This window comes from Streptomyces sp. NPDC029526, from assembly GCF_040637405.1.
GTDB lineage: Bacteria > Actinomycetota > Actinomycetes > Streptomycetales > Streptomycetaceae > Streptomyces.
In genome coordinates this window covers 230,687-273,167 of the sequence record NZ_JBEZWE010000001.1, presented here as the reverse complement: position 1 = coordinate 273,167, position 42,481 = coordinate 230,687, and the positions used below count along the sequence as shown (strand labels likewise).

The 42,481-nt window shown below is 73.3% G+C and carries 39 protein-coding genes; 28 read left to right on the top strand and 11 right to left on the bottom strand.

The window, feature by feature from the left end:
- Positions 1-70: 70 nt before the first annotated feature.
- The 3 genes from AB0F01_RS01245 to AB0F01_RS01235 all read right to left on the bottom strand — a co-directional run bounded on the left by AB0F01_RS01245 (position 71) and on the right by AB0F01_RS01235 (position 3,116).
- The gene (locus AB0F01_RS01245) at positions 71-919 is read right to left on the bottom strand and encodes a thioredoxin domain-containing protein (RefSeq protein ID WP_362089024.1); all 849 of its coding nucleotides are present in this window, start codon (positions 917-919) and stop codon (positions 71-73) included.
- Positions 920-1,016: 97 nt separating this feature from the next.
- On the bottom strand, positions 1,017-1,724 hold the full coding sequence (locus tag AB0F01_RS01240) for a hypothetical protein (RefSeq protein WP_362090168.1): 708 nt from the start codon (positions 1,722-1,724) through the stop codon (positions 1,017-1,019).
- A 66-nt stretch (positions 1,725-1,790) separates the two neighbouring features.
- Entirely contained in the window at positions 1,791-3,116 is a 1,326-nt protein-coding gene (locus AB0F01_RS01235; RefSeq protein WP_362089023.1) for a DUF2252 domain-containing protein, read from the bottom strand.
- A gap of 206 nt (positions 3,117-3,322) precedes the next feature.
- On the opposite strand from AB0F01_RS01235, the gene dnaE reads away from it, so the two are divergent.
- Positions 3,323-6,862, top strand: coding sequence for a DNA polymerase III subunit alpha (gene dnaE / locus AB0F01_RS01230; RefSeq protein ID WP_362089022.1), 3,540 nt, complete (start codon positions 3,323-3,325; stop codon positions 6,860-6,862).
- Positions 6,863-7,112: 250 nt separating this feature from the next.
- Here the strand turns inward: dnaE and AB0F01_RS01225 are convergent, their stop codons facing one another.
- Entirely contained in the window at positions 7,113-7,280 is a 168-nt protein-coding gene (locus tag AB0F01_RS01225; RefSeq protein WP_362089021.1) for a hypothetical protein, read from the bottom strand.
- 226 nt (positions 7,281-7,506) lie between these two features.
- Here AB0F01_RS01225 and AB0F01_RS01220 point away from each other — a divergent pair, with 226 nt between their 5' ends.
- The 4 genes from AB0F01_RS01220 to AB0F01_RS01205 all read left to right on the top strand — a co-directional run bounded on the left by AB0F01_RS01220 (position 7,507) and on the right by AB0F01_RS01205 (position 11,578).
- Positions 7,507-8,724: an NYN domain-containing protein gene (locus AB0F01_RS01220; protein ID WP_362089020.1), complete on the top strand. Its 1,218-nt coding sequence runs from the start codon at positions 7,507-7,509 to the stop codon at positions 8,722-8,724.
- A gap of 217 nt (positions 8,725-8,941) precedes the next feature.
- Positions 8,942-9,916: an ABC transporter ATP-binding protein gene (locus tag AB0F01_RS01215; protein WP_362090167.1), complete on the top strand. Its 975-nt coding sequence runs from the start codon at positions 8,942-8,944 to the stop codon at positions 9,914-9,916.
- An 86-nt stretch (positions 9,917-10,002) separates the two neighbouring features.
- Positions 10,003-10,824 carry an ABC transporter permease gene (locus AB0F01_RS01210; RefSeq protein WP_362089019.1) on the top strand — a complete coding sequence of 274 codons (822 nt, stop codon included), beginning with the start codon at positions 10,003-10,005 and terminating at the stop codon, positions 10,822-10,824.
- A gap of 34 nt (positions 10,825-10,858) precedes the next feature.
- Positions 10,859-11,578 (top strand): AAA family ATPase, encoded by a 720-nt coding sequence (locus AB0F01_RS01205; protein ID WP_362089018.1) that lies wholly within the window; start codon positions 10,859-10,861, stop codon positions 11,576-11,578.
- A 259-nt stretch (positions 11,579-11,837) separates the two neighbouring features.
- Here the strand turns inward: AB0F01_RS01205 and ybaK are convergent, their stop codons facing one another.
- From ybaK to AB0F01_RS01185, 4 genes are all read right to left on the bottom strand, one after another.
- Positions 11,838-12,338 (bottom strand): Cys-tRNA(Pro) deacylase, encoded by a 501-nt coding sequence (gene ybaK, locus AB0F01_RS01200; RefSeq protein ID WP_362089017.1) that lies wholly within the window; start codon positions 12,336-12,338, stop codon positions 11,838-11,840.
- A gap of 143 nt (positions 12,339-12,481) precedes the next feature.
- Positions 12,482-13,222: an LON peptidase substrate-binding domain-containing protein gene (locus AB0F01_RS01195; RefSeq protein ID WP_362089016.1), complete on the bottom strand. Its 741-nt coding sequence runs from the start codon at positions 13,220-13,222 to the stop codon at positions 12,482-12,484.
- Positions 13,223-13,233: 11 nt separating this feature from the next.
- Entirely contained in the window at positions 13,234-14,331 is a 1,098-nt protein-coding gene (locus tag AB0F01_RS01190) for a hypothetical protein (protein ID WP_362089015.1), read from the bottom strand.
- A gap of 299 nt (positions 14,332-14,630) precedes the next feature.
- Complete coding sequence (locus AB0F01_RS01185; RefSeq protein WP_362089014.1) at positions 14,631-16,208, bottom strand: oxidoreductase; 1,578 nt, start codon at positions 16,206-16,208, stop codon at positions 14,631-14,633.
- Positions 16,209-16,401: 193 nt separating this feature from the next.
- Between AB0F01_RS01185 and hisD the strand changes: the two genes are divergently transcribed.
- The 8 genes from hisD to hisF are packed head-to-tail and all read left to right on the top strand — an operon-like array spanning position 16,402 to position 22,200.
- Positions 16,402-17,742 carry a histidinol dehydrogenase gene (gene hisD, locus AB0F01_RS01180; protein ID WP_362089013.1) on the top strand — a complete coding sequence of 447 codons (1,341 nt, stop codon included), beginning with the start codon at positions 16,402-16,404 and terminating at the stop codon, positions 17,740-17,742.
- Positions 17,739-18,881 carry a histidinol-phosphate transaminase gene (locus AB0F01_RS01175; RefSeq protein ID WP_362089012.1) on the top strand — a complete coding sequence of 381 codons (1,143 nt, stop codon included), beginning with the start codon at positions 17,739-17,741 and terminating at the stop codon, positions 18,879-18,881. Before hisD ends, AB0F01_RS01175 begins: the two co-directional genes overlap by 4 nt.
- Positions 18,878-19,471, top strand: coding sequence for an imidazoleglycerol-phosphate dehydratase HisB (hisB, locus tag AB0F01_RS01170; RefSeq protein WP_362089011.1), 594 nt, complete (start codon positions 18,878-18,880; stop codon positions 19,469-19,471). The genes AB0F01_RS01175 and hisB overlap by 4 nt, the downstream gene beginning before the upstream one ends.
- Positions 19,468-19,626: a hypothetical protein gene (locus tag AB0F01_RS01165; RefSeq protein WP_362089010.1), complete on the top strand. Its 159-nt coding sequence runs from the start codon at positions 19,468-19,470 to the stop codon at positions 19,624-19,626. Before hisB ends, AB0F01_RS01165 begins: the two co-directional genes overlap by 4 nt.
- 1 nt (position 19,627) lies before the next feature.
- The gene (hisH, locus tag AB0F01_RS01160; RefSeq protein WP_362089009.1) at positions 19,628-20,269 is read left to right on the top strand and encodes an imidazole glycerol phosphate synthase subunit HisH; all 642 of its coding nucleotides are present in this window, start codon (positions 19,628-19,630) and stop codon (positions 20,267-20,269) included.
- 4 nt (positions 20,270-20,273) lie between these two features.
- Positions 20,274-20,999, top strand: coding sequence for a bifunctional 1-(5-phosphoribosyl)-5-((5-phosphoribosylamino)methylideneamino)imidazole-4-carboxamide isomerase/phosphoribosylanthranilate isomerase PriA (priA, locus tag AB0F01_RS01155; protein WP_362089008.1), 726 nt, complete (start codon positions 20,274-20,276; stop codon positions 20,997-20,999).
- Positions 20,996-21,436: a RidA family protein gene (locus tag AB0F01_RS01150; RefSeq protein ID WP_362089007.1), complete on the top strand. Its 441-nt coding sequence runs from the start codon at positions 20,996-20,998 to the stop codon at positions 21,434-21,436. Before priA ends, AB0F01_RS01150 begins: the two co-directional genes overlap by 4 nt.
- The gene (gene hisF / locus AB0F01_RS01145) at positions 21,433-22,200 is read left to right on the top strand and encodes an imidazole glycerol phosphate synthase subunit HisF (protein ID WP_362089006.1); all 768 of its coding nucleotides are present in this window, start codon (positions 21,433-21,435) and stop codon (positions 22,198-22,200) included. The genes AB0F01_RS01150 and hisF overlap by 4 nt, the downstream gene beginning before the upstream one ends.
- A gap of 186 nt (positions 22,201-22,386) precedes the next feature.
- Here the strand turns inward: hisF and AB0F01_RS01140 are convergent, their stop codons facing one another.
- Positions 22,387-23,022 (bottom strand): TIGR03085 family metal-binding protein, encoded by a 636-nt coding sequence (locus AB0F01_RS01140; RefSeq protein WP_362089005.1) that lies wholly within the window; start codon positions 23,020-23,022, stop codon positions 22,387-22,389.
- A 150-nt stretch (positions 23,023-23,172) separates the two neighbouring features.
- Between AB0F01_RS01140 and hisI the strand changes: the two genes are divergently transcribed.
- The 14 genes from hisI (at position 23,173) to AB0F01_RS01070 (ending at position 39,910) form a co-directional block, all read left to right on the top strand.
- Positions 23,173-23,613, top strand: a complete 441-nt coding sequence (gene hisI, locus AB0F01_RS01135) for a phosphoribosyl-AMP cyclohydrolase (protein ID WP_362089004.1) — start codon at positions 23,173-23,175, stop codon at positions 23,611-23,613.
- 11 nt (positions 23,614-23,624) lie between these two features.
- Positions 23,625-25,127 carry an anthranilate synthase component I gene (locus AB0F01_RS01130; RefSeq protein WP_362089003.1) on the top strand — a complete coding sequence of 501 codons (1,503 nt, stop codon included), beginning with the start codon at positions 23,625-23,627 and terminating at the stop codon, positions 25,125-25,127.
- A gap of 41 nt (positions 25,128-25,168) precedes the next feature.
- Positions 25,169-25,810 carry a TIGR02234 family membrane protein gene (locus tag AB0F01_RS01125; RefSeq protein WP_362089002.1) on the top strand — a complete coding sequence of 214 codons (642 nt, stop codon included), beginning with the start codon at positions 25,169-25,171 and terminating at the stop codon, positions 25,808-25,810.
- A 185-nt stretch (positions 25,811-25,995) separates the two neighbouring features.
- Positions 25,996-26,247 carry an HGxxPAAW family protein gene (locus tag AB0F01_RS01120; protein ID WP_362089001.1) on the top strand — a complete coding sequence of 84 codons (252 nt, stop codon included), beginning with the start codon at positions 25,996-25,998 and terminating at the stop codon, positions 26,245-26,247.
- A 98-nt stretch (positions 26,248-26,345) separates the two neighbouring features.
- On the top strand, positions 26,346-26,771 hold the full coding sequence (locus AB0F01_RS01115) for a DUF2752 domain-containing protein (RefSeq protein ID WP_362089000.1): 426 nt from the start codon (positions 26,346-26,348) through the stop codon (positions 26,769-26,771).
- 179 nt (positions 26,772-26,950) lie between these two features.
- Entirely contained in the window at positions 26,951-27,760 is an 810-nt protein-coding gene (gene trpC / locus AB0F01_RS01110) for an indole-3-glycerol phosphate synthase TrpC (protein WP_362088999.1), read from the top strand.
- A gap of 19 nt (positions 27,761-27,779) precedes the next feature.
- On the top strand, positions 27,780-27,977 hold the full coding sequence (locus AB0F01_RS01105; RefSeq protein WP_362088998.1) for a hypothetical protein: 198 nt from the start codon (positions 27,780-27,782) through the stop codon (positions 27,975-27,977).
- A 147-nt stretch (positions 27,978-28,124) separates the two neighbouring features.
- Complete coding sequence (gene trpB, locus AB0F01_RS01100; protein WP_362088997.1) at positions 28,125-29,411, top strand: tryptophan synthase subunit beta; 1,287 nt, start codon at positions 28,125-28,127, stop codon at positions 29,409-29,411.
- On the top strand, positions 29,408-30,223 hold the full coding sequence (gene trpA / locus AB0F01_RS01095; protein WP_362088996.1) for a tryptophan synthase subunit alpha: 816 nt from the start codon (positions 29,408-29,410) through the stop codon (positions 30,221-30,223). The genes trpB and trpA overlap by 4 nt, the downstream gene beginning before the upstream one ends.
- Positions 30,224-30,338: 115 nt before the next feature.
- Positions 30,339-31,118: a thioredoxin domain-containing protein gene (locus AB0F01_RS01090; protein WP_362088995.1), complete on the top strand. Its 780-nt coding sequence runs from the start codon at positions 30,339-30,341 to the stop codon at positions 31,116-31,118.
- Between the two features lie 109 nt (positions 31,119-31,227).
- Positions 31,228-32,334, top strand: coding sequence for a prolipoprotein diacylglyceryl transferase (gene lgt, locus AB0F01_RS01085; RefSeq protein ID WP_362088994.1), 1,107 nt, complete (start codon positions 31,228-31,230; stop codon positions 32,332-32,334).
- Positions 32,335-32,677: 343 nt separating this feature from the next.
- Positions 32,678-33,409: a VIT1/CCC1 transporter family protein gene (locus AB0F01_RS01080; protein WP_362088993.1), complete on the top strand. Its 732-nt coding sequence runs from the start codon at positions 32,678-32,680 to the stop codon at positions 33,407-33,409.
- Positions 33,410-33,855: 446 nt separating this feature from the next.
- Positions 33,856-38,454 (top strand): glutamate synthase large subunit, encoded by a 4,599-nt coding sequence (gene gltB, locus AB0F01_RS01075; protein WP_362088992.1) that lies wholly within the window; start codon positions 33,856-33,858, stop codon positions 38,452-38,454.
- Positions 38,447-39,910: a glutamate synthase subunit beta gene (locus AB0F01_RS01070; RefSeq protein WP_362088991.1), complete on the top strand. Its 1,464-nt coding sequence runs from the start codon at positions 38,447-38,449 to the stop codon at positions 39,908-39,910. Before gltB ends, AB0F01_RS01070 begins: the two co-directional genes overlap by 8 nt.
- A 135-nt stretch (positions 39,911-40,045) precedes the next feature.
- Here the strand turns inward: AB0F01_RS01070 and AB0F01_RS01065 are convergent, their stop codons facing one another.
- On the bottom strand, positions 40,046-40,849 hold the full coding sequence (locus AB0F01_RS01065; protein ID WP_362088990.1) for a chitosanase: 804 nt from the start codon (positions 40,847-40,849) through the stop codon (positions 40,046-40,048).
- Positions 40,850-40,935: 86 nt separating this feature from the next.
- On the bottom strand, positions 40,936-41,835 hold the full coding sequence (locus AB0F01_RS01060; RefSeq protein ID WP_362088989.1) for a hypothetical protein: 900 nt from the start codon (positions 41,833-41,835) through the stop codon (positions 40,936-40,938).
- A gap of 173 nt (positions 41,836-42,008) precedes the next feature.
- On the opposite strand from AB0F01_RS01060, the gene AB0F01_RS01055 reads away from it, so the two are divergent.
- Entirely contained in the window at positions 42,009-42,359 is a 351-nt protein-coding gene (locus tag AB0F01_RS01055; protein ID WP_362088988.1) for a chorismate mutase, read from the top strand.
- Positions 42,360-42,481: the final 122 nt, after the last annotated feature.

Below are 42,481 nucleotides of genomic sequence, written 5' to 3'. Positions count from 1 at the left end.
TGCCCGGCTCGGGCGGTGGGTGACCCCGGGGTCACCCACCGCCCGAGCCGGGCACGGGCGCGGGGCGGCGTCAGCCCTTCAGGGCCTTGTCGATGGCCGTCTTGAAGTCGTCGGGGGTCATGGGGGTGTTCTGCCCGTCCGCGCCGGTGAGCTTCTTGCCGTCCATGATCAGGCTGGGCGTGCCCTGCACGTCGTCCTTGTTGGTGTTGAAGGTGTACGACATGGCCAGCGCCCAGGCGTCGAACGTGCCGTTCTTGACGGCGTCCTGGAACTTCTTGTTGCCCTTCAGGGCGTCGGTCGAGTCGGCGATCTCGATCAGGTAGTCGTCGTCCTTGAACTTGTCCTGGGACTCCTGGGGGTGCCACTTCGCGGAGTACATGGCCTCCTTGAACTCCAGGAACGCCTCCGGGCTGACGTTCAGGGCCGCGCCCAGCGCGCTCATCGCGTTCTTGGAGCCCTCGCCGTGGGAACCGACCTGCATGCGGTTGCCGTCCCGGCTGTCGCCGTCGAGGAAGGTCCCGCCGATGAACTGGATCTTGTACTTGCCGGCCTCGTAGTCCTCCAGGAGGGCCGGGCCGACCGACTGCTCGAACGTGGCGCAGACCGGGCAGCGCGGGTCCTCGTACAGCTTGAGGGTCTTCTTCGCGCTGTCCTTGCCGATCACCACGGTGGTGCCGTTCTTGCCCGAGGTGTTGGCGGGGGCGACGACCTTCTCCTCGGCTGCCGCCTCCCACGCGCTCGGCTTGTTGGCCTGGACGATGGCGTAGCCGACGCCGCCGGCTATCGCCAGGACGCCGACGACCGAGCAGGCGACGACGATCTGCCGCTTGACCTTCGCCCGCTTCGCCTCGCGCTCGCGCTCGGCGCGCAGCCGCTCCCGGGCCGCCGTCTTCGCCGCCTGGCTGTTCCGCTTGCTCATGCTGGTGTTCTCCATGGGGGGTCTCGCACACGTCGCACGCGTGCGGGTGGATGTGTAGGGGGACTGCTGGTGCCCGGTGGGCCGTCGGCCGTCGTCCTCAGGCGAGGGCGACGGCGGCGGTGGAGCACGGCGGTCCGCGCCGTCCCAGGGAGTGCACGAGGATCAGGTGACGGGCCGGCGTCGCGGGGGCCGCCGGACGGGCCGGGCGGACGGTGTCCGGGGCGCGGTGCGCCGACACCGCCGCGACCGCCAGCAGCAGCGGCCGGAAGGTGGTGGCGGCCACCGCGCGCAGCACCTGGGCCAGTGCCCGCTCGCCGCGCCGCAGCCAGGCGGCCGCGCACAGGCCGACCCCGACGTGCGCCCCGAGCAGGAGCCAGGCGGTGCCCTGGTCGGCGTGGGAGAGCAGGACCGCGAGCCGGTCGCCGCCGGTGGCGGTGCCGGTGACCCGGGCGAGCGGCGCGCCCACGCTGGTGCCGTCGCCGCACAGCAGGTCGAAGCCGACGGAGCGCAGCGGGCCGGTGACGGGGCCGCCCATCCGGCCGTAGCAGACGTGCTGGCCGGTGGTGAAGACCGTGTCCGCGGCCAGCTCCAGCGGGATCAGCAGGGCGGCGATCCGCCCGAAGGACCGCTCCCGGCCGGCCAGCGCGTACGCCAGGACGAACACGGCGGCCGCGATCGCGGTCACCGTGTTCAGCGGCAGCGGGGCCCCGGACAGCAGCACGTGCGACGCGGTGCTGAGGGTCACGGCGACGGCCGTGAACAGCGCCGCGCGTACGGCTCTGAGCGGGGTTCCGGTGAGGTCCATGGCGGTCACGAGTCTGTCATGCGTCCCTGTGAGGGGTTGCTGAAGGGTTCCGGTGCGGCCGGGACGTTACAGCCCCGGAATCCTGCCGTTGCGGAACAGGTCCAGGAAGATCTGGTGGTCGTTCCGGACGCGGGCCCCGTAGGTGTGCGCGAAGTCGACCAGCAGGGGCGTCAGGCCGTCCTCGTCGGCGGCGATCGCCGCGTCGATGGCCCGCTCGGTGGAGAACGGCACCAGGGACTCGCCGGAGGTGTCGTCCGCCGCCGCGTGCATCGTCGCCGTGGCCCGGCCGAGGTCGGCGACGACCTGCGCCATCTCCTCCGGGTCGTCGATGTCGCCCCAGTCCAGGTCCACGGCGTACGGCGAGACCTCGGCGACCAGCTGTCCCGAGCCGTCCAGCTCCGTCCAGCCCAGCCACGGGTCGGCGTGCGCCTGGAGGGCGCGCTGGGAGATCACGGTGCGGTGGCCCTCGTGCTGGAAGTAGTCCCGGATCGCGGAGTCCGTGACGTGGCGGGAAACCGCCGGGGTCTGGGCCTGCTTGATGTAGATCACGACGTCGTTCTCCAGGGCGTCGCTGTGCCCCTCCAGCAGGATGTTGTACGACGGCAGCCCGGCCGAGCCGATGCCGATGCCGCGGCGGCCCACGACGTCCTTGACGCGGTAGGAGTCCGGGCGGGCCAGCGAGGAGTCGGGCAGCGTCTCCAGGTAGCCGTCGAAGGCCGCGAGCACCTTGTACCGGGTGGCCGCGTCCAGCTCGACCGCGCCGCCGCCGGGGGCGAAGCGGCGCTCGAAGTCACGGATCTCGGTCATCGAGTCCAGCAGCCCGAACCGGGTCAGCGAGCGCGCGTCGCGCAGCGCGTCCAGCAGCGGGCCCTGGGCGGTGTCCAGGGTGAAGGGCGGCACCTCGTCGCTCTTGGCGCCGGTCGCCAGCGCGTGGATCCGCTCGCGGTAGGCGACGGCGTAGATCTCCACCAGCTCCGTGATCTGCTCGTCGCTGAGCGCCTTCGCGTAGCCGATCAGCGCCATGGAGGCGGCGAAGCGCTTGAGGTCCCAGGTGAAGGGGCCGACGTACGCCTCGTCGAAGTCGTTGACGTTGAAGACCAGGCGGCCGTTGGAGTCCATGTACGTGCCGAAGTTCTCCGCGTGCAGGTCGCCGTGGATCCACACGCGCGAGGTGCGGTCGTCCAGGTACGGCCCGCCGCGCCTCTCGCTCTGCAGATCGTGGTAGTAGAGGCACGCCGTCCCCCGGTAGAAGGCGAAGGCAGAGGCCGCCATCTTGCGGAACTTCACGCGGAACGCGGCCGGATCGGCGGCCAGGAGCTCGCCGAAGGCGGTGTCGAGGACAGCGAGGATCTCCTCGCCGCGGTGCTCGTCATTGAGCTGCGGGACCGACATCGCGGGGTGCCTCCAGGTACGGGACGGTGGGGGACGGCTGATCCGTCCCCTGCCTAACGTGTGACGGGTCACCGGAGTGCCCGGAACCCCTGCCCGAAGGTACGCGGGTGAGGCGCCGGGGTGTCAGTGCCGAGGCATAGACTTCGACGCTGACCACCCCACCGTCCGCCTGTCCGTCACCGCACGTCCCCCCAGGAGGCCGCACCGTGTCGAAGCCGCCGTTCACGCACCTGCACGTCCACACCCAGTACTCGCTGCTGGACGGTGCCGCGCGGCTCAAGGACATGTTCGACGCCTGCAACGAGATGGGCATGACGCACATCGCCATGTCCGACCACGGCAACCTGCACGGCGCGTACGACTTCTTCCACTCCGCCCAGAAGGCGGGGGTCACCCCGATCATCGGGATCGAGGCGTACGTCGCCCCCGAGTCCCGGCGCAACAAGCGCAAGATCCAGTGGGGCCAGCCGCACCAGAAGCGCGACGACGTCTCCGGCTCCGGCGGTTACACCCACAAGACCATGTGGGCGGTGAACAGCACCGGTCTGCACAACCTCTTCCGGCTGTCCTCCGACGCGTACGCCGAGGGCTGGCTGCAGAAGTGGCCCCGGATGGACAAGGAGACCATCGCGCGGTGGTCCGAGGGGATCGTGGCCTCCACCGGCTGCCCCTCCGGCGAGGTGCAGACCCGGCTGCGCCTCGGCCACTTCGACGAGGCCCTCAAGGCCGCCGCCGACTACCAGGACATCTTCGGCAAGGACCGCTACTTCCTGGAGCTGATGGACCACGGCATCGAGATCGAGCGCCGGGTCCGCGACGGCCTGCTGGAGATCGGCAGGAAGCTCGGCATCCCGCCCCTGGTCACCAACGACTCGCACTACACCTACGCGCACGAGGCGACCGCGCACGACGCCCTGCTGTGCATCCAGACCGGCAAGAACCTCTCCGACCCGGACCGCTTCAAGTTCGACGGCACCGGCTACTACCTGAAGTCCACGGACGAGATGTACGCCATCGACTCCTCGGACGCCTGGCAGCAGGGCTGCGCCAACACCCGGCTGATCGCCGAGATGGTCGACACCACGGGCATGTTCGAGAAGCGCGACCTGATGCCGAAGTTCGACATCCCGGAGGGCTACACCGAGGTCACCTGGTTCCGCGAGGAGACCCTGCGCGGCATGCACCGCCGCTTCCCGGACGGCATCCCGGACGACCGCATGAAGCAGGTCGAGTACGAGATGGACACCATCATCTCGATGGGCTTCCCGGGCTACTTCCTCGTGGTCGCCGACTTCATCATGTGGGCCAAGAAGCAGGGCATCGCGGTCGGCCCGGGCCGCGGCTCCGCGGCCGGCTCGATCGTCGCCTACGCCCTCGGCATCACCGACCTCGACCCGATCCCGCACGGCCTGATCTTCGAGCGGTTCCTCAACCCCGAGCGCATCTCCATGCCCGACGTCGACATCGACTTCGACGAGCGCCGGCGCGTCGAGGTGATCCGCTACGTGACGGAGAAGTACGGCGCCGACAAGGTCGCCATGATCGGCACCTACGGCACCATCAAGGCCAAGAACGCGATCAAGGACTCCGCGCGCGTGCTGGGCTACCCGTACGCGATGGGCGACCGCATCACCAAGGCCATGCCCGCCGACGTCCTGGGCAAGGGCATCCCGCTGTCCGGCATCACCGACCCCGACCACCCCCGCTACTCGGAGGCGGGCGAGGTCCGGGCGATGTACGAGAACGAGCCCGACGTGAAGAAGGTCATCGACACCGCCAAGGGCGTCGAGGGCCTGGTGAGGCAGATGGGCGTGCACGCCGCCGGCGTGATCATGTCCAGCGAGACCATCACCGACCACGTCCCCGTCTGGGTGCGGCACACCGACGGCGTAACCATCACGCAGTGGGACTACCCGAGCTGCGAGTCGCTCGGCCTGCTGAAGATGGACTTCCTGGGCCTGCGCAACCTGACCATCATGGACGACGCCGTCAAGATGGTGAAGGCCAACAAGGGCATCGACATCGACCTGCTGTCGCTGCCCCTGGACGACCCGACGACCTTCGACCTCCTCCAGCGCGGCGACACCCTGGGCGTGTTCCAGTTCGACGGCGGGCCGATGCGCTCCCTGCTCCGGCTGATGAAGCCGGACAACTTCGAGGACATCTCCGCCGTCTCGGCCCTCTACCGGCCGGGCCCGATGGGCATGAACTCGCACACCAACTACGCCCTGCGCAAGAACGGCCAGCAGGAGATCACCCCGATCCACCCGGAGCTGGAGGCCCCGCTCAAGGAGGTCCTGGACGTCACCTACGGCCTGATCGTCTACCAGGAGCAGGTGCAGAAGGCCGCCCAGATCATCGCCGGGTACTCGCTCGGCGAGGCCGACATCCTCCGCCGCGTGATGGGCAAGAAGAAGCCCGAGGAACTGGCGAAGAACTTCACCATCTTCCAGGCCGGCGCCCGCAAGAACGGCTACAGCGACGAAGCCATCCAGGCGCTCTGGGACGTGCTGGTCCCCTTCGCCGGCTACGCGTTCAACAAGGCGCACTCCGCCGCGTACGGCCTGGTCTCCTACTGGACCGCCTTCCTCAAGGCGAACCACCCCGCCGAGTACATGGCCGCGCTGCTCACCTCGGTGAAGGACGACAAGGACAAGTCGGCGGTCTACCTCAACGAGTGCCGCCGCATGGGCATCAAGGTGCTCCCGCCCAACGTCAACGAGTCCGAGTCCAACTTCGCCGCCCAGGGCGACGACGTGATCCTCTTCGGCCTCTCGGCGGTGCGCAACGTCGGCACCAACGTGGTCGAGTCGATCATCAAGTGCCGCAAGGCCAAGGGGAAGTACGCCTCCTTCCCGGACTACCTGGACAAGGTCGACGCGGTGGTCTGCAACAAGCGCACCACCGAATCCCTGATCAAGGCCGGGGCCTTCGACTCCATGGGGCACACCCGCAAGGGCCTCACCGCCCAGTACGAGCCGATGATCGACAACGTGGTCGCGGTCAAGCGCAAGGAGGCCGAGGGCCAGTTCGACCTGTTCGGCGGCATGGGCGAGGCGGACACCAGCGAGCCCGGCTTCGGTCTCGACGTCACCTTCACCGACGACGAGTGGGACAAGACCTACCTCCTCGCGCAGGAGCGCGAGATGCTCGGCCTCTACGTCTCCGACCACCCGCTGTTCGGCCTGGAGCACGTGCTCTCCGACAAGGCGGACGCGGGCATCTCCCAGCTCACCGGCGGCGACTTCGGCGACGGCGCGGTCGTCACCATCGGCGGCATCATCTCGGGCCTCCAGCGCAAGATGACCAAGCAGGGCAACGCCTGGGCGATCGCCACGGTGGAGGACCTCGCCGGATCCATCGAGTGCATGTTCTTCCCCGCGACCTACCAGCTCGTCTCGACGCAACTGGTCGAGGACGCCGTGGTGTTCGTCAAGGGGCGGCTGGACAAACGCGAGGACGTGCCGCGCCTGGTCGCGATGGAGCTCCAGGTCCCCGACCTGTCCAACGCGGGCACCAACGCACCCGTCGTGCTCACCATCCCGGCGACGCGCGTGACCCCGCCCATGGTCAGCCGGCTCGGCGAGATCCTCACCCACCACAAGGGCGACAGCGAGGTCCGCATCAAGCTCCAGGGGCCGACGAAGACCACGGTGCTGCGGCTGGACCGCCACCGGGTGAAGCCGGACCCGGCGTTGTTCGGCGACCTGAAGGTGCTGCTCGGCCCGTCCTGCCTGGCGGGCTGAACCGCCGGGCCGCGTCCCCCGCCCCGTTGCCGCACCGATCCCCGCCGCGCCGCGGCGCCCGGCGGCACGTCGACGGCCGGGGCGGCATCCGCACCGCGGGGCGCGTCAGCCGTGCCGCGCCCGTGCCGTGGGTCGCGGGACAGGGCCGCGCCGGGGGAGCCGCACGCGTACGACAGGAGGGGCACACCCGCCGGCGGGTGTGCCCCTCTTCCTGCCCCGTCCCGGGCGTCAACGTCCCGGGACGAAGGGGTCAGTTGTGGCCGAAGCGCTTCTGCCGGCCCTTGCCCCGGCCGACGTCGCCGGGGGTCACCTCCGTGGTGCGCTGCTCGTCGGGCGTCTCCATCGCGGTGGGCTGCGCCCCACGCTGGGCGCGCTCGGCCTGCGGCTGCTTACGGTCACGGTTCTTGTTCTTGGCCATGGTGGTGCCTCCTGTGGGTATCTAGGGGCCAGGGCCGGGATCAGATTCACATACCCTGATAACAAGCGCATGTTGGACAATTACCCTGCGTGACACGGACAGTCGGGGGAGGAAGTGTGGAAACGCCACGCCGAAGATCGAGTTCGGGCCGTCAACCCCGGCACGGTCGGGCAGACTCGAACCGAGCCCAGCCCGAAGCAAGCCTCCCGGAAAGAGGGTGGATCGCGTGGACCGCTGCATCGTCCTGGTGGACGCCGGGTATCTGCTGGGGGCGGCCGCCAGTCTCCTCGCCGGGGAGCCCTCGCGTTCCCGCATCACCGTCGACCACACCGCTCTCATCCAGGGCCTGCGGGAGCGCGCCGAGGCCGACACGCGGCAGCCCCTGCTGCGCATCTACTGGTTCGACGGCGCCCCCGACCGCGTCCCCCAGCCCGAGCACCGCCGACTGCGGGTGATGCCACGTGTCACCGTCCGGCTCGGCGCGCTGACCCGCAGCGACGGCCGCTGGGCGCAGAAGGGCGTGGACGCCGCGATGCACGCCGAGCTGACCGAGCTGGCCCGCAACCGCGCCTGCTCCGACATCGTCCTGGTCACCGGCGACGGCGACCTGCTGCCGGGCATGATGGCGGCCAAGGAACACGGCGTCGCCGTCCACCTGTGGGCCGTGCAGGCCGCCGACGGCGACTACAACCAGTCCGAGGACCTCGTCGCCGAGGCCGACGAGCGCCGGGTGCTGGACCGGGCCTGGATCACCCAGGCGGTACGGCCCAAGGAACACCCCGGGACGTGCGCCCCGCCGCCCGCCCCCCGGCCCGAGATCGCCGCCATCCTGTCCGCGCCGCTGCCGGAGTCCGCGCTCGCCGCAGCCGCCGAGCGCACCGCGCCGGAACCCCGCGAGCAGGCCCCCGCCGGGCAGAACGGTACGGCCGAGCGGCCCGCCGCGTCCGGCACCAAGGGCGTGCCCACCCCGAAGGACCTGGCGGCCCTGCGCGGGCCCGCCGCCGCCCACCCCCAGCCGCCCGCCTCCGCCACCTTGCGCTGGTCCTCCGACAGGGGCTGGGTCGACCGCCCGGCCGCCGAGCCCGCCGAGGCCGCCTCCATGCCGACCCTCGCCCAGCTCACCACGGCCGAGCAGCGCTGGGCGGATCGCGAGGAGGACATCACCACCGTCGGCGGCGACCCCTACGAGGTCGGACAGGTGTTCGCCCGGCGCTGGGTGGAACGCCTGGGCGACCAGAGCCACATCCAGAAGCTGTCCGCCATGTACCCGCGCATCCCGCACCGCGTCGACGGCGAGCTGCTGCGCTACGCCGCCCGCTTCGGCCTGCTCGCCCACAAGGACGACCAGATCGACGAACGGGACCGCTACGCCATCCGGGCGGGCTTCTGGCGCGAACTCGACCAGCGGACGGGCACGGAACGGACGGCCCCCTCCGGGGAGTGACCGGCCGGTCTCCCCGGACGTTCCCCCCGGCCGGCGCCGCCGCCCGGGCGGTTCGCCGGCCGGTGCCGGGTTGGTCGGGGTTGCGGCCGGTTCGGCGCCCGGCGGGGGACATGCGGGCCCCGGAGCGACCCGAGGGCCGGCCGGGGTTCCCGACCCCGTAGTCTCGTGCCTTGTGAGTACGCGCGCGGCACAGGGAACCCGGCACGACGGCGAGGTCGTGTGTGCGGTGCGCGGGCTGACCAAGACCTACCCGGCGGTGCGCGGACGACGCGGCGTGCCGGCCACCCCCGAGGTCAGGGCCACCGACGACGTCCGGCTCGACATCCGCCGCGGGGAGATCTTCGGGCTGCTCGGACCCAACGGCGCCGGCAAGTCCACCCTCGTGCGCCAGCTCACCGGGCTGATGCGCCCTGACCGCGGCAGCGTGGACATCCTCGGCCACGACATCGTGCGCCACCCCGAGCGCGCGTCCCGCATCCTCGCCTACCTCGGCCAGGAGTCCACCGCCCTCGACGACCTCACCGTGTCGCTCGCCGCCGAGACCACGGGCCGGCTGCGCGGCCTGGAGGCCCGGCGCGCCCGCGCCGAACGCGACGCCGTCCTGGAGGAGCTGGGGCTCACCCCGCTGGCCGGGCGCCCGCTGCGCAAGCTCTCCGGCGGGCAGCGCCGGCTGGCCTGCTTCGCCGCCGCACTGGTGGGGGAGCGGCCGCTGCTCGTGCTGGACGAGCCGACCACCGGCATGGACCCGGTGGCGCGCCGCGCGGTGTGGTCCGCGGTCGACCGGCGCCGGGCCGAGCACGGCACCACCGTGCTGCTGGTCACCCACAACGTCATCGAGGCCGAGACCGTCCTCGACCGGGTCGCCGTCCTGGACCGTGGCCGCGTCATCGCCTGCGACTCCCCGGCCGGACTGAAGGAACAGGTGGCCGGCGAGGTCCGCGTCGACCTGGTCTGGCGCGAGAAGGCGCCGCTCCAGGTGCCCGAGGTGGCCGCCCTGCGCGACCGCGCCGTGGAGTCGGGCCGCCGCTGGACCCTGCGGCTCGCGCCCGAGGAGGCCCGGACGGTCGTCGCCACCGTCACCGGCGGTGCCGCCTTCGCCGCACTGGACGACTTCACGCTGGCCACGCCCAGCCTGGAGGACGTGTACCTGGCGCTGGGCGGCGCCGTACGGCAAGGACTGGTGAAGGCGTGAGCACGAGGGCCGCGGCATCCGTACGGAACAGGGCGAGCGCCCCCGCCGGACCGGGCGGACGTCCCAGCGAAGGAGAGCAGCGCGACGTGAGTGTCGTTCCCGCCGATGTCCTGCCGGGCGGTGCCCTGGCCACCGAGGAGACCGCGCCGGCCGCCGCCGAGCTCGGGCCCCGGGCCCGGCTGTGGCCCTCCCTGGCGGCCGTGTACCGGGCCCAGCTCTCCCGGGCGCGGGTGGCGCGGATCCCCCTGCTGTTCGTCGCGACCTTCCAGTCCGTCGGGATCATGATCCTGATGCGCGGCGTGGTCGACGGCGGCGGCGAGGCGCGGGCCGTGGTCGCCGGATCGTCGGTCCTGGTCGTCGCCTTCGTCGCGCTGAACCTGCTCGCCCAGTACTTCGGCCAGCTGCGCTCCAGCGGCGGCCTCGACCACTATGCCACCCTGCCCGTCCCCCCGGCCGCCGTGGTACTCGGCGCGGCCGGCGCCTACGCCTCGTTCACGGTGCCGGGGACCGTCGTGACCGCCGTGTTCGGCTGCCTGCTGTTCGGGCTGCCGCTCACCCACCTGTGGGTGCTGGCCGCGGTGATCCCGCTGGCGGGCGCCGCCCTCGCCGGGCTCGGCGCGGCCCTGGGCCTGCTCGCCCCCCGGCCCGAGCTGGCCACCCTCCTCGGCCAGCTGGGCATGTCGGCGGCCCTGCTGCTGGGCGTGCTGCCCGCCGAGCGGATGCCGGAGGCGGTGCGGCTGGCGCGCGACCTGCTGCCGTCGACCTACGGGGTCGAGGCGTACGCGCGCACCTTCGCGCCGGACCCCGACTGGGCCTTCGTCCTCGGGGACCTCGCCGTCTGCGGAGTGGTCGGCGTGCTGTCCCTGGCCGTGGCGACCTGGGCCTACCGCAGGGCCGCCGTCCGATGACGCGCCGCACAGCGACGCCTGGCACGATGTCAGGGTGAGCGCACCTCTGACACCACCACCGCCTCCGCACGAGCACTCCGCCTCCGCTGCGGGCCGGCCCGCGGCCGGCAGCACGACCGCCCCGGCCGAGGACGCGGCGCACACCGGGTCCGCCGGGCCCGCCGGGGACGGCTGGTACGGACAGGACGGCCCCGGGATGAAGACGGAACTGCGGGAAGCCGCGGTGGCCGCGGTGGCGGTGGCCCTCGGCGGCGTGCTGCTCGGGGTGCTGTGGTGGTGGCTCGCTCCGCGCGTGCCGCTGGTCGGCGACGCGGTGGACGGCAACTGGGTCGTCTACGTCAAGGAGACCGAGGGCGAGCAGGCCGTCGGCGTCGACGGAACGTTCACGCTGCTCGCGCTGGCGCTCGGCGCGGTGAGCGCGCTTGCGGTGTTCCTGATCCGCCGGCACGGCGGGGTGCCGCTCGTGGTGGCGCTGGCCGTGGGGGGCCTGCTCGGCTCGGTGCTGGCCTGGCGGCTCGGGGTGTGGCTGGGCCCCCCACAGGACGTGATCGCCGAGGCGCGCCGGGTGGGCGAGGGCGCCACCTTCGACGCCCCGATGAAGCTCGGCGCCAAGGGCGCGCTGCTGGCCTGGCCGCTGGCGGCCCTCGTCCTGCACCTCGGTCTGACCGCGCTGTTCGGCCCCCGCGATCCGGAGCCCCACCTCCCGGCCGACCCGCACCTGCCGCAGGGCCCGTACGGAGCGCCCGGAGCCTGACCCGCACCTCGGACGGCCTGCGCCTGCGGGGCGGCTCGTGGCGCTCGATCCGCGGTGACCGGACGACGGTGACCCGCCGGTCCGCTGGCGCCGTGCAGGGTGGGCGCGACCCGCGGCCGTGCGCTGGATCGGCGCCTGGGCCCCCGTCACCCGCCCGGACCGGCAGCGGGGCGCCCCGTTCCCGCCCGGACCCGGCACCACGGCGGCACAGCCCCGTCGACCGAACGACCGACTGGCCGCCCGGCCGATCACCCGCCGCCTACCCGCGCCCGATCTCCGCGACGATCGCGCCCGTCAGTGCCGCCAGGTCGTCCGGGGAGAGCTCGACCTCCAGACCGCGGCGGCCGGCCGAGACGCAGACGGTCGGATGGCGGGCCGCCGACGCGTCCAGCACCGTGCGGAGCCGCTTGCGCTGGCCGAGCGGGGAGATGCCACCCCGGACGTACCCCGTGGTGCGCTCCGCCAGGGCCGGGTCGGCCATCGCGGCCCGCTTGCCGCCGACCGCCGAGGCCAGGGCCTTCAGGTCCAGCTGACCGGCCACCGGGACCACCGCCACCGTCAGCGCGCCGTCGACGTCGGCCACCAGCGTCTTGAACACCCGGTCCGGCGACACCCCCATCGCCTCGGCCGCCTCCTCCCCGTAGGACGGGTGAGCGGGGTCGTGCTCGTAGCTGTGCACCGTGTACGGCACCCCGGCCGCCGTGAGCGCCACCGTCGCGGGGGTGCCCCCCGGCTGCTGCTTCCTGGACTTCTTCGCCATCGCGGCGGGTGCCTCCCGGTCGTCGTGGGTCTGCCGTCGTGGGTCCGCCGGGTGCCGCGCGGCGCGGCGGAGAGCGTCGGGCGGCGACCGGACGACTGCCCCCGCCGGGGTGTGCGGCCGGCCCGGTCGCCCGGCGCGGGGTGTCAGTTGAGGCTCGTCGGTCCCCGGGTCAGGTCCGCCGCGGGCAGCGAGGGCAGGTTGCGGATGATGGCCGTCTCCGTACGCAGCAGGGTGAGCTCGTCCCGCAGCCGCGAGGCGGTGTCCGGGGCCTGGAGCAGCCGCTGCTTGGTCGGGACGTCCAGCATCATCGCGGCGGCGACCAGATAGGACACGACGCCCGGCTCGTCCGGCAGCTCCGAGCCCGTGGACAGGGAACGCTCCCGCGCCCCGGCGAGCCGCTTCTGGTACTGCTGGAACGACCGCAGGACGCCCTCCGCCAGCGCCCCGGCCTCGTCGCCCGGTTCCTCGTCGATCGTCTCCAGCTCGGCCTCCAGGTAGGGCCCGGAGGCGTCGACCGACAGCAGCCGCACGCGGGTGGTGCCGGTCGCCAGCACCTCGAAGGTGCCGTCGGGCCGTTCCCGGACGGTCGCCGCGTCGGCCACGCAGCCGACCTTGTGCAGGGCGCGCGCCGGGTCGGCGCCGAACCCGGCGGCCGGTCCGCGCTCCGGCACGGCCGTCGGATCCGGCATGCCGGGGGCGCTGGGCGCCACCTCGTGGCCGTCACGGATCGCCACGACGGCGAACCGGCGCGGCTCGTCCTCCGGGGTCTTCAGCAGCTCGCGCATCATGGCGCGATACCGCTCCTCGAAGACGTTGAGCGGGAGCACGAGCCCCGGGAACAGCACGGTGTTCAGGGGGAAGAGCGGGAGCCGGACGGTGGTCACGACGCAAAAGCCTAATGGTCGCCGGGGCCGGGCCGGCCGCCCTGTTCACTCCGCGGATGGCCGGGGCCACCGCGCAGGGGCGCGTGCCCGGGGGCGGGAGCGCCGGACGCCGCCGCCTCGCACACGGCGCGGCGGACCTCCAGGAACCGGCCCAGCGGGTCCTCGGCGTCCCGGTCCCACGGGAAGGAGGTGGCGTACGGGCCGGTGCGGCGCAGCTCCTCCAGGGCGTCCGTCCAGCGCTCCAGGCGGACCAGGACGTGGATCAGCAGGTTGCGCGGTGCCGCGGGCCAGGACCGGTCCGCCGGAAGACGCGCGGACAGGGCGACGGCGCGGTCGGCCGCCGCGTCGAGCCGGGCGCGCGGCACCTCGGGGCCGCAGCCGTCCGTCAGGTAGCCGTACGCCGCGAGCAGGGGCAGCGTCCGGGTGAGCGAGTCCTCCGGGGCGTCCTGCGCCGCCCGGTCGGCGAAGTCGAAGCACTCGCGGTGCGCGCCGTGCCAGGCGGACGCCAGGTAGCGCAGGGCGGCCACGTGGCTGCCGTAGTGGTGCGGGGCGCGGCGGACGGCGGCCGCCCACACCTCCTCCACGTACCGGTGGCCGGCGCGGGCGCCGCGCGCGTGGTCCAGGGCCAGGCGCCAGGGCACCGGGTCCCGGTGGTCCGCCCGCGCGGCGGCGGTGATCAGGTGGTTCAGCTCGCGCAGCAGTTCGGCGCGGGCGGGGGAGTCCCAGGCGCGGTCCACCGCCGACTGGGCCTCCACCAGCAGCAGGTCCGGGTTGCCGGGGGCGTGCGCCCGCCAGGCGTCCAGCCAGTCCGGCCGGGAGCGCGCGAAGCCCGCCAGACGGCGCACGTAGCGGTCGCGGCGCTCCCAGGCTCGGGTGTGCCGGGTCGCCGCGAGCAGGTCGGCGGCGGGCCGGTGGTCTCCGGCGGCGGCATCCACCAGGGCCGGGCCCAGCACGTCGTCGGGCGCGTCGAGCAGCACGTCGTCGTCGGGCGGCAGGGTGACGGCACCGGGGGAGGAGGTCCGGGCGGGCGCGGGGCGGCGGAACCCCCTGAGCCCGCGGATCCGGGACGAACGGGTGGTGGAGTGCAGCGGGGTCATGGTGTCGACCATTGAAAGACCGCAGGTCACAGCGGCGCCACCCCTGGCGTGGAAGTCGCGGAAGGTTGTACGCCGCTCGGTCAAGGGACGGCAAAATGCCGCCCCGGGGGCCCCAAGGGCTCCGCACGGGCCCGTACCGGGGCGACCGGAAGCGCGTCGGCCGGGCCGCCGGCGTTCGTACCGCGGGCCCACGGGGCCGTACCGAGGCAGCTGGCGGCAGCCGGACGCCCCAGGGGACCGCGGGCCGTCGCAGGTCGCCGCCGGTCGCCACCGCTCGTCGACGGCGGCCCCGGCTGCGCCGCCCCCCGCCCTCAGTGGCGCCGCAGGGTCCGGGTGGCGCCGGCCGCGACCGTGGTGGCCAGGATCCAGCCCAGCAGGACGAACGCCGCCGCCAGCCACTGCCAGCCGCCCCGCAGCTGCCAGAAGCCCACCTGGCCGAGGTCGATCACCGGCAGCAGCAGGTCCAGGGCGAACAGGGACGGGTTCCAGGCCGGGTGCTCGCCGTCCTTGAGCGGCGGGTGGTGCGCGCGGGCGAACGCCAGCGACCCGCCCGCCCACAGCACCGCCATCCACACCGCGGCCCGGCCGGGCCGGTACCCGTAGGCCACCGTCCAGTCCTGGGCGTACCCCCAGAGCTTGGCCGCGACCGGGAGGCTCTCGCGGCGGCGGCGCTGCTTGGCCAGCAGCACCTCGCGGGCGTCCTCGTCCTCGCCGCTCTCCCGCAGGACCGCGGCCAGCCGCTCGTACGGCTCCGGGTTGTACTCGGCGCTCGCCGCGGCCACCCACCGCAGCCGCATCTCCAGCGGGAAGGGGCCGCGCGGCACCAGGTTCTCGTAGGTGAAGCCCCCCATGTGCAGACGGCCCGGCCCGGGCCAGCTGTCCGCGCGGTCCATCAGGTTCACCACCCGGGCCCCGGACAGCACCACCCGGCCGCGCGCCGGCCGCTCCCCGAGGAAGCGCAGTTCGGACGTCTGCACGCGGCGCAGGGACAGCTCCTGGTCGTCGGTGAGGACGAACCGGGCCCGTTCGAAGTCGACCGCGTCCCCGAAGCGCCCGTCGTCCAGGCGTATCCCGCCGCGGCAGTCGAAGCGCTGTATGCGCGTCCCGCGCGCCGGTGTCATGCCGCTGCGCGCCTGGGAACCGATCCCCGCCGGGGTCAGGTACAGCGACCGCTCCACCGTCAGCTGGGGCGCGTTGAGCGCGAGGCGGGCGTGCGGGTTGTTCAGCCGGGCACCGCGCAGGCTCAGCGAGACACCTATCTGCGCGCTGCGCAGGCTCAGCTCGCCGTGCGACTCCAGCATCTCCGCCGTCAGGTCCTGGCCCACCGTCATGCCGTCCCCGGCGAGCGAGCGGCCGCTGCGGTCCCGGTGCACCACGGCCTGGTTGAGCAGCAGGTCGGTGCCGATCCGGGCGTCCGTCAGCCGTATGCCGCCCAGGAACCGGCAGCGCGGCAGGTGCAGGTCGCCCTCGGTGTGCAGACGGGCCGCCTCCAGCCGCGGGACCGAGCAGTCCACCAGCCGAACCGTGGTGAAGCGGGCCTCCGGCAGCAGCACGTCCCGCTCGAAGCGGCAGCCCCGCATCTCCACGTACGGCACCACCGTGCCGCCCGCCAGGTCGAGCGCGCCGCTGATCCGCACCCCCACCAGCTTCAGCGAGGAGACCCGGCCGGTCAGCGCGGGCGGACCGTCCAGCAGCAGCCAGCACACGACACGGGCGCGGACGGTCCGCTCCGGCCCCCAGGGGTGCGCGCCGTGCGGGTCGTCGACGGCGGGGTCGCCGCTGCTCAGGTCGTACACGCTGCCGTCGCGGAACGCCTGCCACATGCCCGCCTCCACCGGCGTCAGATCCTGCGGCGGCTCTCCCGGGCCCGGTCCCGTCCCGTCGGTCACGGCCTTCCCCTCCCTCCCGGATACTCGCCGGTTCGGTGCTTCGTACAATCGGTGATGCCCGGTCCGGTGACCCGTTGAACACGGAAAGTGAAAATGGTGGGGCGCGTGTGTGCGGACGGTCACCGAAGGTGGCGCGTATCAGCCATTGGAACGGGCGCACGGGCTCCGGCGCGGGTCTGAGAGAATTGGTCCCGTGCTGCAACATTCCTTCCTGGCCCGAATCGATCTGCGCGGTGACGCCCTCCCCGAGGGCCCCGCGCTGCGCGACCTGCTGCCGCGCGCCGACTTCGACGTGGCGACCGCCCTGGAGAAGGTGCGTCCCATCGCCGAGGCCGTGCATCATCGCGGCGACGCGGCACTGATCGACTTCGCCGAGAAGTTCGACGGGGTGCGTCTGGAGTCGGTCCGGGTCCCGGCCCGGGCGCTCACCGACGCCCTGGAGGGGCTCGACCCCGCCGTCCGCGCGGCCCTGGAGGAGTCCATCCGCCGCGCCCGCGTCGTCCACCGCGAGCAGCGCCGCAGCACCCGGACCACCCAGGTGGTGCCGGGCGGCACGGTCACCGAGAAGTGGGTCCCGGTCGACCGCGTCGGGCTGTACGCGCCCGGCGGCCGGTCCGTCTACCCCTCCTCCGTGATCATGAACGTGGTGCCGGCGCAGGAGGCGGGCGTCCCGTCGATCGCCCTCGCCTCCCCGGCCCAGGCCGACTTCGGCGGGCTGCCGCACCCGACGATCCTCGCCGCCTGCGCCCTGCTCGGCGTCGACGAGGTCTACGCCGCGGGCGGCGCCACCGCCGTCGCGATGTTCGCGCACGGCACCGAGTCCTGCCCGCCCGCCGCGATGGTCACCGGCCCCGGCAACATCTGGGTGGCCGCCGCCAAGCGCTACTTCACCGGCAAGATCGGCATCGACGCCGAGGCCGGCCCCACCGAGATCGCCATCCTCGCCGACGCCACCGCCGACCCGGTGCACGTCGCCGCCGACCTGATCAGCCAGGCCGAGCACGACCCGCTGGCCGCCGCCGTCCTGGTCACCGACTCGCCGGAACTCGCCGACGCGGTCGACGCGGAACTGGCCCGGCAGGTCGCGGCCACCAAGCACATCGACGACCGGATCGTGCCGGCCCTGTCCGGCAAGCAGTCCGCCACCGTCCTCGTCGACGGCGTCGAGGAGGGCCTGCGCGTGGTCGACGCCTACGGCGCCGAGCACCTGGAGATCCAGACCGCCGACGCCGCCGCGGTCGCCGACCGGGTGCGCAACGCGGGCGCCGTCTTCGTCGGCCCCTGGGCGCCGGTCTCCCTCGGCGACTACGCGGCCGGCTCCAACCACGTCCTGCCCACCGGCGGCTGCGCCTGCCACTCCTCGGGCCTGTCCGTGCAGTCCTTCCTGCGCGGCATCCACATCGTCGACTACGGCCGGGACGCGCTCGCCGACGTCGCCCACCACGTGGTGACCCTGGCGGAGGCGGAGGACCTGCCCGCGCACGGCGCGGCGATCAAGGCGAGGTTCGGCTGGAAGGTACCGACGAGCAAGTGACCACTTCGATCGACGCACTCCCCGTACGCGACGAGCTGCGGGGCAAGTCCCCCTACGGCGCGCCCCAGCTCGACGTGCCCGTACGGCTGAACACCAACGAGAACCCCTACCCGCTGCCCGAACCGCTCGTCGAGAGCATCGCGGAGCGGGTCCGCGAGGCCGCCCGGAACCTCAACCGCTACCCCGACCGGGACGCCGTCGAGCTGCGCACCCGGCTCGCCGCCTACCTCACGGACACCTCCGGGTACCCCGTCGGCGTGGGCGAGGTCTGGGCGGCCAACGGCTCCAACGAGGTCATCCAGCAGCTGCTGCAGACCTTCGGCGGGCCCGGCCGCACCGCGCTCGGCTTCGAGCCGTCGTACTCCATGCACGCCCTGATCGCCCGGGGCACCGGCACCGGCTGGATCTCCGGGCCGCGCGAGGCCGACTTCTCGATCGGCGTCGCCGCGGCCGAGCAAGCGATCGCCGAGCACCGGCCGGACGTGGTCTTCGTCACCACCCCCAACAACCCCACCGGCAACGCCGTCCCCGCCGACACCGTCCGCGCCCTGTACGACGCCGCGCAGGCCGCCAAGCCGTCGATGGTGATCGTGGACGAGGCGTACGTGGAGTTCAGCCACGGCGACTCGCTGCTGCCGCTGCTCGACGGCCGGCCGCACCTCGTGGTCTCCCGCACCATGTCCAAGGCGTTCGGCGCGGCCGGACTGCGCCTCGGCTACCTCGCGGCACACCCCGCGGTCGTGGACGCCGTCCAGCTCGTCCGGCTGCCCTACCACCTGTCGGCCGTCACCCAGGCGACCGCGCTGGCCGCCCTGGACCACACCGACCTGCTGCTGAAGTACGTGGAGCAGCTGAAGGCGGAGCGGGACCGGCTGGTCGCCGAGCTGCGTACCCTCGGTTACGAGGTGACCGCCTCGGACGCGAACTTCGTCCAGTTCGGCCGGTTCGCCGACGCCCACGCCGCGTGGCAGCGGATCCTCGACCGGGGCGTCCTGGTCCGGGACAACGGAGTACCGGGCTGGCTGCGGGTCACCGCGGGCACCCCGGCGGAGAACGACGCGTTCCTCGACGCGGTCCGTGACAAGCAGTTGTTGACGGGGGACACCCCCACGTCCTCCCCGAAGGAGCAGAGCGCATGACCCGCGTAGGACGCGTGGAACGCACCACCAAGGAAACGTCCGTCCTCGTCGAGATCGACCTCGACGGCACCGGGAAGACCGAGATCTCCACGGGTGTCGGCTTCTACGACCACATGCTCGACCAGATCGGCCGCCACGGACTGTTCGACCTCACCGTGAAGACCGAGGGCGACCTGCACATCGACTCGCACCACACCATCGAGGACACCGCCCTCGCCCTCGGCGCCGCCTTCAAGCAGGCCCTCGGCGACAAGAAGGGCATCTACCGCTTCGGCAACTGCACGGTGCCCCTCGACGAGTCGCTCGCCCAGGTCACCGTCGACCTCTCCGGCCGCCCCTACCTCGTGCACACCGAGCCCGAGAAGATGGCGCCGATGATCGGCGAGTACGACACCACGATGACCCGGCACATCCTGGAGTCCTTCGTGGCCCAGGCCCAGGTCGCCCTGCACGTCCACGTGCCCTACGGGCGCAACGCGCACCACATCGTGGAGTGCCAGTTCAAGGCCCTGGCCCGCGCCCTGCGCTACGCCAGCGAGCGGGACCCGCGCTCGGCGGGCATCGTGCCCTCCACGAAGGGCGCCCTGTGAACGGCCTGTCCACCCTGCTGATCGTCGTCGGCCTGTTCTTCGTCGGCGGCATCATCTCCTTCGTCAAGCAGGGGATGCCCAAGGGTCTGGTCGCGGTCCTCGGCTTCGGAGCCGGACTGTGTCTGCTCGCGGGCGTCCTGCGGCTGGAGGTGTGATGTGAGCACCACCAAGAAGGTGGTGGTCTTCGACTACGGCTTCGGCAACGTGCGCTCCGCCGAACGGGCCCTGGCCCGCGCCGGGGCCGAGGTCGAGATCACCCGCGACTACGACCGCGCGATGAACGCCGACGGCCTGCTGGTCCCCGGCGTCGGCGCCTTCGCCGCCTGCATGAAGGGCCTCAAGGAGGCCCGCGGTGACTGGATCGTCGACCGCCGTCTGGCCGGCGGGCGCCCCGTGATGGGCATCTGCGTCGGCATGCAGATCCTCTTCGCCCGCGGCATCGAGCACGGCGTGGAGACCGAGGGTCTCGACGAGTGGCCCGGCTCGGTAGAGCCGCTCCAGGCCGAGGTCGTGCCCCACATGGGCTGGAACACCGTCCAGCCGCCTGAGGACTCGCGGCTGTTCGCCGGCCTCGACGCGGACGCCCGGTTCTACTTCGTGCACTCCTACGCCGTGCACGACTGGTCCTTCGAGGCGCAGAACCCGGCGATGCGCCCGCCCTCGGTCACCTGGGCCACCCACGGCAAGCCCTTCGTGGCGGCCGTGGAGAACGGCGCCCTGTGGGCCACCCAGTTCCACCCCGAGAAGTCCGGCGACGCCGGTGCCCAGCTCCTCACCAACTGGATCGGAACCCTGTAGCGACATGGCCAAGCTCGAACTCCTCCCCGCCGTCGACGTCCGGGACGGCCAGGCCGTCCGCCTCGTGCACGGCGAGTCCGGCACCGAGACCTCCTACGGCCCCCCGCTCGACGCCGCCCTCGCCTGGCAGCGCGCCGGCGCCGAATGGCTGCACCTGGTCGACCTGGACGCCGCGTTCGGGACCGGGGACAACCGGGAGCTGATCGCCGAGGTCACCGGCGCCATGGACATCAAGGTGGAGCTGTCCGGCGGCATCCGCGACGACGCCACCCTCGCCGCCGCCCTCGCCACCGGCTGCACCCGCGTCAACCTCGGCACCGCCGCCCTGGAGACCCCCGAGTGGGTCGCCGGGGTCATCGCCGAGCACGGCGAGCGGATCGCCGTCGGCCTGGACGTGCGCGGCACCACCCTGCGCGGGCGCGGCTGGACCCGTGACGGGGGCGACCTGTACGAGACGCTGGAGCGCCTCGACAAGGAGGGCTGCGCCCGCTACGTCGTCACCGACATCGCCAAGGACGGCACCCTCCAGGGCCCCAACCTGGAGCTGCTCAAGAACGTCTGCGCGGCCACCGACCGCCCGGTCGTCGCCTCCGGCGGCGTCTCCTCCCTGGACGACCTGCGGGCCATCGCGGACCTCGTCCCGCTCGGTGTCGAGGGCGCCATCGTCGGCAAGGCCCTGTACGCCAAGGCGTTCACCCTGGAGGAGGCCCTGGAGGCCGTGTCCCGATGACGTCGGACGCCGTGCGGCGCGGGCGACGCGGGAGCCCCCGCGAGGAGCCCTCCGGCTCCGCCCGCGCCGTCGCGGCGGGGGACCGCGTGCCCGTCGGCGGCACCACGGCCTTCCGGGGCGGCGTGCCGCACGGCGAGGGCGGTCGCCGCGCCCGGGCCGGGGCGGCCTTCGCCGGCGCCCGGAAGGCGGTCGGGGAGTCCGGGCCCGGTCCGGAGCCCGTGATCCGTAGCCGTGTGCGTCCCGCACACTCCCGGGCCACCGACGCCCGTGTGCGTCCCGCACATTCCCGGGCCACCGACGCCGTGGGCCGGGCCCACAAGGAGCTGTACGAACCGGTGCGCCCGGTCACGCCCCACCCCGTGGTGGAGGGGTTCGTGGACCCGCGCGTGCCGGTGTCGGTCGAGATCGAAGCATGCAGAGGAGCCGTGGATTCATGACCCTGGCGGTCCGAGTCATCCCCTGCCTGGACGTGGACAACGGCCGGGTCGTCAAGGGCGTGAACTTCCAGAACCTGCGCGACGCGGGTGACCCCGTCGAGATGGCCAAGGTGTACGACGCCGAGGGCGCCGACGAGCTGACCTTCCTGGACATCACCGCCTCGTCGGGCAACCGCGAGACCACCTACGACGTGGTCCGCCGCACCGCCGAGCAGGTGTTCATCCCGCTCACGGTGGGCGGCGGCGTCCGCACCGCCGAGGACGTGGACCGGCTGCTGCGGGCGGGCGCCGACAAGGTCGGGGTGAACACCGCCGCGATCGCCCGCCCCGAGCTGATCCGGGAGATCGCCGAGCGGTTCGGCCGCCAGGTCCTGGTGCTGTCCGTGGACGCCCGGCGCACCCCGGAGGGCACGGACGGGCCCGCCTACGAGGTGACCACGCACGGGGGCCGCCGCGGCACCGGCATCGACGCCGTCGAGTGGGCCCACCGGGCGGCGGACCTCGGCGCCGGCGAGATCCTGCTCAACTCCATGGACGCCGACGGCACCAAGGACGGCTACGACCTGGAGATGATCACCGCGGTCCGCAAGCACGTCACGGTGCCGGTGATCGCCTCCGGCGGCGCGGGCCGGCTCGCCGACTTCGCGCCCGCCGTCGAGGCCGGTGCGGACGCGGTCCTGGCCGCCTCCGTCTTCCACTTCGGCGACCTGCGCATCGGCCAGGTCAAGGACAGCCTGCGCGAGGCGGGCCACCCGGTCCGCTGACGCACCGCGCCACCGGCCGTCCGGCGTGACCGGTCGCGCACACCTGCGCGACCGGCGCGACTCCCGCCCGCGCGTCGCGGCCACCGGCCCGCCCGGGGGCTCCCGCGGAGGAGACCCGGGGCGGGCACGCGGGCACGTCCCCGCCCGTACAGGTCGACGACCGGGCCGGCCCGCCCGGCTCCGGGCTCAGATACCGAGCTGCTTGCTCTCCCGCAGCTTGGTGACGGCCTCCTCGTCACCGGCCAGGTCCACCCGGGCGGCGTCCTGCCGTCCGTACGCGAACAGCACCAGCTCCGACGGGTCCCCGGTCACCGTGACCACCGGCGTGCCCCGGTGCGCGACCACCGTCTGGCCGTCCGGCCGGCGCAGCACCAGGCCCGTCGGGACCGAGCGGCCCATCAGCCGGGCGGTGCGCTCCAGCCGCGACCACAGGGCGTTCTGGAACACCGGGTCGAGCTCCCGCGGCGTCCAGTCCGGCTGGGCCCGCCGGACGTCCTCGGTGTGCACGTAGAACTCGACGGTGTTCGACAGCTCGTCGACCTGCTTGAGGTTGAAGGGCGAGAAGCGGGGCGGGCCGCTGCGGAGGAGCTGGATCAGCTCCTCGTACGGCTTGGCGGTGAACTCCGCCATCACCCGCTCCAGCCGGGGCGCGAGCTGTTTGACCAGCATCCCGCCCGCGGCGTCGGGGCGGCGCTCGCGCACCACCACATGGGCGGCCAGGTCCCGGGTCCGCCAGCCCTCGCACAGGGTGGGCGCGTCCGGCCCCGCGGTCTCCAGCAGGTCGGCCAGGAGAAGTCGTTCACGCTTGGCATGGGTCGACATGCCGGCCAGCCTACGGCCGCACGGGCGTCGCGCCCACCGGTCGCCCACCGGTCGCCCCCGGTCGTCCGTGGCCCGGGAACCGCGCGAAGCCCGCCCGGGGGCCGCCCACCAGTCGGACGACGGCCGGGCCGGCCCGCCGGGCGCGGCACAATGGCCCGTATGACCAGCACGTCCCGGCCCAGCCCGCTCGCCCCCGAGATCGCCGCGCGCCTCAAGCGGACCCCCGACGGCCTCCTGCCCGCCATCGCCCAGCAGTACGACACCGGTCAGGTGCTGATGCTGGGCTGGATGGACGACGAGGCGCTGCACCGCACGCTCACCACCGGCCGCTGCACCTACTGGTCCCGCAGCCGCGGGGAGTACTGGGTCAAGGGCGACACCTCCGGCCACGTCCAGTGGGTGAAGTCCGTCGCCCTGGACTGCGACGCCGACACCGTGCTGGTCCAGGTCGACCAGGTCGGCGCCGCCTGCCACACCGGCGCCCGGACCTGCTTCGACGCCGACGTGCTCCTCGCGGACGGCTCGGCCGTCGGCTCCCCGGACGCACCCGCCGAGGGCGCCGGTTCCGGCGTGTCCGGCTCCGGTCAGTAGGGTCGGCCGCCATGGACCTCGAGACCTTCCGCAAGCTGGCCGGCGACCGCCGCGTCGTCCCGGTCACCCGCAAGCTGCTCGCCGACGGCGACACCCCGGTCGCCCTCTACCGCAAGCTGGCCGCCGAGCGGCCCGGCACCTTCCTGCTGGAGTCCGCGGAGAACGGCCGCTCCTGGTCCCGCTACTCCTTCGTCGGCGTCCGCAGCGCCGCCACCCTCACCGAGCGGGACGGCCGCGCCCACTGGGAGGGCACCCCGCCGGTCGGCGTCCCCGTCGAGGGCGACCCGCTGGCCGCCCTGCGCGCCACCCTCGAGGCCCTGCACACCCCGCGCGACCTCGCCCACGACCTGGGCCTGCCGCCGTTCACCGGCGGCATGGTCGGCTACCTCGGCTACGACGTCGTGCGCCGCCTGGAGAAGGTCGGCGACGGCGAGCGCGACGGCACCGACCCGACCAGCGTGCCCGAGCTGACCATGCTCCTCACCAGCGACCTCGCCGTCATGGACCACTGGGAGGGCGCCGTCTGGCTGATCGCCAACGCGATCAACCACAACGACCTGGAGACCGGCGTCGACGAGGCGTACGCCGACGCCGTGGCCCGCCTGGACGCCATGGAGGCCGACCTCGCCCGGGCCGTCGCGCAGCCCCCGGCGGTCCTGCCGCCCTCCGAACTGCCCGCGTACACCGCCCGGTGGGGCGGCGAGGCGTTCCAGGCGGCCGTCGAGGACATCAAGGAGCGCATCCGGGCCGGCGAGGCCTTCCAGGTGGTGCCCTCGCAGCGCTTCGAGACGCCGTGCACCGCGAGCGCCCTGGACGTCTACCGGGTCCTGCGGGCCACCAACCCCTCGCCGTACATGTACCTGTTCCGCTTCGACGGGTTCGACGTCGTCGGCTCCTCCCCCGAGGCGCTGGTGAAGGTCGAGGACGGCCGGGCCCTGGTCCACCCGATCGCCGGCACCCGGTGGCGGGGCGCCACCCCGCAGGAGGACCAGGCCCTCGCCGACGAGCTGCTCGCCGACCCCAAGGAGCGGGCCGAGCACCTCATGCTGGTCGACCTGGGCCGCAACGACCTCGGACGGGTCTGCGAGCCCGGCTCGGTCGAGGTGGTCGACTTCATGTCGGTCGAGCGGTACTCCCACGTCATGCACATCGTCTCCACGGTGACCGGGCAGGTCGCCTCCGGCCGCACCGCCTTCGACGTGCTCACCGCCTGCTTCCCCGCGGGCACCCTCTCGGGCGCCCCCAAGCCCCGCGCCCTGCAGATCATCGACGAACTGGAGCCGTCCCGGCGCGGTCTGTACGGCGGGGCCGTCGGCTACCTGGACTTCGCCGGGGACTCCGACACGGCCATCGCCATCCGCACCGCCCTGCTCCGCGAGGGCACCGCGTACGTGCAGGCGGGCGCGGGGATCGTCGCCGACTCCGACCCGGTCGCCGAGGACACCGAGTGCCGCAACAAGGCGGCGGCGGTGCTGCGTGCCGTGCACACCGCGAACCGGCTGGGCACGGCCTGAGCGAACCCCCGGGTGACGCGACACCCGGGGTCCGCGCGATAGTGGAGGGCGTGACTGCTGTACCTCACCCCCGTTCCGAAGCCGCCGGCCCCGCCCGGGCCGGCCGCCGCAGCCTCGCCCTCGCCCTGCTGAGCGGCGCCGCGGGCGCGGCCGTGGCCCTGCTCGCCACCCGGCAGCAGTGGTCGGAGGGCACCGCGACGGTGGCCGGCGGCGCCTTTCCCCTGACCGCCCGGGGCAGCGACGTCACCGGCGTCCCCGCCGCCCTCGCGGTGGTCGGGCTGGCCGCCCTGGTCGCCGTTTTCGCGGTCCGCCGCGCCGGCCGCCTAGCGGTGGCCGCGCTGCTCGCTCTGTCCGGCGCGGGCACCGTCGCGGCCGCCCTGATCGGCGCCTCCGACCGGGCCGCGCTGGAGGCCAAGGCCGCCGAGGCGTCCGGCGACACCTCCGCCACCGTGGCGGCCCTCAGCCACACGGCCTGGCCGTACGTGGCCGCGGCGGGCGGCCTGCTGCTCCTGCTGGCCGGCCTGCTGGCCCTGCGCTACGGCAGGCTGTGGCCCGCCATGTCCGGCCGGTACGAACGCGACGGCACCCCGCGTCCGCGCCGCCGGCCCGCCGCCGTCGACCCCGACCGGCCCGAGGACCTGTGGAAGGCCCTCGACCGGGGCGAGGACCCCACCGGCACCTGACCGCCCGGCCCCGGGGCGGCATCCCCGGCGCGTGCCCGGCGCGCGGACGGCACCCCCTCACAGCCCCCTCACGAGCCCCCTCACCGGCCCCCTGACAACACCCCCGCTGACGCCGGACGCGCGCATGCGGGACAATGTTGCCGAGCGTCCTGCTCAGACACGTACACAGCAACGAGGAGCAAGCAATGGCGGGCAGCAGCCACGGACACACCCCGGCCGCCTGGACCGGTGTCATCATCGCCTTCATCGGTTTCTGCGTCGCGGGGACGTTCATGGTGATGGACCAGCCGGCGGGCTTCTGGGCCGGTATGGGCATCGTGTTCCTCGGCGCCATTGTCGGCGGGGTCATGAGCATGATGGGCATGGGCCAGCCGAAGCACGTGCACCCCGTGCACAAGGTCACCGGCGAGGGCACGCCGGCCCGCGCCCAGAGCTGACCCCGCCGGAGGACGGCGAGGAACCGCACCACCCGGGGGCGGGTGGGCACACGCGTGCCGACCCGCCCTTCGCGCGTGTGCGGGGCACAATGCTCGGGATGAACGCCGACAGCCCGCCCGTGCCCCGCGGCACCGCCGCCCGCCTGGCCGTCCCCGCCGGAGTGCTGGCCGCCGTCGTGGCGGCCTTCGCGTACGTCGGCGCCGTGGACCCCAACGAGCCCGGCCACTACCCGGCCTGCCCCCTGCTGCGCCTCACCGGCCTGTACTGCCCCGGCTGCGGCGGGCTGCGCAGCGCGCACGCCGTCGTGCACGGCGACCTGCCGGCGGCCCTGCAGGCCAACGCGCCCGCCGTCCTCGGCTACGCCGCCTTCGCCGTGCTGTGGACCGTCTGGGTGGTCCACGCCGCCCGCGGGAAGCGGCTGCGGATCGACCCCGGGCCGGTGCTCCTGTGGTCCGTGGGAGCGTTGCTGCTGGTCTTCACCGTTGTCCGGAACCTGCCGTTCGGTGGCTGGCTGCACCCTTGATCGATCGGCGGATGTCCAGCTAGTGGGACCGGCGTCAACCGGATGCGAGGCATACGCCCGGCTGCGGATACCATCGCAGTGACCACCGGTTCCGTCCGGCGGCCCGACCCTGTGAGGCGGGCACCCCGGGACGGCAACGAACGCACCGAAGACCACCCGTCAGGAAGGGGGCCGCTCGCGTGAGTGTGCTCGACGAGATCATCGACGGAGTGCGGGCCGACCTCGCGGAGCGGCAGGCGCGCGTCAGCCTCGACGAGCTCAAGGAGCGCGCCGCGAAGGCACCCGCCGCCAAGGACGGCGCCGCCGCCCTGCGCGGCGACGGCGTCAAGGTGATCTGCGAGGTCAAGCGCTCCAGCCCGTCCAAGGGCGCGCTCGCCGCGATCGCCGACCCCGCCGGCCTCGCCGCCGACTACGAGGCGGGCGGCGCCTCCGTGATCTCCGTGCTCACCGAGGAGCGCCGGTTCGGCGGCTCGCTGGCCGACCTGGAGGCGGTCCGCGCCCGGGTGGACATCCCGGTCCTGCGCAAGGACTTCATCGTCACCTCGTACCAGCTCTGGGAGGCCCGTGCGCACGGCGCCGACCTCGCGCTGCTGATCGTCGCCGCCCTCGACCAGGCGGCCCTGGAGTCCCTCATCGAGCGCGCCGAGTCCATCGGTCTCACCCCGCTCGTCGAGGTGCACGACGAGGACGAGGTCGAGCGCGCGGTCGACGCCGGCGCCAAGGTCATCGGCGTCAACGCCCGCAACCTCAAGACCCTCGAGGTCGACCGCGGCACCTTCGAGCGGGTCGCCCCCGAGATCCCCGCGCACCTGGTCAAGGTCGCCGAGTCCGGCGTCCGCGGCCCGCACGACCTCATCGCCTACGCCAACGCCGGCGCCGACGCCGTCCTGGTCGGCGAGTCCCTGGTCACCGGCAAGGATCCCAAGACGGCCGTCTCCGACCTGGTGGCCGCGGGGGAGCACCCCGCGCTGCGCCACGGCCGGGGCTGACCCCCACAGGCGGCCCCCGATGACCCTCGCGCCGATCCCCGCCCGGGACCCGTACGCCCGCCTCGCGCGCGGCTGCCGGCCCCGCGGCTGCCGGGCGCCCGCCCGCCGGGTGCACGGCCGCCGGGTCCGCTACGTCATCGGGGACGAACCGGGACAGGTCAACGGCATGCGATGGCACCGCCGTGCTCCCCGGGGACACGGGGCCGTACCGAGCTAGTGCCGCGACAGGGCACACGTTGCCTGTCGCGGCGCCGGCGGCCGCGTCGCGCGAGCGCGCCCGGCCGCCGCCCGGCCGGACCTCCGGCCGACGGCCCCGTCCCCACGGCGCACCGTGCCCGTCAGACACCCACCGTGAGGTTTCCGCATGCCCAGCAGTTTCTTCGTCCCCGACCCGGACGGCCGGGTCCCCACCGCCGAGGGCTACTTCGGCGCCTTCGGCGGCAAGTTCATCCCCGAGGCCCTGGTCGCGGCGGTCGACGAGGTCGCCGTCGAGTACGACAAGGCCAAGTCCGACCCCGAGTTCGCCCGCGAGCTCGACGACCTCCTGGCCCACTACACCGGCCGCCCGAGCGCCCTGACCGAGGTGCCCCGGTTCGCCGCCGAGGCGGGCGGCGCCCGCGTCTTCCTCAAGCGCGAGGACCTGAACCACACCGGCTCCCACAAGATCAACAACGTGCTGGGCCAGGCCCTGCTGACCAGGCGCATGGGCAAGACCCGCGTCATCGCCGAGACCGGCGCCGGACAGCACGGCGTGGCCACCGCCACCGCCTGCGCCCTGTTCGGCCTCGACTGCACGATCTACATGGGCGAGATCGACACGCAGCGCCAGGCCCTCAACGTGGCCCGGATGCGCATGCTGGGCGCCGAGGTCATCGCGGTGAAGTCCGGCAGCCGCACCCTGAAGGACGCCATCAACGAGGCGTTCCGCGACTGGGTCGCCAACGTCGACCGCACCCACTACCTGTTCGGCACCGTCGCCGGGCCGCACCCCTTCCCGGCCATGGTGCGCGACTTCCACCGCGTCATCGGCGTCGAGGCCCGCCGTCAGCTCCTGGAGCGCACCGGACGGCTGCCCGACGCGGCCGTCGCCTGCGTGGGCGGCGGCTCCAACGCCATCGGCCTGTTCCACGCCTTCCTCCCCGACGAGGGCGTGCGGCTCATCGGCTGCGAGCCCGCGGGCAAGGGCGTCGACACCGGCGAGCACGCGGCCACCCTCACCGCCGGCGAGCCCGGCATCCTGCACGGCTCCCGCTCCTACGTCCTCCAGGACGACGAGGGCCAGATCACCGAGCCGTACTCCATCTCGGCGGGCCTGGACTACCCGGGCATCGGCCCCGAGCACGCCCACCTCAAGGACTCCGGGCGCGGCGAGTACCGGGCGGTCACCGACGACGCCGCCATGCAGGCCCTGCGGCTGCTGTCCCGCACCGAGGGCATCATCCCGGCCATCGAGAGCGCCCACGCCCTCGCCGGGGCGCTTGAGGTCGGGCGGGAGCTGGGCCCGGAGGGGCTGATCGTGGTCAACCTGTCCGGCCGCGGCGACAAGGACATGGACACCGCCGCGCGTTACTTCGGCCTGTACGACACCGACGCCGAGGTCGCCGCCGACGAGGCCGGCGGCACCGCCGAGATCGAGGGGGACGCCAAGTGAGCGGGAACGTGCAGTTGCTGAACGACACCCTCGCCGCGGCGAAGGCCGAGGGCCGTGCCGCCCTGATCGCCTACCTCCCGGCCGGCTTCCCGACCGTGGACGGCGGCATCGACGCGGTCCGGGCCGCCCTCGACGGCGGCGCCGACGTGGTGGAGGTGGGCCTGCCGCACAGCGACCCGGTGCTCGACGGCCCGGTCATCCAGACCGCCGACGACATCGCCCTGCGCGGCGGGGTGCGGATCGCCGACGTGATGCGCACCGTCCGCGAGGCGCACGCCGCCACCGGCAAGCCGATCCTCGTCATGACCTACTGGAACCCCATCGACCGCTACGGCGTCGAGCGGTTCACCGCCGAACTCGCCGAGGCGGGCGGCGCCGGGTGCATCCTGCCCGACCTGCCCGTCCAGGAGTCGGCGCTGTGGCGGGAGCACGCCGACAAGCACGGCCTGGCCACCGTCTTCGTCGTCGCCCCCAGCAGCCGGGACGCCCGCCTGGCCGAAATCACCGCGGCCGGCAGCGGCTTCGTCTACGCCGCCTCCCTGATGGGCGTCACCGGCACCCGGGAGTCGGTCGGCGCCCAGGCCGAGGACCTGGTCCGGCGCACCCGCGCCACCACCGACCTGCCGGTGTGCGTCGGGCTCGGCGTCTCCGACGCGGCGCAGGCCGCCGAGGTGGCCGCCTTCGCCGACGGCGTGATCGTGGGCTCGGCCTTCGTCAAGCGGATGCTGGACGCCCCCGACGCCGCCGCCGGCGTGGAGGCCGTCCGTGACCTCGCCGGCGACCTGGCCCGGGGCGTGCGCCGGCAGGTCTGACCGGCCGGACGGCGGGGCCGGCGACCGGCGGGACCGCCGGTCATACGGATCCCTCGTACGGGTGGACCTGGGGCCGGGGAGGCGCGGTGCGCCTCCCCGGTTCGTTCTGCGGGGTGTGAGCGAGAAGAACCGTGACGCGAGGAAGCGCACCGCCCGGGAACGCCTGGCGGCCGAGCGCGAGAAGCAGAAGGCCGCGGAGAAGCGGCGCCGCACCCTGATCGTGGGCGCGAGCGTGGTGTGTGTCCTGGCGCTGGCGGCGGTGATCGGCGTGGTCGCCGCCAACGCCGGCAAGGACGACGGCGGCGAGGCGGCCGGCCCGGTGGTCGCCCCCTCCGGAGCCCTGGGCAAGGACGGCCTCGCCATCCCGGTCGGCAAGGAGAGCGCCGCGTCCACGCTCACGGTGTGGGAGGACTTCCGCTGCCCGGCCTGCAAGTCCTTCGAGACCGCCTACGGCCCCACGATCCGGGAGCTGACCGACGCCGGTCAGCTGAGGGCCGAGTACCACCTGGTCACCCTCATCGACGGCAACATGGGCGGCACCGGCTCCCGCGCGTCCGCCAACGCCGCGGCCTGCGCCCAGGACGCCGGGAAGTTCGCCGCCTACCACGACGTGCTGTTCGCCAACCAGCCGCCGGAGCCCGACGACGCCTTCGCCGACGAGACCAAGCTGATCGAGCTGGCCGGCCAGGTCGACGGCCTGGACACGCCCGCGTTCCGCAGCTGCGTGGAGGACGGCACCCACAACAGCTGGGTCGTGAAGTCCAACGAGGCGTTCCAGGAGGGCGACTTCTCGGGCACACCGACCGTCCTGCTGGACGGGAAGAACATCTACCAGGACCAGTCGATGACCCCGGCGAAGCTCAAGCAGCTGGTGCAGGAGGCCGACAAGGGGTGACGGCGGCGCGCGGCCCGGCCGGCGGCGCCCTTCGGGCGGCCCCTGTTATGGAGACGTAGCCGGGCCACCCGGCGCGCGGTCGGCCGGGCAGGGTAGCGTCGACCCTGCCATGGAACTTGCCTACATTCCCAGCCCGTCGAGCGGTGTGCTGTACCTCGGCCCCGTTCCGCTGCGCGGCTACGCGTTCTGCATCATCGTCGGCGTCTTCGTCGCCGTCTGGCTCGGCAACAGGCGCTGGATCGCCCGGGGCGGGCGGCCCGGGACGGTCGCGGACATCGCTGTCTGGGCCGTCCCGTTCGGCCTGGTCGGCGGCAGGCTCTACCACGTCGTCACGGACTACCAGCTGTACTTCAGCGAGGGCCGTGACTGGGTGGACGCCTTCAAGATCTGGGAGGGCGGCCTCGGCATCTGGGGCGCCATCGCGTTCGGCGCGCTGGGCGCGTGGATCGGCTGCCGGCGCCGGGGCATCCCGCTGCCCGCCTACGCCGATGCCGTCGCCCCGGGCATCGCCCTCGCCCAGGCGATCGGCCGCTGGGGCAACTGGTTCAACCAGGAGCTGTACGGCCGCCCGACGGACCTGCCCTGGGCGGTGGAGATCACCTCCTCGGCCGACGGGCGCCTGCCCGGCACCTACCACCCGACGTTCCTGTACGAGTCGCTGTGGTGCGTGGGCGTGGCGCTGCTGGTCATCTGGGCCGACCGCCGCTTCCGGCTGGGCCACGGCCGGGCCTTCGCCCTGTACGTCGCCGCCTACTGCGCGGGACGGTTCTGGATCGAGTACATGCGGGTCGACGAGGCCCACGAGATCCTGGGCCTGCGGCTGAACAACTGGACGTCGATCGCGGTGTTCCTGCTCGCGGTCCTGTACATCGTCCTGTCGGCGCGCAAGCGTCCGGGCCGCGAGGACGTGGTGGAGCCGCAGGCGGAACCGGACACCGGCGACGGGGCCCCGGGTGAGGCGTCCGACCCGGCCGGGACGGCCGACGCGGTCGACACGGCCGACGGGAAGTCCGGGGCGAGCACCGGCGCGGACGCCGACGCGGCCGGCGGGAAGGCCACGGCGAAGACGGGTGCGAAGACCGCCGCCGAGCCCGCCGACGCGGCCGGAGACGTGACCGATGCCGAGGTCGCGGCCGACGCCGAGACGAAGGACGTGGCCGACGGCAAGGACGACGACGCCGCCAGGAACGGAGCCGGTTCGGCCAAGAAGGGCTGACGGCGGGCGGTCGCCCGCGCGACCCCGTACCCCATGCGCCGAGGGCGCCCGGAGCGATTCCGGGCGCCCTCGACGTGTGTCCGGGCCAGGGGAGCCGCAGTGGCCCGGGGCGGCGCGTCCTCATGTCCGTCGGCACGTCCGTCGGCGGTCGTGCTTCCCGCTGCCCTGGCCGTGCCCACGGACCCTCGCGCCGGTGCGCCCGTACCCCGCCGGAATCGGCATCGTCGCAGGTTAGCGCAGCCTTTCCTTGCTGGCAGGAGCCTCGGGAACGGCGTACATTGGGTTGTGTAAAAGATTGGAATCCGTCTAAAGAAGACGTGAGTGGAACCCTTGGGGGCCGGGCATGGCGATCATCGAGACCGAGGCGGCGCTGCACGAGGCGCACCGTGACAACCACACGCACCGGGACGTGAACGGCGGCTGGCTGCGTCCCGCCGTGTTCGGGGCGATGGACGGCCTGGTCTCCAACCTGGCGCTGATGACCGGTGTCGCGGGCGGCGCGGCCGGGCAGCAGACGATCGTGCTCAGCGGCCTCGCCGGGCTCGCCGCCGGCGCCTTCTCGATGGCGGCCGGCGAGTACACCTCCGTGGCCTCCCAGCGGGAGCTGGTCGAGGCCGAACTGGACGTCGAGCGGCGCGAACTGCGCAAGCACCCCCAGGACGAGGAGGCCGAACTGGCCGCCCTCTACGAGGCCCGCGGTGTCGAGGCGGGGCTGGCCCGGGAGGTGGCCCGGCAGCTGTCGAAGGACCCCGAGCAGGCCCTGGAGATCCACGCCCGCGAGGAGCTGGGCATCGACCCCGGCGACCTGCCCTCGCCGACCGTGGCCGCGGTCTCCAGCTTCGGTTCCTTCGCGCTGGGTGCCCTGCTCCCGGTGCTGCCCTACCTGCTGGGTGCGAGCAGCCTCTGGCCCGCCGTCGTCCTCGCCCTGCTGGGCCTGTTCCTGTGCGGTGCGGTGGTGGCCAAGGTGACGGCCCGCACCTGGTGGTACAGCGGTCTGCGGCAGCTCGCGCTGGGCGGCGCGGCGGCCGGTGTGACGTACGCCCTCGGCACGCTGATCGGTACGGCCATAGGATGATCCGGCTCTCAGGTGTGCGGTCTTCCGCACACCTGAGGTTGATCGTGGCAGCAGAAGTCGTATTATGCGCGGGCCGCATCTGTCATTACTCGCTGGTTTCGGCGATGTGACGGCTGGGCATGAGCCGTAAGCGTTACGGGCAACGAGGCCCGCGGCGTCTCTGCGGGGCGGGTGACGACGCCCGCCCCCTCCCCGGGTCGACGTGGACATGGATCTGTCCCGTCCGGCCCGCCCCCTCTCACAGCCCCACCGCCGGTCGCGGGACCCCCTCCGTCGATCGCGCGACCCTTCGGGACCCCGTCGGTGTCCACATGATGGAACCGCCTATCCCGGTAGGCGAGAATCGCTCCATCATGTAATCTGCCTGACATTTCCCACCTCACGCAGAGGGCCAACGTCGTCCCTCGGCACCTGACACATGCCAACAGACGACGACGGGAGAGCCGATGCGTACGCCGCGCCAGCCGTCCCAGCATTCCGCGGACGACCGGTCCACCTGGTCCTTCATGGATGCTCGCCCTGCCCCGCAGGGCATGTACGACCCCCGCGACGAGCACGACGCCTGCGGCGTCGGCTTCGTCGCCACCCTCACCGGCGAGGCGTCCCACACCCTGGTCGAGCAGGCCCTGACCGTCCTGCGCAACCTCGAACACCGGGGTGCCACCGGCTCCGAGCCCGACTCGGGCGACGGCGCCGGCATCCTCTCCCAGGTCCCCGACGGCTTCTTCCGCGAGGTCGCCGGGTTCGAGCTGCCCGCGGCCGGGAGCTACGCCGTCGGCACCGCCTTCCTGCCGCAGGACGGCACCCGGGACGCCGTCGACCACATCGAGCGGATCGCCGCCGACGAGGGCCTGACCGTCCTCGGCTGGCGGGAGGTGCCGGTCGCGCCCCAGCTGCTCGGCGCCACCGCCCGCTCCACCATGCCGGTCTTCCGCCAGATCTTCGTCACCGACGGCGCCTCCACCGGCATCGCCCTGGACCGCAGGGCCTTCGCGCTGCGCAAGCGCGCCGAGCGCGAGGCCGGCGTCTACTTCCCGTCGCTGTCCGCGCGGACCATCGTCTACAAGGGCATGCTGACCACCGGCCAGCTGGAGCCCTTCTTCCCGGACCTGTCCGACCGCCGCTTCGGCTCCGCGATCGCGCTGGTGCACTCCCGGTTCTCCACCAACACCTTCCCGTCGTGGCCGCTCGCCCACCCCTACCGGTTCGTCGCGCACAACGGCGAGATCAACACCGTCAAGGGCAACCGCAACTGGATGCGCGCCCGCGAGTCGCAGCTGATGTCCGACCTGTTCGGCACCGGCAGGGACCTGGAGCGCGTCTTCCCGGTCTGCACCCCCGACGCCTCCGACTCGGCCTCCTTCGACGAGGTCCTCGAACTGCTGCACCTCGGCGGCCGGTCGCTGCCCCACTCGGTGCTGATGATGATCCCGGAGGCGTGGGAGAACCACCCCTCCATGGACCCCGCGCGACGCGCCTTCTACCAGTACCACTCCACGATGATGGAGCCCTGGGACGGCCCCGCCTGCGTGACCTTCACCGACGGCACCCAGGTCGGCGCCGTCCTCGACCGCAACGGGCTGCGCCCCGGCCGCTACTGGGTCACCGACGACGGCCTGGTCGTCCTCGGCTCCGAGGTCGGCGTCCTGGACATCGACCCCGCCAAGGTCGTCCGCAAGGGCCGCCTCCAGCCCGGCCGCATGTTCCTCGTCGACACCGCCGAGCACCGCATCATCGAGGACGACGAGATCAAGGCCGCCCTCGCCGCCGAACACCCCTACGCGGAGTGGCTGGAGGCCGGCGAGATCGAGCTGTCCGACCTGCCCGAGCGCGAGCACATCGTGCACACCCACGCCTCGGTCACCCGCCGCCAGCAGACCTTCGGCTACACCGAGGAGGAGCTGCGGGTCATCCTCGCCCCGATGGCCAAGGCCGGTGCCGAGCCGATCGGTTCGATGGGCACCGACTCGCCGATCGCCGCCCTCAGCGACCGGCCGCGGCTGCTGTTCGACTACTTCACCCAGCTGTTCGCACAGGTCACCAACCCCCCGCTGGACGCCATCCGGGAGGAACTCGTCACCTCCCTGCGCTCCTCCCTCGGCCCGCAGGGCAACCTGCTGGAGCCGACCGCCGCCTCCTGCCGCAGCGTCGTCCTGCCCTTCCCGGTCATCGACAACGACGAACTCGCCAAGCTGATCCACGTCAACGCCGACGGCGACATGCCCGGCTTCAAGGCCGCGACCCTCTCCGGCCTGTACCGGGTCTCCGGCGGCGGCGAGGCGCTCGCCGCGCGCATCGAGGCGATCTGCGCCGAGGCCGACGCCGCCATCGGCAACGGCGCCCGTCTGATCGTGCTGTCCGACCGGCACTCCGACGCCGAGCACGCGCCGATCCCGTCGCTGCTGCTCACCTCCGCGGTCCACCACCACCTCATCCGCACCAAGCAGCGCACCCAGGTGGGCCTGCTGGTCGAGGCCGGCGACGTCCGCGAGGTCCACCACGTGGCCCTGCTCATCGGCTACGGCGCCGCCGCGGTCAACCCCTACCTGGCGATGGAGTCCGTCGAGGACCTGGTCCGCGCCGGCACCTTCCTGCCCGGCATGGAGCCCGAGACGGCCATCCGCAACCTGATCCACGCCCTGGGCAAGGGCGTGCTGAAGGTGATGTCCAAGATGGGCATCTCCACCGTCGCCTCCTACCGGGGCGCCCAGGTCTTCGAGGCCGTCGGCCTGGACCAGGGCTTCGTCGACCAGTACTTCCACGGCACCGCCAGCAAGATCGGCGGCGTCGGCATCGACGTCGTCGCCCGGGAGGTCGCCGCCCGGCACGCCAAGGCGTACCCCGTCTCCGGCATCGCCCCGGCGCACCGCGCGCTGGACATCGGCGGCGAGTACCAGTGGCGCCGTGAGGGCGAGCCGCACCTGTTCGACCCGGAGACGGTCTTCCGCCTCCAGCACTCCACCCGCTCCGGCCGCTACGACGTCTTCAAGCAGTACACCGAGCGCGTCAACGAGCAGTCCGAGCGGCTGATGACGCTGCGCGGCCTCTTCGGCTTCACGTCCGACCGGGCGCCGATCCCGGTCGACGAGGTGGAACCGGTCTCCGAGATCGTCAAGCGGTTCTCCACCGGCGCCATGTCCTACGGCTCCATCTCCCAGGAGGCGCACGAGACCCTCGCCGTCGCCATGAACCGCCTCGGCGGCAAGTCCAACACCGGCGAGGGCGGCGAGGACCCCGAGCGCCTGTACGACCCGGCCCGCCGCTCCGCGATCAAGCAGGTCGCCTCCGGCCGCTTCGGAGTGACCTCCGAGTACCTGGTCAACGCCGACGACATCCAGATCAAGATGGCCCAGGGCGCCAAGCCCGGCGAGGGCGGCCAGCTGCCCGGCCACAAGGTCTACCCGTGGGTCGCGAAGACCCGGCACTCCACGCCGGGCGTGGGCCTCATCTCCCCGCCGCCGCACCACGACATCTACTCCATCGAGGACCTCGCCCAGCTCATCCACGACCTGAAGAACGCCAACCCCCGGGCGCGCATCCACGTCAAGCTGGTCTCCGAGGTCGGCGTCGGCACCGTCGCCGCGGGCGTCTCCAAGGCGCACGCCGACGTGGTGCTGATCTCCGGCCACGACGGCGGCACCGGCGCCTCCCCGCTGACCTCGCTGAAGCACGCGGGCGGCCCCTGGGAGCTGGGGCTCGCCGAGACCCAGCAGACCCTGCTGCTCAACGGGCTGCGGGACCGGATCGTCGTGCAGACCGACGGCCAGCTCAAGACCGGCCGCGACGTCGTCATCGCCGCCCTGCTGGGCGCCGAGGAGTTCGGCTTCGCCACCGCGCCGCTGGTGGTGTCCGGCTGCGTCATGATGCGCGTCTGCCACCTCGACACCTGCCCGGTCGGCATCGCCACCCAGAACCCGGTGCTGCGCGACCGCTACGCGGGCAAGGCCGAGTACGTGGTGAACTTCTTCGAGTTCATCGCCGAGGAGGTCCGCGAACTGCTGGCCGAACTCGGTTTCCGCTCCGTGGAGGAGGCCGTCGGCCACGCCGAGGTCCTCGACGTGACCCGCGCCGTCGACCACTGGAAGGCGCAGGGCCTCGACCTGGCCCCGCTGTTCCACGTCCCCGCGCTGGCCGAGGGCGCCGTCCGCCACCAGCTGACGGAGCAGGACCACGGCCTGGAGAAGGCGCTCGACAACGAGCTGATCCGGCTCGCCGCCGACGCCCTGGCCGCGTCCGACGCCACCGACGCCCACCCGGTGCGCGCCCAGGTCGCCATCCGCAACATCAACCGCACCGTCGGCACCATGCTCGGCCACGAGGTGACCCGGAAGTTCGGCGGCGCGGGCCTGCCCGACGACACCGTCGACATCACCTTCACCGGCTCGGCGGGCCAGTCCTTCGGCGCCTTCGTCCCGCGCGGGGTCACCCTCCGCCTGGAGGGCGACGCCAACGACTACGTCGGCAAGGGCCTGTCCGGCGGCCGGATCGTGGTCCGCCCCGACCGCGGCGCCGACCACCTCGCCGAGTACAGCGTCATCGCGGGCAACACCCTCGCCTATGGCGCCACCGGCGGCGAGATGTTCCTGCGCGGCAAGGTCGGCGAGCGGTTCTGCGTCCGCAACTCCGGTGCCCTGGTGGTCTCCGAGGGCGTGGGCGACCACGGCTGCGAGTACATGACCGGCGGCCACGCCGTCGTCCTCGGCGAGACCGGCCGCAACTTCGCGGCCGGCATGTCCGGCGGCGTCGCCTACGTCATCGACCTGGACCGCGACCACGTCAACGCGGGCAACCTGGACGCCGTCCGGCCGCTCGACGACGCCGACCGGACCTGGCTGCACGACGTGGTGCGCCGGCACCGGGAGGAGACCGGCTCCACCGTCGCCGAGAAGCTCCTCGCCGAGTGGGACACGGCCGTGGAGCGCTTCAGCAAGATCATCCCCAGCACGTACCAGGCAGTGCTCGCCGCCAAGGACGCCGCCGAGCGAGCCGGGCTCTCCGAGTCCGAGACCCACGAGAAGATGATGGAGGCGGCGATCAATGGCTGACCCGAAGGGCTTTCTGAACCACGGCCGCGAACTCGCCCCGACCCGCCCGGTCCCCGAGCGCGTCAAGGACTGGAACGAGGTCTACGTCCCCGGCTCGCTGCTGCCCATCATCAGCAAGCAGGCGAGCCGGTGCATGGACTGCGGCATCCCGTTCTGCCACAACGGCTGCCCGCTGGGGAACCTCATCCCCGAGTGGAACGACTACGCCTACCGCGAGGACTGGGCGGCGGCGAGCGAACGCCTGCACGCGACGAACAACTTCCCCGAGTTCACCGGCCGGCTGTGCCCGGCCCCCTGCGAGTCGGCGTGCGTGCTCGGCATCAACCAGCCGCCGGTGACCATCAAGAACGTCGAGGTCTCCATCATCGACAAGGCGTGGGCGGCCGGTGACGTCGCCCCGCGGGTCCCCGAACGGCTCTCCGGCAAGACCGTCGCCGTCGTCGGCTCCGGTCCGGCCGGTCTGGCCGCCGCCCAGCAGCTGACCCGGGCCGGCCACACCGTCGCCGTCTACGAGCGGGCCGACCGCATCGGCGGCCTGCTGCGGTACGGCATCCCCGAGTTCAAGATGGAGAAGCGGCACATCAACCGCCGCATCGAGCAGATGCGCGCGGAGGGCACCAAGTTCCGCACCGGCATCGAGATCGGCCGCGACATGCCGGCCACCGCGCTGCGCAAGCGCTACGACGCGGTCGTCCTGGCGGTCGGCGCCACGACCGCCCGCGACCTGCCGGTGCCGGGCCGCGACCTCAAGGGCATCCACCAGGCCATGGAGTACCTGCCGCTGGCCAACAAGGTGCAGGAGGGCGACTACGTCGCCCCGCCGATCACCGCCGAGGGCAAGCACGTCGTCGTGATCGGCGGCGGTGACACCGGCGCGGACTGCGTGGGCACCGCCCACCGCCAGGGCGCCGCCTCCGTCACCCAGCTGGAGATCATGCCCCGCCCCGGTGAGGAGCGGGACCCGGCGGCCCAGCCCTGGCCGACCTTCCCCATGCTCTACAAGGTGACGTCCGCGCACGAGGAGGGCGGTGAGCGGGTCTACTCGGTCTCCACCACCCACTTCGAGGGCGACGCGGACGGCAACGTCCAGTGGCTGCACCTGACCGAGGTCGAGTTCACCGGCGGCCGGCCGGTCCCGAAGCCGGGCACCGAGCGCAAGATCCCCGCCCAGCTGGTCACCCTCGCCATGGGCTTCACCGGAACCGACCGGGACAACGGACTGGTGGAACAGTTCGGCCTGGAACTCGACGAGCGGGGTAACATCGCCCGGGACGCCGACTTCCAGACGAACGTGCCCGGCGTGTTCGTGGCCGGTGACGCCGGACGCGGACAGTCGCTCATCGTGTGGGCGATCGCCGAGGGCCGCTCGGCCGCGCGGGGCTGCGACCGCCTCCTCACGGGGGCGAGCGACCTGCCGGCACCGATCCGGCCGACCGACCGCGCGCTGGCGGTCTGACGGCCCGCACCGGGACCTGACGGTCCCTCACATCCGTGACGTACAACGGCGTACGGCCACAGACGGCGCCCGCCCCCGTCCCCGACCGGACACCGGGGCGGGCGCCGTAGCACGTTCCCGGGGCCAGGACCCGGCTCAGGTCACCTCGTAGGACGTGCCGTACATCTCCCACTCCAGCGGGGTGTCGAGGTCCAGGTTCCCCTCGTCCAGGAAGTGGCGCTGGGCGGTGACCCTGCTGGTGTCGTGCGCGGGGTGCAGCCGGTTCATGGCCTTCCGGCGGACGTCCAGGAACACCGAGAGGTACGCCTCCTCGTCGCCCCCGTCGGCCGGGGGATCCGCCCGGCGCAGCGCCGCCGCGCGGATGCCGCCGAAGCTGGTGGGGCCGTCACCGGGGCCGTGGTAGACCATCGCGTCGTAGTACACGAACTGGCCCAGCGCGGACAGCCCGTCCCGCTCGGCGCGGCGCACCGCCGGACCGAAGTACACGGCGTCGCGCTCGGCGTCCTGCGCGGCGCGGAACGCGGGCCGCTCGGCCTCCGCCTTCCAGGCCGCGGGGAAGCCCGGGTCCAGCCCCTCGTGCGAGTCCGTGCCGTCGACCGCGCGCAGGGCGGGCAGGTACCGGGCGAGGCCGTTGCCGGGATGGTCCGCCGTGTACTTCTCGACCAGGGTCAGCAGGTCGTGGGTGCCGGTGCAGAAGCCGATGATGCCCGCCGTGTAGCCCTGGCCGTCGCCGATGTCCTCGACGTAGCCGTAGGCGCTGCGCCAGTCCAGCGTCCCGTTCTCCGCGCTCGCCACGATCTGCTGGGCCAGTTCCTTCTTCGCCGGACTCGACAGGCCCACCCCGTCCGTCTCCCTCCCGGCGGCGCCGCTTCCGGCCGACGAGCATCCCGACACCGCGACGACGACCACGCACAGGGCCGTGAGCAGGGCACGTTTCATGCGCCCAGCCTACGGAGCCGCCCCGTTCGGACGGCGTGAACGTCCCGTCCCGCGAGGGCGGGCGGGCCGGGCGCGGGCGGGCCGCTTCAGGTGTCGCACTCCAGCACCGTCCGGCACAGACCGCAGCGGGCCCGCACCCGCCCCCGCACCGGCACCCGGATGCGCTGCCGGCAGGTCGGGCAGGGGAAGGACACCTTCAGGGGGCCGTGGTCGTCCGGCGCGAACCGGTAGGGGACGTCGGACGAGGCGGGCGGGCCGGCCCGCTGCTCTTGGGCCTGCCGGCGGTCACGGGCGTACCGGCGGCGGCCCACCCAGCCGGCCGCCGTCAGCGGCGGCTGCTGCCCGTCCCGCCGGGCCAGCGCCAGGCCCTTGCCGTACGCCGTGTACGCCTGGGCGCTGGTGAACCACACCGACGGGTCCTCGCCGAAGAACAGCGACCGCTTCGCCAGCACGTACCCGAACTCCTCCGGCGTGAGGTACCCCAGCTTCTGCGAGGACGCCCCGTCCTCGCGGAACGCGTCCAGCAGCAGCCACCCCGCCCCCAGGTAGGTCGCCGCCGTGTCGGTGAGGATCTCGTTCTCCCGTGTGGTGGGGAAGGACAGCCCCAGGCGGTGCAGGTACACGTGCATCACCTCGTGCGCCAGCGCCGCCCCGATGTCCCGCCGATGCGTGCGGAACCGGTCGTTCAGCTCCACGAAGTACTCGGGCCCCGCCGTCAGTTCGACGTTCGCCGCGTGCGTCATCGCGCGGAAGCCGACGATCAGCCGCGCCTCGGGCAGCCGGTAGTGGCGCACCAGTTCCCGGGCCACCCGCTGCGCGCCCAGATGCAGGTCGTCGGTGTCGCAGAACGCCACGTCGGCCGGGGCGACACTCGTCGAGAACGTCCGGACCGTGTCCGGGGTGAGCCGCCGGTACAGCGCCGTGATGGCCTCCCGCACCGTCTCCAGGTGCGGGAAGCCGTGCTCGACCGGACCGCCGTTCGCCACGCCTCACCCCCGCGGACGTCCTGAACCCTGTTCCACTGTACGGTCCGGCCCGTCCCGCGCACCCCCGCCGCCGCCCGCCCCGGCACCCCGCACACGGTGCGCCGCCCGCCGCCCGTGACCAGTCGGCGGACCGTCCCGGCCCCGGGCGCCCCCGGCCCGTAGGCTGACGCCCCATGACCACCAGCTCCACCGGTACCGAAGACGTCGACCCCGCCGTGCGCGCGGAACTCACCCGGCTGCGCGACAGCATCGACAACATCGACGCCGCCGTCGTCCACATGCTCGCCGAGCGCTTCAAGTGCACCCAGCAGGTCGGCCGGCTCAAGGCCGAGCACCGGCTGCCGCCCGCCGACCCGGCCCGGGAGGCCCGGCAGATCGCCCGGCTGCGCGACCTCGCGGAGAACGCCCGGCTCGACCCGGCCTTCGCGGAGAAGTTCCTGAACTTCATCGTCGCCGAGGTGATCCGCCACCACGAACGCATCGCCGAGGACACCGCGGGCGCCACCGGCCGCCCGGCGGGCTGAACCGCCGGACGCCGCCGCCCGCCCGGCGGGCTGAACCGCCGGACGCCGCCGCCCGCCCGGCTGACCGCGGGAGCCGCTGACCGCCGCCCGCCCGCCCGGCCGGCCGCCGGCGCCACCACCCC

Coding starts and splice junctions, on each gene's coding strand:
- priA (WP_362089008.1), top strand. CDS start 20,274: ATGGCCAAGCTCGAACTCCTCCCCGCCGTCGACGTCCGGGACGGCCAG.
- AB0F01_RS01130 (WP_362089003.1), top strand. CDS start 23,625: ATGGACCTCGAGACCTTCCGCAAGCTGGCCGGCGACCGCCGCGTCGTC.
- trpB (WP_362088997.1), top strand. CDS start 28,125: ATGCCCAGCAGTTTCTTCGTCCCCGACCCGGACGGCCGGGTCCCCACC.
- ybaK (WP_362089017.1), bottom strand. CDS start 12,338: ATGGCGAAGAAGTCCAGGAAGCAGCAGCCGGGGGGCACCCCCGCGACG.
- AB0F01_RS01055 (WP_362088988.1), top strand. CDS start 42,009: ATGACCACCAGCTCCACCGGTACCGAAGACGTCGACCCCGCCGTGCGC.
- AB0F01_RS01150 (WP_362089007.1), top strand. CDS start 20,996: ATGACGTCGGACGCCGTGCGGCGCGGGCGACGCGGGAGCCCCCGCGAG.
- AB0F01_RS01065 (WP_362088990.1), bottom strand. CDS start 40,849: ATGAAACGTGCCCTGCTCACGGCCCTGTGCGTGGTCGTCGTCGCGGTG.
- AB0F01_RS01115 (WP_362089000.1), top strand. CDS start 26,346: ATGAACGCCGACAGCCCGCCCGTGCCCCGCGGCACCGCCGCCCGCCTG.
- AB0F01_RS01245 (WP_362089024.1), bottom strand. CDS start 919: ATGAGCAAGCGGAACAGCCAGGCGGCGAAGACGGCGGCCCGGGAGCGG.
- AB0F01_RS01070 (WP_362088991.1), top strand. CDS start 38,447: ATGGCTGACCCGAAGGGCTTTCTGAACCACGGCCGCGAACTCGCCCCG.
- hisF (WP_362089006.1), top strand. CDS start 21,433: ATGACCCTGGCGGTCCGAGTCATCCCCTGCCTGGACGTGGACAACGGC.
- hisB (WP_362089011.1), top strand. CDS start 18,878: ATGACCCGCGTAGGACGCGTGGAACGCACCACCAAGGAAACGTCCGTC.
- hisI (WP_362089004.1), top strand. CDS start 23,173: ATGGCCCGTATGACCAGCACGTCCCGGCCCAGCCCGCTCGCCCCCGAG.
- gltB (WP_362088992.1), top strand. CDS start 33,856: ATGCGTACGCCGCGCCAGCCGTCCCAGCATTCCGCGGACGACCGGTCC.
- AB0F01_RS01120 (WP_362089001.1), top strand. CDS start 25,996: ATGGCGGGCAGCAGCCACGGACACACCCCGGCCGCCTGGACCGGTGTC.
- AB0F01_RS01080 (WP_362088993.1), top strand. CDS start 32,678: ATGGCGATCATCGAGACCGAGGCGGCGCTGCACGAGGCGCACCGTGAC.
- AB0F01_RS01140 (WP_362089005.1), bottom strand. CDS start 23,022: ATGTCGACCCATGCCAAGCGTGAACGACTTCTCCTGGCCGACCTGCTG.
- AB0F01_RS01105 (WP_362088998.1), top strand. CDS start 27,780: ATGACCCTCGCGCCGATCCCCGCCCGGGACCCGTACGCCCGCCTCGCG.
- AB0F01_RS01190 (WP_362089015.1), bottom strand. CDS start 14,331: ATGGTCGACACCATGACCCCGCTGCACTCCACCACCCGTTCGTCCCGG.
- AB0F01_RS01240 (WP_362090168.1), bottom strand. CDS start 1,724: ATGGACCTCACCGGAACCCCGCTCAGAGCCGTACGCGCGGCGCTGTTC.
- AB0F01_RS01235 (WP_362089023.1), bottom strand. CDS start 3,116: ATGTCGGTCCCGCAGCTCAATGACGAGCACCGCGGCGAGGAGATCCTC.
- AB0F01_RS01225 (WP_362089021.1), bottom strand. CDS start 7,280: ATGGCCAAGAACAAGAACCGTGACCGTAAGCAGCCGCAGGCCGAGCGC.
- lgt (WP_362088994.1), top strand. CDS start 31,228: ATGGAACTTGCCTACATTCCCAGCCCGTCGAGCGGTGTGCTGTACCTC.